This window comes from Thermobacillus sp. ZCTH02-B1 (genome assembly GCF_002159085.1).
Lineage (GTDB): Bacteria > Bacillota > Bacilli > Paenibacillales > Paenibacillaceae > Thermobacillus.
The window spans coordinates 1-56,458 of sequence record NZ_LZRU01000025.1 but is presented as its reverse complement, the minus strand read 5'-3'; the positions used below and the strand labels follow the sequence as shown (position 1 = coordinate 56,458).

51 protein-coding genes, 1 tRNA gene, 2 pseudogenes and 2 riboswitches are annotated in these 56,458 nt (G+C 63.6%); of the genes and pseudogenes, 24 read left to right on the top strand and 30 right to left on the bottom strand.

Annotated features, from left to right (window positions below):
* Positions 1-1,480: 1,480 nt before the first annotated feature.
* On the bottom strand, positions 1,481-1,741 hold the full coding sequence (locus A9Z00_RS11650; protein WP_296977447.1) for a hypothetical protein: 261 nt from the start codon (positions 1,739-1,741) through the stop codon (positions 1,481-1,483).
* Positions 1,742-1,819: 78 nt separating this feature from the next.
* Here A9Z00_RS11650 and A9Z00_RS11645 point away from each other — a divergent pair, with 78 nt between their 5' ends.
* From A9Z00_RS11645 to A9Z00_RS11630, 4 genes are all read left to right on the top strand, one after another.
* The gene (locus A9Z00_RS11645) at positions 1,820-2,047 is read left to right on the top strand and encodes a LexA family transcriptional regulator (RefSeq protein WP_296977444.1); all 228 of its coding nucleotides are present in this window, start codon (positions 1,820-1,822) and stop codon (positions 2,045-2,047) included.
* Positions 2,048-2,854: 807 nt separating this feature from the next.
* The gene (locus A9Z00_RS11640; RefSeq protein ID WP_296977440.1) at positions 2,855-3,196 is read left to right on the top strand and encodes a hypothetical protein; all 342 of its coding nucleotides are present in this window, start codon (positions 2,855-2,857) and stop codon (positions 3,194-3,196) included.
* 144 nt (positions 3,197-3,340) lie between these two features.
* Positions 3,341-3,742, top strand: a complete 402-nt coding sequence (locus A9Z00_RS11635) for a hypothetical protein (protein ID WP_296977438.1) — start codon at positions 3,341-3,343, stop codon at positions 3,740-3,742.
* 219 nt (positions 3,743-3,961) lie between these two features.
* Positions 3,962-4,225 carry a hypothetical protein gene (locus tag A9Z00_RS11630; protein WP_015256361.1) on the top strand — a complete coding sequence of 88 codons (264 nt, stop codon included), beginning with the start codon at positions 3,962-3,964 and terminating at the stop codon, positions 4,223-4,225.
* A 50-nt stretch (positions 4,226-4,275) separates the two neighbouring features.
* Here the strand turns inward: A9Z00_RS11630 and A9Z00_RS11625 are convergent, their stop codons facing one another.
* From A9Z00_RS11625 to A9Z00_RS11615, 3 genes are all read right to left on the bottom strand, one after another.
* Positions 4,276-5,337: a tyrosine-type recombinase/integrase gene (locus A9Z00_RS11625; RefSeq protein WP_296977431.1), complete on the bottom strand. Its 1,062-nt coding sequence runs from the start codon at positions 5,335-5,337 to the stop codon at positions 4,276-4,278.
* A gap of 187 nt (positions 5,338-5,524) precedes the next feature.
* Positions 5,525-5,602, bottom strand: a tRNA-Arg gene (locus A9Z00_RS11620).
* 79 nt (positions 5,603-5,681) lie between these two features.
* Complete coding sequence (locus A9Z00_RS11615; RefSeq protein ID WP_296977428.1) at positions 5,682-6,470, bottom strand: PilZ domain-containing protein; 789 nt, start codon at positions 6,468-6,470, stop codon at positions 5,682-5,684.
* A 138-nt stretch (positions 6,471-6,608) separates the two neighbouring features.
* A riboswitch (cyclic di-GMP riboswitch) is annotated at positions 6,609-6,696 on the bottom strand.
* 106 nt (positions 6,697-6,802) lie between these two features.
* Between A9Z00_RS11615 and A9Z00_RS15840 the strand changes: the two genes are divergently transcribed.
* Complete coding sequence (locus A9Z00_RS15840) at positions 6,803-7,279, top strand: Spo0E family sporulation regulatory protein-aspartic acid phosphatase (protein ID WP_367189471.1); 477 nt, start codon at positions 6,803-6,805, stop codon at positions 7,277-7,279.
* Here A9Z00_RS15840 and tadA read toward each other — a convergent pair.
* Positions 7,189-7,656, bottom strand: coding sequence for a tRNA adenosine(34) deaminase TadA (tadA, locus tag A9Z00_RS11605; RefSeq protein WP_296977423.1), 468 nt, complete (start codon positions 7,654-7,656; stop codon positions 7,189-7,191). The two genes, A9Z00_RS15840 and tadA, sit on opposite strands and share 91 nt — an antisense overlap.
* A gap of 181 nt (positions 7,657-7,837) precedes the next feature.
* Here tadA and A9Z00_RS11600 point away from each other — a divergent pair, with 181 nt between their 5' ends.
* The gene (locus A9Z00_RS11600; RefSeq protein WP_483316303.1) at positions 7,838-9,763 is read left to right on the top strand and encodes an ATP-binding protein; all 1,926 of its coding nucleotides are present in this window, start codon (positions 7,838-7,840) and stop codon (positions 9,761-9,763) included.
* A 33-nt stretch (positions 9,764-9,796) separates the two neighbouring features.
* Here A9Z00_RS11600 and A9Z00_RS11595 read toward each other — a convergent pair whose 3' ends face one another.
* Both A9Z00_RS11595 and motA read right to left on the bottom strand, forming a co-directional pair.
* Positions 9,797-10,651, bottom strand: a complete 855-nt coding sequence (locus A9Z00_RS11595; RefSeq protein WP_296977417.1) for a flagellar motor protein MotB — start codon at positions 10,649-10,651, stop codon at positions 9,797-9,799.
* Positions 10,635-11,450, bottom strand: a complete 816-nt coding sequence (motA, locus tag A9Z00_RS11590) for a flagellar motor stator protein MotA (RefSeq protein WP_296977416.1) — start codon at positions 11,448-11,450, stop codon at positions 10,635-10,637. Before motA ends, A9Z00_RS11595 begins: the two co-directional genes overlap by 17 nt.
* Before the next feature lie 223 nt (positions 11,451-11,673).
* Here motA and A9Z00_RS11585 point away from each other — a divergent pair, with 223 nt between their 5' ends.
* Both A9Z00_RS11585 and A9Z00_RS11580 read left to right on the top strand, forming a co-directional pair.
* Positions 11,674-11,967: a hypothetical protein gene (locus tag A9Z00_RS11585; protein WP_296977413.1), complete on the top strand. Its 294-nt coding sequence runs from the start codon at positions 11,674-11,676 to the stop codon at positions 11,965-11,967.
* Between the two features lie 89 nt (positions 11,968-12,056).
* Positions 12,057-13,304 carry an EAL domain-containing protein gene (locus A9Z00_RS11580; RefSeq protein ID WP_296977410.1) on the top strand — a complete coding sequence of 416 codons (1,248 nt, stop codon included), beginning with the start codon at positions 12,057-12,059 and terminating at the stop codon, positions 13,302-13,304.
* On the opposite strand, the gene A9Z00_RS11575 is transcribed toward A9Z00_RS11580, so the two are convergent.
* The gene (locus tag A9Z00_RS11575) at positions 13,258-13,767 is read right to left on the bottom strand and encodes a GNAT family N-acetyltransferase (RefSeq protein ID WP_296977473.1); all 510 of its coding nucleotides are present in this window, start codon (positions 13,765-13,767) and stop codon (positions 13,258-13,260) included. The two genes, A9Z00_RS11580 and A9Z00_RS11575, sit on opposite strands and share 47 nt — an antisense overlap.
* A 209-nt stretch (positions 13,768-13,976) precedes the next feature.
* Between A9Z00_RS11575 and A9Z00_RS11570 the strand changes: the two genes are divergently transcribed.
* Both A9Z00_RS11570 and A9Z00_RS11565 read left to right on the top strand, forming a co-directional pair.
* The gene (locus A9Z00_RS11570; protein ID WP_296977408.1) at positions 13,977-15,212 is read left to right on the top strand and encodes an MFS transporter; all 1,236 of its coding nucleotides are present in this window, start codon (positions 13,977-13,979) and stop codon (positions 15,210-15,212) included.
* A gap of 50 nt (positions 15,213-15,262) precedes the next feature.
* On the top strand, positions 15,263-16,102 hold the full coding sequence (locus A9Z00_RS11565; protein ID WP_296977470.1) for a sulfurtransferase: 840 nt from the start codon (positions 15,263-15,265) through the stop codon (positions 16,100-16,102).
* A gap of 218 nt (positions 16,103-16,320) precedes the next feature.
* Here A9Z00_RS11565 and A9Z00_RS11560 read toward each other — a convergent pair whose 3' ends face one another.
* The 6 genes from A9Z00_RS11560 to A9Z00_RS11535 form a co-directional block, all read right to left on the bottom strand.
* Positions 16,321-16,500 carry a hypothetical protein gene (locus A9Z00_RS11560; protein WP_296977405.1) on the bottom strand — a complete coding sequence of 60 codons (180 nt, stop codon included), beginning with the start codon at positions 16,498-16,500 and terminating at the stop codon, positions 16,321-16,323.
* The gene (locus A9Z00_RS11555; protein ID WP_296977403.1) at positions 16,484-17,401 is read right to left on the bottom strand and encodes a DUF4097 family beta strand repeat-containing protein; all 918 of its coding nucleotides are present in this window, start codon (positions 17,399-17,401) and stop codon (positions 16,484-16,486) included. Before A9Z00_RS11555 ends, A9Z00_RS11560 begins: the two co-directional genes overlap by 17 nt.
* Before the next feature lie 253 nt (positions 17,402-17,654).
* Positions 17,655-18,725 carry an ABC transporter substrate-binding protein gene (locus A9Z00_RS11550; protein ID WP_296977400.1) on the bottom strand — a complete coding sequence of 357 codons (1,071 nt, stop codon included), beginning with the start codon at positions 18,723-18,725 and terminating at the stop codon, positions 17,655-17,657.
* Positions 18,722-19,525, bottom strand: a complete 804-nt coding sequence (locus A9Z00_RS11545) for an ABC transporter permease (protein WP_296977397.1) — start codon at positions 19,523-19,525, stop codon at positions 18,722-18,724. Before A9Z00_RS11545 ends, A9Z00_RS11550 begins: the two co-directional genes overlap by 4 nt.
* Positions 19,518-20,333, bottom strand: a complete 816-nt coding sequence (locus A9Z00_RS11540; RefSeq protein WP_483316302.1) for an ABC transporter permease — start codon at positions 20,331-20,333, stop codon at positions 19,518-19,520. The genes A9Z00_RS11545 and A9Z00_RS11540 overlap by 8 nt, the downstream gene beginning before the upstream one ends.
* A complete protein-coding gene (locus A9Z00_RS11535) occupies positions 20,317-21,420 on the bottom strand; it encodes an ABC transporter ATP-binding protein (protein WP_296977391.1) in 1,104 nt (367 codons plus the stop codon). Before A9Z00_RS11535 ends, A9Z00_RS11540 begins: the two co-directional genes overlap by 17 nt.
* Positions 21,421-21,663: 243 nt before the next feature.
* Between A9Z00_RS11535 and A9Z00_RS11530 the strand changes: the two genes are divergently transcribed.
* Positions 21,664-22,956 (top strand): MFS transporter, encoded by a 1,293-nt coding sequence (locus tag A9Z00_RS11530; protein ID WP_296977388.1) that lies wholly within the window; start codon positions 21,664-21,666, stop codon positions 22,954-22,956.
* Entirely contained in the window at positions 22,946-23,863 is a 918-nt protein-coding gene (locus tag A9Z00_RS11525) for a polysaccharide deacetylase family protein (protein ID WP_296977385.1), read from the top strand. The genes A9Z00_RS11530 and A9Z00_RS11525 overlap by 11 nt, the downstream gene beginning before the upstream one ends.
* A gap of 132 nt (positions 23,864-23,995) precedes the next feature.
* Here the strand turns inward: A9Z00_RS11525 and A9Z00_RS11520 are convergent.
* Together A9Z00_RS11520 and A9Z00_RS11515 are read right to left on the bottom strand one after the other, a co-directional pair.
* Positions 23,996-24,771: pseudogene (locus A9Z00_RS11520) on the bottom strand (exodeoxyribonuclease III).
* A 3-nt stretch (positions 24,772-24,774) separates the two neighbouring features.
* Positions 24,775-25,653 carry an SMP-30/gluconolactonase/LRE family protein gene (locus tag A9Z00_RS11515; RefSeq protein ID WP_296977382.1) on the bottom strand — a complete coding sequence of 293 codons (879 nt, stop codon included), beginning with the start codon at positions 25,651-25,653 and terminating at the stop codon, positions 24,775-24,777.
* A gap of 205 nt (positions 25,654-25,858) precedes the next feature.
* Here A9Z00_RS11515 and murI point away from each other — a divergent pair, with 205 nt between their 5' ends.
* The 4 genes from murI to A9Z00_RS11495 all read left to right on the top strand — a co-directional run bounded on the left by murI (position 25,859) and on the right by A9Z00_RS11495 (position 30,044).
* Positions 25,859-26,629 (top strand): glutamate racemase, encoded by a 771-nt coding sequence (gene murI / locus A9Z00_RS11510; RefSeq protein ID WP_296977468.1) that lies wholly within the window; start codon positions 25,859-25,861, stop codon positions 26,627-26,629.
* A gap of 452 nt (positions 26,630-27,081) precedes the next feature.
* The gene (locus A9Z00_RS11505; protein WP_296977380.1) at positions 27,082-27,657 is read left to right on the top strand and encodes a helix-turn-helix domain-containing protein; all 576 of its coding nucleotides are present in this window, start codon (positions 27,082-27,084) and stop codon (positions 27,655-27,657) included.
* 631 nt (positions 27,658-28,288) lie between these two features.
* The gene (locus A9Z00_RS11500) at positions 28,289-28,849 is read left to right on the top strand and encodes a sigma-70 family RNA polymerase sigma factor (RefSeq protein WP_296977377.1); all 561 of its coding nucleotides are present in this window, start codon (positions 28,289-28,291) and stop codon (positions 28,847-28,849) included.
* Complete coding sequence (locus A9Z00_RS11495; protein WP_296977375.1) at positions 28,833-30,044, top strand: hypothetical protein; 1,212 nt, start codon at positions 28,833-28,835, stop codon at positions 30,042-30,044. Before A9Z00_RS11500 ends, A9Z00_RS11495 begins: the two co-directional genes overlap by 17 nt.
* 341 nt (positions 30,045-30,385) lie before the next feature.
* Here the strand turns inward: A9Z00_RS11495 and A9Z00_RS11490 are convergent, their stop codons facing one another.
* The 4 genes and pseudogenes from A9Z00_RS11490 to A9Z00_RS11475 all read right to left on the bottom strand — a co-directional run bounded on the left by A9Z00_RS11490 (position 30,386) and on the right by A9Z00_RS11475 (position 39,320).
* Positions 30,386-35,086, bottom strand: a complete 4,701-nt coding sequence (locus A9Z00_RS11490) for a DEAD/DEAH box helicase (protein WP_296977372.1) — start codon at positions 35,084-35,086, stop codon at positions 30,386-30,388.
* A 502-nt stretch (positions 35,087-35,588) separates the two neighbouring features.
* Positions 35,589-36,029 (bottom strand): annotated as a pseudogene (locus A9Z00_RS11485) (C40 family peptidase); the annotation flags it as partial.
* A gap of 29 nt (positions 36,030-36,058) precedes the next feature.
* Positions 36,059-36,220, bottom strand: a riboswitch (cyclic di-AMP (ydaO/yuaA leader).
* A gap of 244 nt (positions 36,221-36,464) precedes the next feature.
* Positions 36,465-37,289, bottom strand: a complete 825-nt coding sequence (locus tag A9Z00_RS11480; RefSeq protein WP_296977369.1) for a hypothetical protein — start codon at positions 37,287-37,289, stop codon at positions 36,465-36,467.
* 15 nt (positions 37,290-37,304) lie between these two features.
* Positions 37,305-39,320: a M1 family metallopeptidase gene (locus A9Z00_RS11475; protein WP_296977367.1), complete on the bottom strand. Its 2,016-nt coding sequence runs from the start codon at positions 39,318-39,320 to the stop codon at positions 37,305-37,307.
* Between the two features lie 111 nt (positions 39,321-39,431).
* Between A9Z00_RS11475 and A9Z00_RS11470 the strand changes: the two genes are divergently transcribed.
* Positions 39,432-39,941, top strand: a complete 510-nt coding sequence (locus A9Z00_RS11470) for a YwhD family protein (RefSeq protein ID WP_296977364.1) — start codon at positions 39,432-39,434, stop codon at positions 39,939-39,941.
* Between the two features lie 81 nt (positions 39,942-40,022).
* Here A9Z00_RS11470 and A9Z00_RS11465 read toward each other — a convergent pair whose 3' ends face one another.
* On the bottom strand, positions 40,023-40,598 hold the full coding sequence (locus A9Z00_RS11465; protein WP_296977361.1) for a TetR/AcrR family transcriptional regulator: 576 nt from the start codon (positions 40,596-40,598) through the stop codon (positions 40,023-40,025).
* Between the two features lie 58 nt (positions 40,599-40,656).
* Positions 40,657-42,684, bottom strand: coding sequence for a transglycosylase domain-containing protein (locus tag A9Z00_RS11460; RefSeq protein WP_296977466.1), 2,028 nt, complete (start codon positions 42,682-42,684; stop codon positions 40,657-40,659).
* A gap of 275 nt (positions 42,685-42,959) precedes the next feature.
* Between A9Z00_RS11460 and speE the strand changes: the two genes are divergently transcribed.
* The gene (gene speE, locus A9Z00_RS11455; protein ID WP_296977357.1) at positions 42,960-43,790 is read left to right on the top strand and encodes a polyamine aminopropyltransferase; all 831 of its coding nucleotides are present in this window, start codon (positions 42,960-42,962) and stop codon (positions 43,788-43,790) included.
* Positions 43,791-43,863: 73 nt separating this feature from the next.
* Positions 43,864-44,733 carry an agmatinase gene (gene speB / locus A9Z00_RS11450; RefSeq protein WP_296977463.1) on the top strand — a complete coding sequence of 290 codons (870 nt, stop codon included), beginning with the start codon at positions 43,864-43,866 and terminating at the stop codon, positions 44,731-44,733.
* A 31-nt stretch (positions 44,734-44,764) separates the two neighbouring features.
* Here the strand turns inward: speB and A9Z00_RS11445 are convergent, their stop codons facing one another.
* The 3 genes from A9Z00_RS11445 to A9Z00_RS11435 are packed head-to-tail and all read right to left on the bottom strand — an operon-like array spanning position 44,765 to position 47,809.
* Positions 44,765-45,451 (bottom strand): ABC transporter ATP-binding protein, encoded by a 687-nt coding sequence (locus A9Z00_RS11445; RefSeq protein WP_296977354.1) that lies wholly within the window; start codon positions 45,449-45,451, stop codon positions 44,765-44,767.
* Positions 45,448-46,680 carry an FtsX-like permease family protein gene (locus tag A9Z00_RS11440; protein ID WP_296977352.1) on the bottom strand — a complete coding sequence of 411 codons (1,233 nt, stop codon included), beginning with the start codon at positions 46,678-46,680 and terminating at the stop codon, positions 45,448-45,450. The genes A9Z00_RS11445 and A9Z00_RS11440 overlap by 4 nt, the downstream gene beginning before the upstream one ends.
* Before the next feature lies 1 nt (position 46,681).
* The gene (locus A9Z00_RS11435) at positions 46,682-47,809 is read right to left on the bottom strand and encodes an ABC transporter permease (RefSeq protein WP_296977349.1); all 1,128 of its coding nucleotides are present in this window, start codon (positions 47,807-47,809) and stop codon (positions 46,682-46,684) included.
* 252 nt (positions 47,810-48,061) lie between these two features.
* On the opposite strand from A9Z00_RS11435, the gene A9Z00_RS11430 reads away from it, so the two are divergent.
* The 5 genes from A9Z00_RS11430 (at position 48,062) to A9Z00_RS11410 (ending at position 52,284) form a co-directional block, all read left to right on the top strand.
* Complete coding sequence (locus A9Z00_RS11430; protein ID WP_296977346.1) at positions 48,062-48,487, top strand: PH domain-containing protein; 426 nt, start codon at positions 48,062-48,064, stop codon at positions 48,485-48,487.
* A 196-nt stretch (positions 48,488-48,683) separates the two neighbouring features.
* Positions 48,684-49,469 (top strand): amino acid ABC transporter substrate-binding protein, encoded by a 786-nt coding sequence (locus tag A9Z00_RS11425; protein ID WP_296977343.1) that lies wholly within the window; start codon positions 48,684-48,686, stop codon positions 49,467-49,469.
* Between the two features lie 58 nt (positions 49,470-49,527).
* Positions 49,528-50,199, top strand: coding sequence for an amino acid ABC transporter permease (locus tag A9Z00_RS11420; protein WP_296977340.1), 672 nt, complete (start codon positions 49,528-49,530; stop codon positions 50,197-50,199).
* Positions 50,200-50,212: 13 nt separating this feature from the next.
* Positions 50,213-50,959, top strand: a complete 747-nt coding sequence (locus A9Z00_RS11415) for an amino acid ABC transporter ATP-binding protein (protein WP_296977338.1) — start codon at positions 50,213-50,215, stop codon at positions 50,957-50,959.
* A 2-nt stretch (positions 50,960-50,961) separates the two neighbouring features.
* Positions 50,962-52,284 (top strand): MmgE/PrpD family protein, encoded by a 1,323-nt coding sequence (locus tag A9Z00_RS11410; RefSeq protein WP_296977335.1) that lies wholly within the window; start codon positions 50,962-50,964, stop codon positions 52,282-52,284.
* A gap of 96 nt (positions 52,285-52,380) precedes the next feature.
* Here A9Z00_RS11410 and A9Z00_RS11405 read toward each other — a convergent pair whose 3' ends face one another.
* From A9Z00_RS11405 to A9Z00_RS11385, 5 genes are all read right to left on the bottom strand, one after another.
* Positions 52,381-53,130: a YwaF family protein gene (locus tag A9Z00_RS11405; protein WP_296977331.1), complete on the bottom strand. Its 750-nt coding sequence runs from the start codon at positions 53,128-53,130 to the stop codon at positions 52,381-52,383.
* A gap of 278 nt (positions 53,131-53,408) precedes the next feature.
* A complete protein-coding gene (solA, locus tag A9Z00_RS11400) occupies positions 53,409-54,560 on the bottom strand; it encodes an N-methyl-L-tryptophan oxidase (RefSeq protein ID WP_296977328.1) in 1,152 nt (383 codons plus the stop codon).
* Positions 54,557-55,072, bottom strand: coding sequence for a GNAT family N-acetyltransferase (locus A9Z00_RS11395; RefSeq protein ID WP_296977322.1), 516 nt, complete (start codon positions 55,070-55,072; stop codon positions 54,557-54,559). Before A9Z00_RS11395 ends, solA begins: the two co-directional genes overlap by 4 nt.
* 41 nt (positions 55,073-55,113) lie before the next feature.
* Complete coding sequence (locus A9Z00_RS11390) at positions 55,114-56,280, bottom strand: amidohydrolase (RefSeq protein WP_296977319.1); 1,167 nt, start codon at positions 56,278-56,280, stop codon at positions 55,114-55,116.
* A 15-nt stretch (positions 56,281-56,295) separates the two neighbouring features.
* Positions 56,296-56,445 (bottom strand): hypothetical protein, encoded by a 150-nt coding sequence (locus A9Z00_RS11385; RefSeq protein ID WP_296977460.1) that lies wholly within the window; start codon positions 56,443-56,445, stop codon positions 56,296-56,298.
* Between the last annotated feature and the right edge of the window lie 13 nt (positions 56,446-56,458).

The following is a 56,458-nucleotide window of genomic DNA, read 5'->3' as shown; positions in this document are numbered from 1 at the left end:
CCGGGAACGTACGCGTGCCTTTTACTCCTTTGGAATAGGTTCTCGCGGCGGGAATATGTCCCAAAAAATAGGGGGAGAGGAAGGGCCCGCCCTCCCCCTCAGCCCTAATATGTCCAAAAGAACCGGAGTAACCCACGAAATGTCCAAAACAATCTAGTGAATCGCGCCTCAAATATGACCAAAAAAATAGGGCGAAGCGGTGATCCGGCGGCCATTCACCCGGTATCTTTGGACATTTCAGCCGGACAGGATATGTATTTACCCGAATTCTTTGGACATATGGCCCGGTATCTTTGGACAAATCACTGCCATGAAAGACGTTTCGCCAGAAATTTTTGGACATATCAAATTGAACCGTGAATCTTCATGGGCCGGTTACATTATGTCCAGAAAAAAGGTAAACGCCTTAGGATTGCTGATCATTTCAATGTCCAGTCAAAAGGGACGGCCTAATCTCCGTTCGAAAAATGCCCAGCAAAATGTCCAGAAAAAAGGGAAATGTATGTGTCTAATGTCCAGTAAAAAGGGAAGTGAATGCGCCTAATGTCCAGAAAAAAGGGAAGATGATCTGTCGCTCTAAATGTCCTTGAAAAGGGGAATAGGAATGCTAACAGAGTTTCGAATATGTGCATTGCAGTACTGAAAACGTATACATGAGTACAACCCCAATAAGGGTGAATGGTGCAACGTTTGGGCCCCAAATATTCGGGAACTGTGATATGTCCAGATGGATGACACGTTGTTCCTAAGTTAAATTTGAATGGTCATATAGATTCGAAATTGGCAGTCATATGTATATGTCCTGTCAAAAGGGACGGCCCCGCTTCAAGCGAAAGACCGGAAAAAAGCAGATCCTGATCGCTGTCATAATAAAGGCCAAACGTAAAAGTTGCACGGTGCAACGTTCAGGCCCCAATGAGGGGCTGTTTCCGCCATGTCCGCGCACAGACCAAAAACAGGAATCTTTCAGGCCAAAAATAAGGGGCGTTCCCATTCCGCGCATCGTTCAGGCCAAAAATAGGGGGTGTTTCAAGCCAAAAATAAGGGGTCGATTCACACGCCCGCAGCCAATGGCCAAAAAAATGGGGCATGGCAATGGCCAAAAATATGGGGCGTTCTGCCCCGCTCACCTCTCCAAGGACAAAAATATGGGGTGAAACGGCGTCAAAACCCCCGCTTCACCCCTTTTCTTTGGCCTTTCCGGTAAAAAGCGGCCCAATATTTTCCATTTCCGCCCCTTTTTTTTTTGGCCTTTCACCCTCTATTTTTGGCCTTTCAAACGGCTCGCCCCATTTTTTTGGCCTTCAAACCCCATATTTTTGGCCTTTGACCCCTTTTGTTTGGCTTGAAATTTGGCCGGCCCCAAATCTTTGGCTTGAGACCCCCCTATTTTTGCTTGTCGTCCCTTTTCTTTGGCCTATTTGATCTCCCATTTCGGGGTCTTTTTTTCAGGACATTTCGTCCCATATTTCTGGACATATCAGGAGCCCAAAGCGGCTGCGTTCAGGAACAGGTGGGGCGGGCCCCCGATGGCGCGTTTTTCCGCCAGGGCCTTCTCAAGCCATCTCTTGATGTGAGGCGGCAGGAAGGCAACGCTGCAAGCGGTGCAGGCATGAAAGGTTGTCCCCGAAACGGTCACCTCGATATTGTCCTCGCTGGTCCATCCCAGGTTGCCTCTCAGTTCTGCGCATTCTGCGCCGCAATGAATGCATTTCACATTGAACGCCTCCCGTGTGGTCATCATCTTGATTCCTGAGGGACACACTTGTTAAAGTTTAATTCAGGAACAAATGTTCGCGTTTTACGGAAGGGGATTTGGATGCTTTCAGACAGGGACCGCAAACTGCTCCGGATCATCGCCAACTACAGTGCCGGCCGCGGCCGTTTCCCGACGCTGAAGGAACTTCAGATCAAATCGGGCCGCTCCAGGCCCGACGTCATGGCCGGGCTGAAAGTCCTGGAGCAGGAACGATACATCGAGTTGGACGAGAACGGACAGATTCGAAACCTGCTGGAAGCGTGGGAGAGGCCGGCTTTCCGGCCTTGATTTTGTTGATGTTCGAGATCTCTTTACCAAATTCCTGTTGAGAGCCCGAGACCGTGTATCATGGAAGCCGGGAAGTTGACGCTGGAACGCAAACGGTGCAACGTTTGTTTATGAGGGGCCCGGCCGGGTTCCTGCCAAATCAGGCTGGCATGTCAAAGTCTTGATAAGTGAAGAAAAAAGAGATATACTTTGCATCAGAAAGTGACGCTATCCTTGGAGAGGAAAAAGTCTCTGTCTCAAAGTCGAAGATGAACTTCAGCAGCGTCAGCAGAGACGTGCTGAAGGCCGTCAATGCCATGACAAGTTGAAAGGCTTCCATGGCATCAGTGGCCAGGCCCGGGGGCAAATCTCCGGGCCTTGGCTTTTTGGCAAGCGGCCTAAAGCCGGTCGGAAGGGGCGTTGTATTTTTTTCGAAATCCGCAGGTTGTCTCGGATGCCGGCGATTTCAAACCGTTTCCGGCCGTTTTTCTCGCCCTGATCGCTTTTTTCTTGTGATGCGGGCGGATTCGAAGAAGCGGGGCGCGGGATTTCAGAAACGTTGATGCCCCGATCCGGGCCGCGTGAGAAAAATTGTTGCCGTAAAAATTTGAAAATGCGTTCCGGCGTCCATTAAAATAGAATCAGAAAATCCGAAAGCAAATTTCTCCAAACTTTCATTCCTCGCGTGTTTCAATTTCCCTTTGAATCCTCTATGCTTTGGCCCTCGCGGAACCTGCTTCGGTTTCCTTGAATGCCGCACATCTGCATCCCTTCTGCTTATGGCTCATCAAGTTGAGCCGATTTTGAACCAGTGGCAGGAGGGTATCTATGCATTTTTCTCCTTTTGACAGTCCCGCCGTTTTTCCCGGCAAGTCGATCCAGATTGAAATTTGGCAACGCAGCGATGCGCGCTATGTCGCTCTGATCAGGGAACGCGCCGAGATGTCCCGTCCCCAATCCTCGTACCTGCAGGCAAAGAGGATGGTGCTCTGTCAGTGCTCCAATGTTCACGTTGAAACGTTCTCGGAAAACGATTCGGGGTGCACGCTGGAGTATTCCGTGCTCCTTGCGGCGGCAAGCCTGGATGAAGCAAGGGAGGAACTTTGCTGTATCCTGCTTGTGCTTGAAGCGGAAGCGGACCGCCTGTTTCTCCGCAGCCTTTCCGCGTAAGTCCGGGATTTCCGGACGTTATGGGGCCCGTTCTGGCCCCGAGTTTCATAGTAGGAAAGGAGATTCAGAAACATGTCTGCAAAAGTGCAATTCATTCATCCAGATCATAATGAATGCTTTACTTGCACGGACTGCGGGGAAACCATGCCCCGGCGCGAGGTGGACGCAAGCGGGCGCATCCTCCGCATCAATTTCCGGGATGTGGCCGTTCCTTCGGTGTGCAACGCCTGCCTGGCGAAGCGCCGGGCGGAACGGAAGGCGCGCCGCACGCTTCAGCCTTTGGGCTTTGCGGTTTCGCGCAAGAAGATGAACGGTGAATCCCGAACCGTGAAGGTGGCGGTCTACCTGAACGAACAGGAAAGCGATCTGCTCGACTATCTGGCGCATTGCTATGACATGCCCAAATCCGTCATTCTGACGAACGCTTTCAACATGTTTTGCAAGGAGAATTTGACCCCCGAAGACCGGGAACGGGCACAGCGCTGGAAAGAGTTCAAGATGGAGATGCGGGGCGTATCCCCGGCGACGGGACAAAACGGCCCCTGAGCAGGCAACCGGCGGGGCCCGGCCCATGACTGTTTCTCGCCTTTCTCTGCCCATGCGCCGCGCCTCATTTCCCCTCGCCTGGTCCTGCGGCCCTCGGTTGATTCGCATGGAGATGCGATGAAACCGGGGGCCGCAAATTTGACTTGAAATCCCCGCCAAAGACGTTCTACGTTTGAGTTGGAGCCATGTCCATATTCGACGATAAAGGAGATGGGACGAATGAATGCGGTGCGCATCAACGAGGAGACGGGAACCGAGGAGTATGTGTACTGTCCGGTCTGCTTCGGGGAACTGCTCCTGGGCGCGATGACGAAGGAAGGCGAGGTGCTTGAGCCGGAAGTGGGCAAGGTTGCCGTCCACCCTTTGCCTGAAGGCTCCGTTCCGGTTGTCATGTGCCGGGACTGCGACTGGAAACAGGTCATGCGGCCGGAGGACGTGTTTGTCTTCGAAGGACCGCACGTTGCGGATCCCTACGAGGAATGATAAGGGAAGAGGTCCGTCACCTCTCCCTTTATGCAACGGGGTTCTCCCGGTTACAGTCTCCGTTTGTTGATGCGGCTCCATCCCATGCGGGAGATCGGAGAAAAATGCTCATGCTGCTGACGGATCATTTCATCGTTCATGGGAACATAACGCCTGGTCGTTTCAATGCTCGCGTGTGCCACGATCCGTTGCAGCGTAAACAAGTCTCCGCCATTCATCAGGAACTGCCGGCAGAAGAAACTGCGAAAGCGGTGAGGCGAAACGAGTTCACTCGGAATGCCCGCCGCTTTGGCGTAAAGTTTAAGGCGCTTTCGAAAATGATCGGCTTTCAGGGGCTCGCCGTAATTCGACAGGAAAATGTAGTCGGAGTTGAAATAACGCTGGTTCTCATCGATCAGCCGCAAGACCTCGCGCAGCACGTGGACTGAGAGCGGAACCATGCGGGGCTTGCGGTTTTTGTTCATCCAGCCGGGCAAATGCACGCATCTGGTTTTGGGATCGATATTCTCCGCCTTCAACCGCAATGCCTCGTGAATGCGGAAACCGCCGTCGGCAAGGAGCATCATCAGGGTTCGATCCCGAAATCCCGCATAGGTCGAGGTATCGGGAGCGGCAAGCAGTTTCTCCAACTGCTCTTCCGTCAGCGTGTCTTTCTCCTTGTGATCAAAACGGGGCTGTTTGATGTTGCTGATCGGATTCTCCCCGATGATGTTTTCCCGATGCAGGAAATTGAACATGGTGCGAAGGATGCGCAATCGGAATGCCACGGTATAGGGGGATAAAGTTTCTCCGGTTTGCTTCCGGCTGGGCACTTCCGAGTATTTCCGCTTGTTGGACATGTAATCGACGTAAGACCGCAAATGTTCTGCTCCGATTTGCTGAATGAACCGGATTTCCGGATCTTTCTGGTTAAGCCATTCCCGAAAATACCGCCAACCATTCACGTATTCCTCGAGCGTTCGTTCCCTCATTCCTTCGGCCTTTTTGGAGGAGTAAAAGATTTGGAAAGCGTGGTCCAATGTGACCATGTTTTCGCTCGGAACCTGCTGCAGATCCCTCGTTCTGCCCTTTACGATCCTTCGGCCTTTTCTTGGATCAGCGGACATAACCATAACAAAACCCTCCTGCCAGATTTTGATCTGCAGGAGGGCGCAATCGGTCTCATTGCTTGTTCAGGCCAACAATCCGAGTCAAGACCGACAGTTCACGGTTTTGAAAGGCCAAGACTGTGCGCCTTTCGGGTGCACAGTCCCGGATCCTCAAACCCGCAAAACCTTGCGGGATATGGGTTTATGTAACTGGCGCGCCACGGTGGGACTCGAACCCACGACGCACAGTTTAGGAAACTGCCGCTCTATCCAGCTGAGCTACGGGCGCGCGGCAAATGGTATTATAGCACATTGCGCCTTGCAAAGGAAGGGATGACGGACCGGCAATCGCCTCCTCGCCATCCGACCTATCGCGCACTGTCGTAAAGGTAGGTTCTCGTGCCGCGGTCTTCCGCGGCCTCATCCCGGGAGTCATTGACAACCGATTCCGGCGTTTCGTCGCTGAGCAGCGCCCGGCGGATCCGCTCGGCCTTCTCTTTGTAATATGTCTCGATCTGACGCCTCAATATGTAGGAGCGCAGCCATTTCGCGTAAACGTCCGAAATTTCGGTGATGCGCGTCCCGCAGCGGATGCCGCCTTCCACGGGCGTGAGGTGAACGATTTCCGTGCGGCATTCGAAGCGGACGCCGAGATCCAGCTGCAGCAGAAGCTGGTTGCGCGGCTGCAGCGGCATGTCGATGTCGATCAGGAGTCCGATGCCGGAAGTGCTGATGTTGTCCAGTTGGATATCCGGCGGATCGGGAAATCTGCGCTCCGCCTTGCGCGAAAATTCGTACAGACCGAGCAGCCGCGCCTTCTCCCTGACCGGCACGCGCGGGTCCTGGCGCTTGTCATGGAACTTGCGGCGGTTCTCGGGCGGATGCAGCACGACGATCGAGCCCGAATCTTTCGCGATCACCGTGGATTCAAACACATAGATGCCGCCTTTTGCGTAAATCATGATTTTGACTTTCTCACCGAGCACGAACTGGTCGTATTGGGGAAACTCGATCTCCATCAGCTCGCCCGCGACATAGGTGATCGTGCCGGTGGCGACAAAATTCTTCTTCTCTACGACGGCCTTCGCATCTATGAGTACCGAGATGTCGTAGCCCGAGGAGCTGTCTGACGGGGAGGAAGCGTTCGTCAGGGCCATGGATCACCTCTCCTCTCCAAAAGAACCATCTTTCTTTTCGGGATCTGCCAATTGGGTACGAAAAAAGCCACCCCTGATTGACAGGGATGGTTTACCCATTACATGCAAACAACCATGCACAAACAGGTACATCCGAATCCCGGTAACCAGGCGATCATAGCTCGTATAGAGCCTTAGACCCTTGGCTTTGCGTCCTTGTCTTTCGACAAGTTTGCCTTTGTCATGATTCGATGTCTCTGTGATGCGTCCTATTCAATTGGGCAAGCAACATTATACAGCAGGTATGGCAATCTGGCAACTTTCAATTTTCATAAAATTCATAAAATGAATGCATGCATGTTGGCCGAGGTTGCAAAAAAATTGTCGAAACCGCAGAACGCGGTTCCTGCATGGCACAAACCCCCGTGAATGTCGAAAAGCGGCAGAAAAAAGTGGCGTCCAATCGACAAAAACTTACAAATTCTTTGGTTCGGGCCGTGTATAATGAAAGCATAGTCCATAAGCCATCCCATCGGGGGAGACGAAGGCAGATGAAAAGAAAAAGCTTGCTGGGTCAATTGCAAACGCTGCGATTTCGTCTGCATGAGCTGGCGGAAGCAAGGGGAAGTCTAACCGATCCGGAAGTCCTCGCCCTGAGCGAAGAGGCGGACAGACTGATCGTCGCATTGCAGCAGATGCAGCGGGACGAGTTGACTATACCCGGAAAACAGCCGTCCGCTTATGACCGATTGCGCAGGGACCTGAAAAAGCCGGTGAGCAATCCGGAGCATTCGTCGCGCAGCACGTTCGCCACGACTTCGGCACGATGATTGAACCGTCCGTCCTGCAGCAGATTCATCAGCGTGCCCGCGCATCCCGCCTTCGGATCGTCCGTTCCGTAGACGACGCGGGGAATCCGGGACTGCAGAATCGCGCCGGCGCACATCGGGCACGGTTCCAGGGTGACATACAGCGTGCAGTCCAGCAGCCGCCAGGCGTTCAGATGCTCGCTGGCCTGCCGAATTGCCAGTATTTCGGCATGGGCGGTCGGATCACGCAAGGATTCGCGCAAATTGTGGCCTCTGCCGATGATCTCCCCGTTCTTCACAATGACGGCGCCGATCGGAACTTCCCTCATCGACTCGGCTTTCTTCGCTTCCTCAATGGCTTCGCGCATGAAGCGCACGTCATCTCCAGTCAGGCTCATTTCGTCTGTCCCCCTCCGACATTCGATCCGGCGCATCCGCCGAGATGTTCCGCGAACAGATATTCGTTGTTAACACGTTGTGAATAATTCGGTGGATAACACGGGGTTTATCCACAGATATCCACAGGCCGGTCCGTGTCATCCGGCAAGTTCCGGACTTGTCCTGTTCGTAGAGAAGGAGGTGTCCGGTTTGTCGTTCAAGATCAGGTTGACCTTGATGTTTTCGGCCGTCTTCATCCTGTTCCAGACGCTCACCGTCATTGTGAACGATTATGCGATGCGGGTCAACCTGAATCGGGAGGCGGAGAAGCTGCTTCGCAGCATCGCGGCAAGGGCGGCGGATGCCGCCGCGCGGCATTTGCAGCCGGAACGCGGGCCGGATGAGGCCTTCACCGTTCCGGATCCGGATGAGCTGATCCGAAGCGTTCAATCCCTGCACCTCAACATTCTGGAGATCGCGGTGTTCCGCCTGTCCGAAGCGGACCTTTCCGGTCCGGCGGCCGGCCTTGGCGCAGGGCTGCTGTACGGCCGTTACGACCGGTCAGTCGAGCCGACGGATCGCGAAGATCTGGAGAACGCCATGCGGAGCGGGGAGGTGTTCCGCTCGGTCGGACATGACGGGAAATCGATCCTGATCGGATCATTCGGATTTCCCGGATCGGGACCGCTCGCGGTGCGCATTGCGGCGGACATGTCGGATATGTACGGGATGATCCGGGACGCGCGGAATGATCAGATCGCCCTATCGGCCGTCCTGCTGCTTGCGGCCATCGTCGTCAGTTACGGGATCGCCCGGATGACGATCCGGCCGCTGCGCCACATTCTCGGCAAGGTGGATGAGGTGGCTTCCGGCCGGTTCGACACGCCGCTGGCCGTCAACCGCCGGGATGAGACGGGACAGCTGGCCGAACGGATCAACGCGATGGCGAAAAACCTGGACGTCTACATGACGAAGCTCAAGAAGGCGTTCGAAGAAAACCGCTCGATGAAGGAGCACCTGGAATCCATCATCAACCATACGACGGACGCGATTCACATCGAGGATGTGAACGGTGTCCTGCTCCGGGTCAATCCGGCGTTCGAGCAGTTGTTCGGCTGGAGCGCGGAGGAGGCGGTGGGCCGCAGGCTGCCGATCGTGCCCGAGAGCCGCCTGAATGAGGAGCGCGAGGCCCGGGAGGCGCTGCTGGCCGGACAGATGCTGCCGGCGCGCGAGACGGTCCGGCGCAGGAAGGACGGCACCTGCATCGAAGTGAGCGTCACCACGTCGGCGATCCGCGACCGGAACGGCGTCATCCAGGCGTTCGCGAGCATCACGCGCGACATGACGAACCGGAAGCGGATGGACGAACTCCTGCGGCGCTCGGAGAAGCTGAACACCGTCGGTCAGCTTGCGGCCGGGGTGGCCCACGAAATCCGCAACCCCCTGACGACGCTGCGCGGATTTCTGCAGCTCCAGCAGCAGACGAACAAGCTGAACCAGCGGCACATCGACATCATGCTGTCGGAGCTTGACCGGATCAACCTGATCGTCAGCGAATTTCTCATCCTCGCGAAGCCGCAGGCCACGAAATTCCGGGTGCAGGATGTCAGATTCATCCTGGGCGATGTCATATCGCTGTTGGACAGCCAGGCGCACCTGTGCAACATCGTGTTCAACACGGCCTTCGACAGTGAGCCCTGCCGGGTGTCCTGCGAGGAGAACCATCTGAAGCAGGTCTTCATCAACGTGCTGAAGAACGCGATCGAAGCGATGCCGAAGGGCGGCGATATCGACATCGAAGTGCGGAAACGTCCGGACTGGATCGTGATCACGATCCGGGATCACGGCGTCGGCATCTCGGAGGACATGATTCCGAAGCTCGGCGACCCGTTCGTGACCAGCAAGGAGACGGGGACCGGACTCGGCATCATGATCAGTCAACGCATCATTCAGAGCCATCAGGGTACAATGGAGATCAGCAGCAAAGTCGGCAAAGGGACGACCGTCACGATCAACCTGCCCGCGGCCCGGCCGGAAGAACAGGCGGCGGAGTCGGCATCGGAGACCGCATTGGCGGCAGGGCAGCGGGAGGACGGGCAAGCGACGGAAACGGCGGGCAGTCAATGAAGAACCCCCTGCGCATCGCGCAGGGGGTTCAAGTCATCCGTTGCCATCGGAGGCGCCGTCGGTATCGCTGGATACGGTCATCGATTCGGCTGCTTCCGTGTCCGTGAATTTGCGGAGAATCTTGACTTCGACGCGCCGGTTCTTCGCCCGGCCCTCGGGCGTGTCGTTGGTCGCCACGGGCCGGAACTCGCCGTATCCGGTCGAGCTGACCAGGCGAGGATCGAGATCGCCGGCTTCGATCAGCACCCGCATAAAGTTGATCGCGCGCTTCGCACTGAGCTCATAGTTGGATTCGAATTCGCGCGTGTGGATCGGCCGGTTGTCGGTGTGCCCCTCGACGGAAATTTCGTAGCCGGGGAAGTTTTTCAGCATTTGGCCGATGGCGACACCGAGCTCGCGCGCTTCCGGGGTCAGATCCGCCTTGCCGGAGGCGAACAGCGCGTTGTCGCTGATGACGATGAGCAGGGACGTATGATTGAGTTGCACGTCCAGCTCCGTCGTCAGATTGTTCTGCCGGATATATTCGCTGATCTGGTCGTGCAGTTTCCGGAATTCCTTCAGTTCCTGCTCCGCAAGCCTCGCCGCCTCGCTGACCGTGCCGTCCTTTCCGGTGTATCCCTGGGAACCGGAAATCCGGATCGTGTCGGTGGCGTTCTGCATCTGATCGACGGATATGTAGGCGGCGGACTGATCCAGGACCCCGATCCCGGAATGGAATGCGATGTTGAACGCCCGGCTCATCTCCTGGAATTTCTGTACGTCCACGGAACTGATGGCGTACATCACGATGAACAGCGCGAGCAACAGCGTGAGCAGGTCGGCATACGGCACCAGCCAAGTCTCGTTCGGATGTTCTTCCTGTTCTTCGCGCCTATACCGTTTGCTCAATGCTTCTCGCCTCCCTTTCGCGCTCCTGGCGTTCCTGCATCGCCTGGCGCTCCTGCGGCGTCAGGAAGACGGAAAGCTTCTGGTTGATGGCGATCGTGGAGACGCCGGACTGGATCGACAGCAGGCCTTCCACCATCATGAGACGGAGCTCGGTCTCCCGCTTGGAAAGCCGTCTCAGCTTGTTCGAAATCGGGTGCCACAGCACGTAACCGGTGAAAATACCGAGCATCGTGGCGATGAACGCGGCGGCGATGGAGTAGGCAAGCTGCGCCATGTCGGACATGTCCGACAGCGCGGCGATCAGGCCGATGACGGCGCCCAGGACGCCGAGGGCCGGAGCGTACATGCCCGCCTGGGAGAAGATTTGCGCTCCCGCCTTGTGCCGCTCCTCGGTCGCATTGATTTCTTCCAGGAGAACGTCGCGGACGAAATCCTGATCCTGGCCGTCGATGATCATCCGCATGCCGTTGCGGAGGAACGGATCCTCGATGTCGTCCACCCGCGATTCGAGCGCCAGCAGACCCTCGCGCCGGGTGATCGTCGCCCATTCCATGAACATCCGGATCAGTTCTTCACGGGGAATCAGTTCCTGCTTCTTGAATAGAATCCGGATCAGTGCGGGAAACTTCTTCAGTTCGGACATCGGAAACGCCATGAAAAGCGACGCGGCCGTACCGATGAGGATGATGACGTAGGCGGCCGGGTTGAGCAGCTGGACGAGGGGAGCATGCTTCAACACCATGCCTCCGATGACCGCCACAATGCCGAGAATGATGCCGATAAAGGTCGACTTCTCCATAGGACACCTCGCACTGACTGTAAGAAATGATGTTTGTACCGTGGCATGGATTGCGGCATGAATCGGAATCGATCGACACCTGCCAGTATAGTATTTATCGTCAGAAACGCGGAGAAAGATTAGATCGAACCGACAAAAATCGTCCGCGGGAACGAGAACGGTCGGTCGCGGAACGCGGCTTCAGTGCCGCGAAGCGCTCCGACGGCGAAGGGATGGAAGTACCATGGGAGTCCGGTACGGCCGGGCATACGGCGACATTTTGCGGGAGCTGGCCGACGCGGTCGGCGACATCGGAGACGGCTGGCGCCTGTGCGGCATGGATGCGGAAGAATGGGCCGGTCTTGAAGACCGGGAGCGGCGTGAAACGCTGGAGGCGATCGCGGACGACGTGCTCTATGGACTCGGCGCGCGGCCGGTCATCGCCGTGGGAGCTGGAAAGGTCGCGTACAGGCCGGAATTCCGGGTGATCGTCGTTTCCGTGAGCCCGCGCGAAAGCCGGATTGTCCGGCTCGATTAGTGAAAACCTTTACTTTCCATTTCAAAATTCGTACAATCGAGGTAATATGATGCGAAGCATGTTGACATTCGCCGCAAGGAGTCCGAAACATGTCGCTGACATCCATGGTGCATCCCGGAATACCGGGTGAACGCGATCTGTTTCCCTGGTTTCAGCCGATTCTCGCCCTTGACAGCAGGCTGGTGATCGGATACGAGGTGCTGGGCCGGTGCCGTACGGCGGAAGGCCCGGCCAGCCTCGGTCCCTTCTTTACGGATGGGGGCGCGGATATGCAGGAGCAGGTCAGGGTCGACCGCATCATCCGGGAGCGCGCCATCGCCCGTCTGGCGGAGATGGACGAATCGCAGCGCCCGCTGCTGTTCCTGAACGTCAAACCATCCTGGATCGATCGCACCTGGCAGCTCGAGGGCAGGCTGCACACGCTGCTCATGCTGGAGCGATACGGGGTCGCTCCGGACCGGGTGGTCATCGAGATTACGGAGGACGGTTTCTCCGGATCCATCGAGCGGCTCGGCGAGATCGTGGACGTCTACCGCAGCGCGGGCTGCCGGATTGCCGTCGACGACGCCGGCGCCGGATTCAATTCGGCGGATCGGATCGCCGCGCTCAATCCGGAGATCCTCAAGGTGGACATTCACCTCATGAAGCGGAGCGCCCGCCACAACGGCTATCTGGCCGTGTTGCGCAGCTACTCGGTGCTCGCCGAGCAAATCGGGGCTTCCCTGTTGATCGAGGGCGTCGAGACCGGGGACGATCTCCAGCGGGCCATTCAGCTTGGCGCCCGATATGTTCAAGGGAATCTGTTCTCGCCCGCCGAGCCGGAATTCCAGCCGGAGGATCGGCACGCGGCCATCGTGGAAGAGGGACTGGCCCGGCATCGCCGGGGCGTCATGCGGTCGGAGGCGCGCTGGCGGGACATCGGCGGGCGACTGGCCGATTGTCTCAAATCCGTCCGTCTTGAAGCGGGGGAAGGATCGGCCGACCGGTACGACCGCCTGATCGAAGCGTTGCTCGGGAAGCTGCCGGACACCTGCATCCGCGCCTACCTGTGCCGGGAGGATGGCGAACAGCTGTCGTCGAACTACCGGCGCGAGAACGGCGGCTGGATCCGGCAGCCCGAATTCCGCGGTTCGAACTGGAGCTGGCGCCCGTATTTCATGACGGATATCCTGCATCTCGCGGACGGCGTGAGCGCGAACGTGTCCCGGAGCTACGCGGACCTCGGGACGCGCAGATGGATCCGTACAATTTCCGCTTCGCTCGGAGGAGGGCTGATCGCGCTGTTCGACATCATCGACGACGAAGCGGCGTTCGGGCCGGACGGGTCCGCTCGCTAGACGGTTGGTACACCATACAGTGGACAAGACCGGGGCCGGAAGGCGTCTGGCGGCAATAAGTGTCGTCCAGGACGAAGCCGGCCTTTTCGTATGCGCGGATGGCGCGGGTGTTCCAGGCGAGCACCTCGAGATCGACCGGACGATCCGGCGCACGCCGCAGCGCTTCTTCGGCGGCAAGCCGGGCCAGGACGGCGCCGCCCCCCTTGCCGCACAGGTCCGGCCGCAGTCCGAGGCCGAGGCGGGTCGCGTTCACCAGCGGGAAGAACTGGACGTAACCGACCAGCTCGTCCCTGCCGTTCAGCACGGCGGCGTATTGCGTTTCCCGGATCCAGGGGTCGCCGATTTCCAGCCCGCGGGCGATGGTCTCCTCCCAGGAGGGCCAATTGAACACATCATACGGCGGTGGATAGCGCCAGGCGCAGATCGCTTCGGCGTGGGCGACCGTCATCGGTGCGAGGCGCATGCCGCGCAGTTCCTCCGGGAGCGCCGCTTCCGCACCGGGGTGCGCCGATCGGTTGTTCACCGCGGAATCCCTCCGAATGGGCCAATTTCAACGAAATCGTCATGAATGGATTGTAACATGGCCATTCGGTCGTGATATGATAAGGTGGAGCGTGCGGCGGACGCCGCCGGAACGTACGGATGCAATGGATAAACGGACGTGAACGGGCTATGCAACGGTTGATCTGGCTCGGCTGCCTTTCCTACATGGTCATCGGCATGGCGCACGTCGTGGCGGGCGCCGTGCTGGTGCAGCTGATCGGCGCTTACGGCGTCGAGTACGGAGACGGCGGCCAGTTCATCATGAACCAGTTTCTCGGCTTTCTGGCCGGCGTGCTTGCCGCGCCATACGTGACCCGGCGGTTGGGTCGGCGCGCATCGCTGATTCTGGCGCTCGGTTGTCTGACCGCCGCGGAGGCGGCCTACAGCCTGCTGCCGCCGTGGGGATGGCTGCTCGCGATTGCGCCGCTGGCGGGCGTCGGATTCGGCATGACCGAGGCGGTGCTCGGCGCGATCATCATCGAATTCGTGACGGACGGCAAGGCGTCCGCCATGGCGAAGCTTGAGACGTTCTTCGGCGTCGGGGCGCTCGTCATGCCGGCGCTGGCGGGGCTCCTGATCCGCCTGGAGGTCTGGCAGATGGCGTTCCCGGTCGTGACGGCATTGTCGGGCATCGCGATGCTGCTGTGGATGACGATGACCTTCGGGAAGATGGATGCGCTCATCGCCGGTCGCGCATCCGCCGCCCCCGGGCGGCCGGCCGCGGAGCGGGTCCGGTATGCGCCGGCCGCGTGGCCGCTGCTTGCGGCAGGCATGCTCTACTTCGCGCTCTACGTCGGCATGGAGATGAGCTACAGCAATTATCTGCCGGCCATCCTGCTGGAGCGGACCGGCATGGACGAGGCGGCCGCATCGGCTTCGCTCAGCGTGTTCTGGGGTCTGATGGTCGTCGGCCGGCTGTTTGCGGGCCGCATCGCGGACCGCAGCGGCTATTTCCGCTATCTGCTCGCGTCCACCGCGGGCGGAACGGGCATGCTCATCCTGCTGGCGCTTACGGGCAGCGCGGCCCTGTCGCTGATCTGGGTCGGGCTCGCGGGGCTGCTCTGGTCGGGCGTGTTCGCGGTCGCGCTGCTGTATGTGAACGAGCGCATTCCCGGCATGACCGAGCGGACGACGAGCCTGCTGATCGCGTCGGGCGGCATCGGCAGCGCGCTGCTGCCGCGGGCGACCGGCCGTCTCATGGACCGGCTCGGCGCCGACGTCACGCTGTGGCTGATCGCGTCGGCGGCGGCGATGCTCATCGTGCTGCTGGGGTTCATGGCGTTGTCGGACCGGATGAACAGCGGGCGGCTGCCGATCGGCCGCACGGCGGAGAGCGGCCGGCATTTGAGCGGTCCGGGCGCCTGACGGCGTCCGGGAGACGGCCGATGAACGATGGGGATGGGAGGCGAATGGCGATGGGATCGATCGTCAGCATGCGCTGGGTGCTTGCGCGGCTTTACGAGCCGGATCTGACCATCGTCGATTGCCGGTTCGTGCCGGGCGATCCGGAGGCGGGCCGGCGGAGTTACGAGGAATCGTACATTCCGGGCGCCATCTACATGGATCTGGAGCGGGACCTGTCCGGACCCGTCGGAAAGCACGGCGGCCGGCATCCGCTTCCGGATGTCGCGGAGCTGGCGGCGAAGCTCGGCCGGGCGGGCATCGACCGTTCCATGCGGGTCGTCGCCTACGACGACCAGGGAGGCGCGATGGCCGCGCGGTTCTGGTGGCTGTTGCGCTACATGGGTCATGAGCGGGTCTACGTCATGGACGAAGGCTTCTCGGCCTGGAAGCGGGCGGGCTTTCCGGTGACGAACGCGGCGCCGCCGATCCGCGTGCCGAAGACGTACGTGCCGGACGTGCGGCCGGAGCTGCTCGCGGACGTCGAGGCGGTCCGGCGCGCCGCAAGCACCGGGGACAGCGTGCTCGTCGATTCGCGCGAGCCCGCCCGCTACCGTGGCGATGCGGAGCCGATCGACCGCGCGGCCGGCCACATCCCCGGCGCCGTGAACCGGTTCTGGAAGGAAAATCTCGACGAGGCGGGCCGGTGGCGCAGCCCGGAGGAGCTCGCCGCGCGGTTTCGGGATTTGCCCAGGGACAAGCCGATCATCGTCTACTGCGGATCGGGCGTGACGGCCTGCCCGAACGTGCTGGCGCTGACGGATCTGGGCTTCCGCGATGTGAAGCTGTACGCGGGCAGCTGGAGCGACTGGATCAGCTATCCGGAGCATCCGGTTGCCAGAGGGGATCAATAGGCCGCATCCGACTGCTGCCGTTTGGCGGAACGCGCTCCCGTTAAAAGCGGGACGAATCGCACCGCGGGACGGGCTTTGGCGGAATGTTGTTCCGCCAGAACGAAGCATTGGAACGGAGGAGGTTCCCGACGGTTGTCCCTCATGCAAGCCGTCGACAGGGTGCGGACAGACGGGGCCGTCCCGGACAGGGACGGCCCTTTTCGGCTTGAAGAAGGCATTCACTGCACCGTCTTGTTGTAGGCCTGAATTTTCTCCGTAATCTCCTTTTCGGCGTCGGTCAGCGCCTGTTCGACCGGTTTCGCCCCGTGGATGATTTCCTCCATCGCCTGTTCCACGATCTGGCGGGCTTCCGGGAAGATGCGCAGCGGGGGTTTCCCTCCGTTATTGTAGCTGTTCAATCCGGATGCTGCCGCTCGCCGTGCGCACCCGGATCACTTCGCCCGACGTGCCGGCATGATCCGGATGGCTGACCGTGCCGGCGTCGGATTGCACGTCGTAGATGCCGCTGAAGGCAGCGGGCACCGCAATCCGCACATTTCCGGAATCGGAGATGACGTCGAGGCTGCTCCCGTCATCCTTCACGATGTGGATCGAGCCCGAGTCGGTCCGGAGCGAACCGTAGCCGCTCAAGTGTTCGACCCGGATGTTGCCGGAATCGGAGTCGGCGTACAGGTCGGCGGTTACCGATACGGCGCGGATGCTGCCGGAATCGGAGCGGAGCGACAGGCGGCCGCCTTCGAACCGATCCAGCCGGATCGAGCCGGAATCGGTTTGCACCGTCGCGGCGTCGCCCCGGAGCCCGTCGATCCGGATGCTGCCCGAATCGGATGCAATGACGCTCTCGCGGGCGGCGGCGCCGCGGATTTCGAGCGAACCGGAACCGACGCTTGCACGGAACGACTCGATCGCGGCCAACGCATCCTCCGTCATTTCGACCGTGACGATCTGCCTTCCGTTCATCGCCCCGAACGCGAAGAAGTCCCACCCCCGTCGCCCGGATTCCCCGAAACGCAGATTCAGGACGCCGTTCTCGACCTTCGCCGACCGGATCCGCTTCGCGATGCCCGACGAGGCCCTTCCTTCGATCCGGACGGCGCCGTTCCCGGAGGCAGCCGCCTCGAAGCGGATGTCCAGATCCAGGCTCCCGCCGTCGATCCGGATTTCCCGCAGCGAATCGCCGAGCGGCACCGTATGTTCATAGGACACGCTTTTCCCTTTCCCGACGGTAACGTACAGCAGGGCGGCCATCCCGACCGCGACGAGGATCACGCCCGGCGTGATGTTGGCACTGCGATGCATGGCTGTCGATACACCCTTTCCGCACGGGATGTGACTGACCCCAGTGTACACCCGCGGCGGCCGCCCGGGTACAGGCCGCAGGCGGAGAAGCCGCCCGACTTTGGTCGGGGCCTGCCATCCGTCCGGTTCCAAGCTTCCTCACCCGGACGGGAGCACCGTCTTCGGCTTCGACGGGGCGGTCCTGCGGCGATCACCCCGAAAGCCGCAGCAAACGGAAGAAGCCGGGAACCCCGCGCGGGCACCCGGCTTCTCGTCATTTCGCATGCATTTTGAATTCGAGGAACAGGTCGTTGTAGTAGGCGAGCATCCGCCGGCCGAGATTCTCGTACACTTCCAGCCGGGCGGTCAGTTCCTCGCTCGGATAGAACCGCTCGTCCTCCCGGATCTCCTCGGGCAGCAGTTCCAGCGCGGCGGCGTTCGGCGTCGCGTAGCCGACGTATTCGGCGTTCCGCGCCGCGACCTCCGGATCGAGCATGAAGTTGATGAACTGGTGCGCGCCCTCGATGTTGCGCGCCGTCTTCGGTATGACCATCGTGTCGAACCAGAGGTTCGACCCTTCCTCCGGCACGATGTAGTCCAGATCCTCGTTCTCCCACATGATCTCCGCCGCGTCCCCGGACCAGACGACCGCCGCCGACGCTTCGCCCCCGATCATCAGCATCTTGATCTCGTCGCCGACGATGGCCTTCACGTTCGGGGTCAGTTTCTTCAGCTTGGCCAGCGCCTCCTGAAGATGCTCCTCGTTCGTGTCGTTCAGCGAATAGCCGAGGCTGTTCAGCCCCATGCCGATGATCTCGCGGGCGCCGTCGACGAGCAGGATGTCGTTCTTCAGCGACGGATCCCAGAGCGCGTTCCAGCTGGTCGGCGGCTCCTCGAACGCCTCGGGGTTGTAGAGGATGCCGACGGTTCCCCAGAAATAGGGAACGGAATAGCGGTTGCCCGGATCGAAGGACATGTCCATGAACCGCGGGTCGATGTATTGCATGTTGGGCAGCTTCGAATGGTCCAGCGGCACCAGCATGTCGTCCTCCATCAGGCGTTCGACCGCGTATTCCGACGGCATCGCGACGTCGTACGATGTGCCGCCCTGGGCGATCTTCGTCATCATCGCCTCGTTCGAGTCGAATGTCTCGTAGATGACGGTGATGCCCGTCAGCTCCTCGAACTCCTCCAGCAGCTCCGGATCGATGTAGTCGCCCCAGTTGAAGACGGTGATCGTGTCCGATCCCGCATAACCGGCGCTCCGGTTGAGCGCGTTCACCCAGGCCATGAGGCCCAGCGAAGCGACCAGGACCGCGACGAACAGATGCACGATCTGTCTCACCGGCGTTCACCGCCTTCCGCCGCCCGCGCGTTGCGCCGGTTGATGAAGTAGTAGCCGATGACGAGCGCGACGGTGAACAGGAACAGCAGCGTCGAGAGCGCGTTGATCGAGAGCGAGATGCCCTGCCGCGCGCGCGAATAGATCTCGACCGACAGCGTCGAGAAGCCGTTCCCGGTTACGAAGAAGGTCACGGCGAAGTCGTCCAGCGAATAGGTGAGCGCCATGAAGAAGCCGGCGAAAATGCCGGGCTTCATGTACGGCACGACGACCCGCGTCAGCACCTGCCACGTGTTGGCCCCGAGGTCGCGGGCCGCGTCAATCATGCTCGTCCGCATTTCCTGCAGCTTCGGCAGCACCATCAGCACGACGATCGGCACGCTGAACGCGATGTGGGACAGCAGCACCGACAGGAAACCGAGCTGGATGCCGAGGATCGTGAACAGGATCAGGAACGACGCGCCGATGATGACGTCCGGGCTGACGATCAGGACGTTGTTGAGTGACAGCAGCACGTTCTGGCGGCTGCGGCGCTTTACTTCGTAAATCGCGAGCGCGCCGATCGTCCCGATGATCGTCGAGACGAGGGCCGAGAGCAGCGCGATGATGACCGTGTTCAGCACGATGATGAGCAGCCGCGTGTCCTGCAGCACTTCCCCGTACCATTCGAGCGTGAATCCGTCGAAGCCCGTCATCGTCCCGCCGCTGTTGAACGAGTAGACGATCAGATACGCGATGGGCGCGTACAGGATCACGAAGACGACGGCGAGATACAGGTTCGACCAGCGCCAGCTCCTAGCCACGGAGCGCACCCCGCTTTCCGATGCCCGTCGCGAACATGATGATGACCATCGCGAGGATCAGGAACACCGCGATCGTCGATCCCATCCCCCAGTCCTGCGTCACCAGGAAATGCTGCTCGATCGCCGTGCCGAGCGTGATGACCCGGTTGCCTGCGATGAGCCGGGTGATCATGAACAGCGACAGCGACGGGATGAACACCGCCTGGCAGCCGGCCTTGACCCCGTCCAGCGTGAGCGGAACGATCACCCGCCGGAACGTCGTCCACGCCGAGGCGCCCAGATCGCGCGACGCGTCGATCAGCGCGGGATTCAGCTCCTCCAGCGAGTTGTAGATCGGCAGGATCATGAACGGGATGAAAATGTACACCGATACGAACACGAAGCTGAAATCGTTGAACAGGAGCTGCCGGTTCCCGATGCCGATCGTCTCGAACACCGCATTCACGAGGCCGTGCTTGCCGAACAGCCCGATGAACGCGTACGTCTTCAGCAGCAGGTTGATCCAGCTCGGCAGGATGATGAGCAGGAGCCACAGCTGCTTGTGCTTCATCTTCGTCAGGACGAGCGCCGTCGGGTAAGCCACGAGCAGCGAGAACGCCGTGATCAGGAAGGCGTACCAGAACGAGTACAGCGTCATCCGCAGGTAGATCGGCGTGAAAAATTTCTCGTAATTTTTCAGCGTGAAGTTGCCTTCGACGTCGAAGAACGAGTAGTACGCGATCAGGATGATCGGCGCCGCGACGAACAGGATGATCCATGCGACGTACGGGATGAGATAGAAGTTCCGCGTTCTAGCCATGGCGGCCATCACCATAGGTTTCGAGACGCTTGTCGAAATCCTCTTCCGATTCGTTGAGCCGCATGACGTGGATCGCTTCGGGTCCGAAGGTCAGGCCGATGTGCTCGCCCACCTCCGCCTTCCGCGTCGAGTGGACCAGCCACGAATTGCCGGATTCGTCGCGTCCCTTGATCTCGTAGTGGACGCCGCGGAAAAGCTGCGACTCGACGCGGATGCGCAGCTTGCCGTTCTCCGGCTCGGTAATCTCGAGGTCTTCCGGACGGATGACGATTTCGACCGGTTCTCCTTCGCGGAAGCCGCCGTCGACGCATTCGAACGGCTTGCCGGCAAATTCGACCAGATAGTCGCGGACCATCCGGCCGGGGATGATATTCGATTCGCCGATGAAATCCGCCACGAAGCGGTTGATCGGTTCGTCGTAGATGTCCTTGGGCGTGCCGGATTGCTGGATTCTGCCCTGGTTGAGGACGAAAATCTCGTCCGACATCGCGAGCGCCTCTTCCTGGTCGTGCGTGACGAAGATGAAGGTGATGCCGAGCCGACGCTGCAGCTCCCGCAGCTCGTACTGCATCTCCGTGCGCAGCTTCAGGTCGAGGGCCGACAGGGGCTCGTCCAGCAGCAGCACCTCCGGCTCGTTCACGATCGCCCGGGCGATCGCGACGCGCTGCTTCTGGCCGCCGGACATGCCGGCGACGTCGCGGTTCTCGTAGCCTTCCAGGTTGACGAAGCGCAGCGCTTCCTTCACCTTGGCGTCGATGGTCGCGCGGTCCAGCTTCTTGACCCGGAGGCCGAACGCGACGTTCTCGTACACATTCAGATGGGGGAACAGGGCGTAATCCTGGAAGACGGTGTTGACCTGGCGCTTGTTCGCCGGCACCCGGTTCACCAGCTTCCCGTTGATGTAGATGTTCCCCTCCGTCGGCTCCATGAATCCGGCGATGAGCCGAAGGATGGTCGTCTTGCCGCAGCCCGATGGGCCGAGCAGCGTGTAGAACTTGCCCCGCTTGATGTCGAAGCTGACCTGGTCGAGGACGGTGACGCCGTCCTCATAGCGCTTGGTGACGCGGTCGAATCGAATGATCACGTCATCCGCCAACTTGATCGATGCCCTCCCTTTCGTCCTGCCGATTTCCGGCCGTGTTCCGTCTGTCCGACGCTGCCGACAGGTGAATTACGATGTTATATTAACATGGATTTCGTCGAGTGGGGATATGTAAAAATCAAGCTTCCGGACGGTCTTCGGAGGGCGGAAAACAACTGACGGGAAGGGGCCGGCGTGTTATGATGAAAGCGGTAACATCCGGCTGTTGGAAAACATTTTCTTCCGGGAGGGGACAGCGTGAAGAGCCGTTGGATCAACTCGCCCGCCGCGTACGCGCTCGGGATGTTCGCGATGATGGTGCCGACGCAGGCGTTCAGCTCGTTTTATTTTTATTACTATGTGGACCAACTGGGGCTCGCCCTCGGCCTGGCCACGATCGCGCGCACGATATACCTGATTTGGGACGCGGTCAACCAGCCGATGGCCGGCTGGTTGTCCGACCGGACGAACACGCGGCTGGGCAGGCGGCGGCCCTGGCTGCTCGGCGCCGTTCCCGCGTACATGCTGACGTTCGTGATGGTGTTCGCTGTACCGCAGGGGCTCGGCAAAACCGGGCTGTTCGTCTGGTTCCTCGCCGCGCTCATCCTGATCGAAGCGGTCGCGACGATCATCTGGGTGAACTACGGGGCGCTCTTCCCGGAACTGTTCCGGGGCGTCCGGCTCCGCGCCCGGGCGTCGGCCGTGCAGCAGGGCTTCCAGATCGCCGCCCTCCTGATCGCCACGGCCGGATCGCCGCTGCTCTACACGTCCCTCGGTTACGGCTGGATGTCGGTGATCTATGCCGTGCTATTCGGCATCCTGATGCTGACGTGCATCTTCAGCATCCGCGAACGTGAAGAAGCCCGGCTGGCCCCGAAGCTGAGCCTCAGGGAATCGTTCCGCACAACGCTGCGCAACGTTCCGTTTTGGCTTCACAATATCGCGAATTCATTCGCCCAGACCGTGAACGGCCTGATCGGTTCGATCATTCCGTTCTACGCCAAATACGTGCTGCGCATCCCGGATGCGCAGGTCTCGCTCCTGCTCGCCTCGATCTTCGTCTCGGTCATTCCGCTCGTCTTCGTATGGTACCGGATTGCCCGAAACATGGATCCGGTCCGGAGCTGGCGGCTGGCGCTCGCCGCCTACGCGGCGAGCGTGCTGCCGCTCGGCCTCGCCGATGGTCTCGCGTCCGGCATCGCGGCCGGCGTGCTCGTCGGCTTCGGGCTGTCCGGATTCCTCGTCACGCCGCCGATCGTCGGCAGCCGGATCATCGACCTCGACTTCGCGGTGACCGGGCAGCGGCGCGAGGGCGTCTACACGGCGGTCTCGGGATTCATCACGCGGGCGAGCGGCCTCATTTCCGCGGTGGCGTTCTGGATCGTGGGGCTCATTTTCGACTATGAGAGCGGGGACAATCCGGGACCGAATCCGGAAGCGGCGTTCGTATGGCTGAGCAGTTACGTGCCGTTCGGCCTGCTCGCCATCGCCTTCGCGATTTCGCTGTTCGTGCGGCTGGGCGGGGGAAGGGAGGAGCAGCATGAAGGGTAAACGGCTGGTGATCAATTGCGACGATTTCGGCCAGAGTCCGGCCATGAACGCGGCCATCATGCATCTGCTCGAAGAGGGGCTTGTCTCGTCGGCGACGATCATGGCGCCGGCGCCGGCTTTCCGCGAAGCGGCCGAATGGTGCCGGAAGCGGGAGCAGCCGAACATCGGACTGCATCTGACGCTCACCAGCGAGTTCGAGGCGCTCCGTTTTCCGAGTCTGACGGGCAGCCCGTCGCTGCATGACGAAAGCGGCAACCTGTACCGGACGGTGGAGGAATTCGAGCGGGGCGCGGACACCCGGGACGTGATGCGCGAGCTGACCGCGCAGTACGAATTGGTCCGGGAGAGCGGCATTGCGATCACCCATGCCGACAACCACATGGGCAGCCTGTACGGAATGGCGACCGGGCGCAGCCACATCCCGCACGTGCTCCGCTGGTGCGCGAAGCGCGGCCTGCCGTTCCGCCTGTTCCGCAAGGTGGATCCGTCCGATCCGCTGCTCGGTCCGATGCCGGGCGTGGAGCGCGCGGCCGCGCGGGCGTCGGCGCTGGCGGGCGTGCTCGGCGTTGCGCTGCCCGATTACCTGCTCTCGCACCCGTTCGAGGTGCTGGAAGGCGAGACGTACGATTCGTTCAAGCGGATGCTGATCGGCAAACTTTACCGTCTGCCCGACGGCATCTGCGAGACGTACATCCATCCCGGCATCGACGATCCGTGGATGCGGGAGCGCATTCCCCACTGGGAGAAAAGGGTGTGGGAGTTCAAGCTGATGATGGACGAAGATTTCCGGTACGCGCTGCGCGACGCGGGCGTCACGCTGGTCGATTACCGGTTCATCCGCCGGCACGGCCGCGAGTCCAGGCTGCGGGCCGGCGCGCGGCTCGCGGCGTCGGTGCTCGGCCGGTAAACAAAGCGCGGCCGCATGCCCGGTCGCCGTTCGGAGGCGCGGACATGCGGCTTTCTTCGTCGGAGCCGGATGGCGGATCGCCGGGATGCGTCCGTACCGGCCGGCGCCGGATGTCAACGGCGTCGCATGCGGCTAGCTTTCCGGCTGCTCGCCGGGATCGCGCATCAGAAGGACGACCGGGCAATGGTGGCTGCCCATGACATGGCTCTCGATTGCGCATCCTCCAGATACGGCGCGAGTCTGCGCGAGACGAGGAAATAGTCGATCCGCCAGCCGATGTTCCGCTCGCGCACCCTCGGCATGAACGACCACCAGGTGTACGCGTCCGTCCGGTCCGGATAGAAGTGGCGAAACGTATCGATGAACCCCGCCGCGAGCAGCCGGGTCATCGCCTCGCGCTCTTCGTCGGTGAAGCCGGCGTTTCCGCGGTTGGATTTGGCGTTCTTGAGATCGATTTCCCGGTGGGCGACGTTCAGGTCGCCGCAGACGACGACCGGCTTGCGCGCGTCCAGCTCCTTCAGGTACGCGCGGAATTCCGCTTCCCACGCGATCCGGTAATCGAGCCGGGACAGGTCGCGCCGCGCGTTCGGCGTATAGACGTTGACGAGGTAGAACGAGGGGAACTCGAGCGTCTGCACGCGCCCTTCCGGATCGTTCCCGTCGGACAGCCCCTTCCGCACCGCGAGCGGCTCGAGCCGCGTGAACACGGCGGTGCCGGAGTAGCCCTTCCGCTCCGCGCAGTTCCAGTACGCCCGGTAGCCCGCCGGCAGGTCCAATTCCAGCTGGCCTTCCTGCAGCTTCGTCTCCTGCACGCAGAAGGCGTCGGCGCCGGCGCTCCGGAAATAGTCGAGAAAGCCCTTGGCCACGCAGGAGCGCAGGCCGTTGACGTTCCAGGATATGAGTTTCATGCGCTACACCCTCGCGCGGTGCGCCGGCAGCCCGGGCACGTCCACCTTCACGCGGAACAGGCCGCCCGCCAGCGGCTGCCGCTCCGCGTTCGCTTCGCTGCCGCCCCCCGCCGTCGTGATGTACAGCTCGTCGAAATGCTCCCCGCCGAACGCGCACGACGTCACGTTTTCGACCGGGATCGGCACCGATGCCAGCTTCCGGCCCGTCACGGGATCCCACCTTCCGGCCTGCCAGCCGCCCCAATGGCCGATCCACAGCTTACCTTCCGCGTCGATGCACATGCCGTCCGGGCCGCCCGGCTCGTCGGCCGGAAATGCGATGGCCGCCCGCCGGTTCGCGATCGTGCCGGTCTCCGGATCGAAGTCGAATGCCCAGACGACCCGCTCGCCCGAATCGATGTAGTACATCGTCCTGCCGTCCGCCGTCCAGGCCAGACCGTTCGAGCAGACGACCTCCGACAGCTTCCGCATCAGTCGGCCGCCCGATTCCAGCACATAGAGCGAGGCGTTCCGCGTCCATGAAGCGCTCATCGTGCCGGCCCAGAACCGGCCGGCCGGATCGCATTTGCCGTCGTTCACGCGGTTCAGGGGATCCGGCTCGTCCGTGCGCGCGATGAGCCGCGTCTCTTCCGTCTCCGGGTCGAACCGGTAGAAGCCGTCGGCGAGACCCAGTATCCACGTTCCGTCCTCCGCGGGAACCGCACAGCCGATTTTCCGTTCGAAGCCATGGTCCGCGACGCGCCCGTCCCGCGGCCGGTAGCGCAGCAGCCTGCGCTCCTCGATGTCGACCCAGAAGAGCTCGCCGAGCCGCTCGTCCCACACCGGGCCTTCGCCGAGCCGGTTTCCGGCCCGGACGACGCATTCCGCCTGATACGTCCGCATGTTGGAATCAACCCCGTTTCCCGCAAAATGCCTTCCGTTCCACACATCACAATAGCAGAACGGGACGGAAAGCGCCATCATCCTTTGCCAAGAAGCGGTCGGGACATTTGACGGTATCCAAACCGCGGCCGGATGGGGTAAAATGAAAGGGTCGACGGATGGGCAAATTGCGGTCATCAACACGACAGACGGGAATCGGGTGCAGATGAGGATCGGATTCTTCGACTCGGGGCTGGGCGGACTGACCGTGCTCGCCGAAGCACTGCGCCGGCTTCCGGCCAAGGACTATCTGTACATGGCGGATACGCTGCATGTGTCGTACGGCACGAGGACGAAGGATGAAGTCAGGCAATTCGTGCTGGAAGCCGTGGAGACGATGGTCGGCCAGGGCATCGACGCGCTGGTCGTCGCCTGCAACACGGCCACGAGCATCGCGATCAACGAGTTGCGCGAGATTTACAGCATGCCGATCGTCGGCATGGAGCCGGCCGTCAAGCCGGCCGTGGAGATGAACCGGGCGACGGGCAAGCGCGTGCTCGTGTGCGCGACGCCGCTTACGCTTTCCATGCCGAAATATTACGCGCTGGTCTCCCGCGTTGACGGGGACGGCATCGTCGATTCGCTGCCGATGCCCGAGCTGGTGGAATTCTGCGAGCGGCTCGAGTTCGACGGGGAGAGAATCGAGGACTATTTCCGGCGGAAGCTGGAGCCGTTCGATTTGGACCGTTACGGCATCATCGTGCTCGGATGCACGCATTTCATCTATTACCGGGACGTGCTTCGGCGCCTGCTGCCGGAGTCGATCCGGATCGTCGACGGCAACGCCGGCACGGTGCGGCGCCTCGCGGCGCTGCTGACCTACTACGGCATCCCGGAGCAAGACGGCAGCGGCGACGTGCGGTTCATGTGCACCGGAGGCGATCCGGCGTATATCCGGAAAATGCGGATCGCGCTCGACCGGGCCGTGACGCTGTGAGCCGATCGGGCTCGGCGGATTCACACGCCGAACAAAACGCCGTACGAGCGTGCGATTTTCATCGAACTCGAGGAAGCGGAAGGCGAACTGCGGGTGAAGCAAGGTTAAGCCTGTTTTTCAGCATCGCCGGCTTAACGGAACGCAGGGACCTTATTTGCGACAAAAACAAAAATGATACGCGGATACGTCAATCAAGAGCTGGCCGATCAGCTTTGTCTTGCCAGACCGCAAACCGAGATTTACCCGGGAAGACCGCGGGATCAACCTGCCGGTCGGGTCGATTTGCCGGTCAGAGTGCAGAACAAGGCTTGTCGGGCGGCATTTTTTATTTGCGGCGTAACAGAAAAGTTATAGTCCCTTTTAAAAACGATGGGGAACACTTGACAAAATGAAAGCCATCGTGTGAGACCTCCTGCTGTGGTGATTGGCGTCTCTATAGCAGAATCCACACGATGGCTTTCTGGGAAAGGTTTGAACGAGAAGTATTGCCGAACAGCCATCTGCCGTTCTATATCATGCAGAACATCTGCCTCAGCCTGATCGGTATCTTGATGACGTTGTACGACGACAACCAGAATATGCAGACGCATATGCAGAAACTGTCCGAAAGGATGAAAGATATTTATGCCCAAACTTCATCCCAGGAATTGTGCGGCTGGATGAAGCAATGGCTTGTGGATTGGGTGCAACAGATTGAAGAACAATCGGGCAAGAAAAGCAATCGGCTTGTTGAGGAAGTCAAGGAATATGTGAAGCAGCATTATCATGAGGATATCTCCCTGATGGAAATCGCCGAGAAGCTTTACGTGAACCGAAATTATCTGTCCCAGTTGTTCAAACGGGTGACCGGGGAGTCGTTTGCCACCTATTTGAACAAATTTCGCATAGAGAAAGCAAAGGAAAAGATGCGTGAAAATCATTATCTGATCAGTGAGATCAGCGAGATGGTCGGCTATCAAAATCCGACTTATTTCAGCCAGGTGTTCAAGTCCATCACCGGCAAAAGCCCGTCGGAATTCTACAAGTGAGAAGGAGTTGCATGAAAACGCAACTCCTATTTTTTGAGCAAAACCATCGGCGCCCACAGGTCACCGTTCCAGACGAACAGCTGGCAGGGCCTGGACCGGCAGGTTGAGGAGCAGGACCGCCAGCAGCAGGCATCCGATCCGTCCCAGCAGCTTCATCTTCCGATTCCTCCCCTGACATGCCTGATTTCATCCCGGACGCATGATATCCGAGGGATGTCATCTCCGTAACAGGCTTTAATCAAAATTCGGTAAAGCGCGCCGCGGGAATCGCGAAGGGTTCGCGTCCGTGAACCCGCGGCCGGTTCGGGTCGTCTATAAATTGAAACGGGGAACGCACACGAGATGACCGGAGCGGAAAGCGGGCCTGCGGGGCGGACCCGCGCGGCCCGGCATTCCGGAACGGTCGAAGCGTTGCCGGTCACCGAAGGATGGCCGGCGCGGGGACGTGACTTGTGACCGTGTCCGGACTGGAGCGTGGGAGAACATGAGCGGACCGATTTTTTTGGCAACCCTCTGGCAATCGGGCACCAATTCCCGGATAATTGAAGCGGGTGTTCCGGGAGCCGCCGCGGTCCCGCGAGAAGCTGCCGCGGTGCCGGGCGCCGATTGCATCGGTACCAGAGGTGGCGAAGTGCGATTCGATTCGGGTTTCGAATATTTGCGATACATCGGCGAGCAGGCCGACCGCAAGGCGCTGCTCACCGAACTGATGAACGCATACGGCAAGGACGTCTGGAACTTCGCCTTCAGCATGACGAAGAAGTGGGACCAGGCGGACGACATCGCGCAGGAAGTGTTCCTGAAGGCTTACCGGAATCTGCACACGTTCCGTAGCCAATCGTCCGTGAAGACCTGGTTGCTCGCAATCACCCGGAACATGGTGCTCGATTACCGGAAGCAGGCTTTCTTCCGCCGCGTCGTGCTGGTGGACGCGTTCCGTGACAACGGCACGGCTTCATCCGCCGAGCGGGAAGTGATCGAGGCGCTGGCGGTCAACGAGATGTGGAAGAAGGTGCTCGAACTTCCATACAAGTATCGCGAAGTCATTATTCTCTATGCGCATTATCAACTGTCAATGAAAGAAATTGCGGAGGTGCTCGGCGTCAGCGAAGGGACGGTCAAGTCGAGGCTGTTCCACGCCAGGAGGAAGTTGGCGGCGAAAGGAGGCGGCGGCGGTGAGACCGACGGATGACGAACTGAAGCGCGAACTGTCCCGGGGACCGCTCAGGAAGCACGGCTTCGACGAACGGCTGCGCCGGCGGATCGAAGAACGTCTGGACGAGGTCCCGTCCCCCCGTCCCTTCCGGTTGCGCCGGCTGGCCGGCGGAGGGCTGGCGCTGTGCGCCATGATCGCCGCGGCCGTGCTGCTGGTCCGGCTCCATCCGATGCAGACGGAGGAGGCGCGGCCGGCCGCCGACGCGATCGTCGGGCAGATGTCGGCCGATACGGGTGCCCCCGGAGAACCGGAAGAGAAGTCGCGCCGCGCGGTGCTGCTGCTCGGTCTCCGGCAGGATGCGGCGGACGGCGGGGAGAGCTCCTACCGGACGCTGCTCCTGGCCGGCGGCCCGAAGCCGTCCGACTGGCTGGCCGCGGAGGGCGGGGGCATCATCATGCCGCACGGTACCGACTTCTGGGGATTGGATGTGCGGGAATACGAACCTGTCGGAGTCCGGCTGGCCGGCGCCTGGAACGCGTCGCGCGGCGGCAGCGTGCTGCCGCCTTCGCCGATTCCGGACGGCGGAAGCATGCCCGCCGTTGCCGAGCGCGTCCTGTTCGCGGGCAACCGCTACATCGCGATCGACCGGCGGCTGGACGGCGAATGGAAGCATTACATGATGGACATCGCCGTCCTCGCCGATCACCGGAATCTCGTCGCGATTCTGGAGGACGTCGAGCCGTCGGTGCCGCTGGCGGTCAAGGACGGCAGGGTCGGCGTCGCGGAGGCCGGCGGGACGGGAACTTCGGGCGTCGGCGAATGGACGTTTGCGCGCAGGGCGGGCTATTGGATGGCGTACATTCGGGAACCCGACGCCGGCGGCGCTTCGGCCCATGCGATCCGGAGGCAGACCGGCTTTCCGTTCGACGATTCGCTCGTCGCCCACAACGAGCTGGCGCTGAACTGGAATGACATCCGGGACGCGCAGCCCGCAGCCGTCGACGCCGTGACGTCGCCGATCCGCAACATGGCGGCGATCCTGACGGACCGGAACATCGTCGTCTACAGCATGCGCGGCGGCAAGCTGGACCGGGAAATGCTGGAGCTGGAGCTCAAATCCGGCGAGACGGTCGTGATGGCCGAGTGGGCGACGCATCCGGACTATGTCGACGCCTGGATCGACAGGGTCAGCGAACTGTTCGACAGGGGCGGAGCACGGTACGCGGGCTGAAGCATGCCGTGCGGCCGGCCGGATTCCGGCTCGCGGAAGAGGCGGCCGCCGGGACGGAATGTCCGGCCGCGGGCCGGGCGTTTCGGCTGCGGCACGGGGGTGCCGGCTTCGGGCCGGCAGCCCGGGCGCGGGAAGGGATTCGCCGGCGGCGGAACTTTATCCGATGCGGCAGAGAAGGCAGAGAAAGAGGGGATTGTCCGGTCGGGCAATCCCCTTGGTTCATGTTCCCGTTGCTGTCGCCGGGCGAGCGCGCTCCGCGGTGCGTGGGAGGCGTCACCTTCGAACATGCGGCCGGACCGGCGCGTTCGGCCTGCCCGGGGGTCGGCTTCCGCGGGCACAGGCTACCGGCCCAGCGCGCTCAGCCAGATCGTCATGGCGCGGCCGTCCCGTTCCGCTCCGGCGGCCCGCAGCAGGCTGTCCGCCTCCGGCGATTCCGCGGCCGGCACGCCGTTCAGGGAGGCGACGCGGATGCTGCTGCGCCCCGTCATCCGCATGACGGCGCGGAACGCGCGGCGCAAGGCGTCCGCCAGCGCATCCCGGGGAATGTCTTCCGGCGGCCGCATCGTGAACACGTTCCTGCCGTAACCTTCGATCCACAGCAGCCAGTCGCCGCCGCGCAGCACGAGGAAGCAGCCGCTCCTTCTCGCGAAGGCGGCGCCGGGTCGGTCGGGCCACGGGGCCAGCAGCCCGAACGGATTGGCCGGATCGGAAGCGGCCAGCACCGTGACGTCTTCCCCGCCGTCGGCTGCGGCGGGCGGCCGGCGAAGCTGCCCGATCCGCTCGCGCAGCACGTATTGCATCGTTTCCACGCCCCGGACAAACGGGCCGCGCGTGACGACGCCGAGGGTTTCGAGCTGCCGGAGCACGGGCAGCATCGTCTCCCAGCGGAAGGGCGACCAATGCTCCGCCGCATCGCGCGCGAGCGCGCCGAATCCTTCGAGCAGGTGGCGCGCCCAGGCCGTGACGGAGGCTTCCGGCGCCTCGCCGTCCCCCCGTCCGTCCGCATCCCGCAGCCAATCGTCGAGCGCGTACCAGCGTCCCTGTCCGGAACCGACGCTCGGCAGCCCGCGGGACGCGCCCGCGCTCCCGGACCCGGGGGACGATCGTCCGGACGTCCTTGCCGGCTTCGCCGCGAGCATCACGCGCAGGGGAGCGAACCGGTCGTTCGACACATGCCCGTCCCGGACCAGGTCCATGAGGTCGGCCAGCACCTCGGACGGGAGCCGTTCCTCGTCCCGCGCCAGCTTCGTCAGGAAGGCGGCGCCGCCCCGCCGGAGCCGGTCCAGCAGCTCCGGATGGCTGACCGGCCGGTCCGCGAGCCGGCGCAACACCGGAAGCCAGAGATCGCGGGACTCGGCGAGGAAGAACGCGACCAGCATCTGCCCGGCGCCGGGCTCCCCGCGCGCCGTCCAGAAAACCTCGCCGCCCGCGCAGAGCGCGTCCAGCATGTCGCCGCGGTATCCGTCGATCCGGGAAGGGAAGACGGCCGATTCCCACAGCTCGAGCGGCAGGAACAGGCCCTGAAGCCTTCCGATGACCCGGAGCAGCCCGCTTTCGCCGGCGAGGCGTGCGCCCGGCGCCGCGTACTGCAGCGCGGCGGCCTCCAGCAGCCAGCGCTCCGGCTCGACCGGCTCGGCCTCCCGGCGCGCTTCCCGCAGCGAACGGCGGAGGATGCGGGAGGCGATCCGGCTGTTCATCCACGCTTCGGCGCCGTCATCCGCGATCGGCGACGGCTCGATCCGCTCCTGCAGCAGCAGTTCGTCGATGACGGCCCGCGCCTGCATGGGATCGAGGGACGGATAGCGGGCGATCAGATCCGCGATCGTGAAGGAGAGCACCCGCTCGGTCCATCGTCCGGCCACGAAGGAGACGGAGGCGGGGCTTGCGGGAAACTCGCGGTACATGTCGCGCTCGTCCGCGCAGATCCAACGCACTTCGCCGCCGAAGTCCATCCGGATGGCGCGCCCGTCCCGCTCCAGCGCTGCGAGCCACTCCGCCGCGCGGCTGCCCGCCCATGCGGCCAGTTCGTCGGCCGAGCTGTCGCCGCGCCGCTTGAGCAGCGCGTACAGCCCGTCCGGATCCGCGGGCGGACCGGCCGGTCCCGGTTCCGCCAGCCGCCGGCGCTCGGCCTCGACCGCCTCCGGCCGCACGGCGCGGCGCAGCGCATCCTCGCCGAACAGCTCGCCTGCCAGCCGCCTGTTGATCCCGATGAGCTGCATCTTAAGGTCGCCGCTGAACTGATCTCCCTCGTACAGCTGTTTCATCGCGTAATCGGACGCGAACGCCGACGCCAGCGGCGACGGGTGCGCCGTCTCGCGCATGACGATGCGGGTCGTGCCGTCCTCGAGGGAACGCAGCGCGTCGAGCAGATTCACAAGGTCCAGCTCGTCATGCAGCGCGCGGCGCATCGCTTCTCCCAGGTACGGGAAACGCTCGGCATAGGGAAGCGCCTCCCGCAGCAGCTCTTCGCTGCGGATCCGCTTCTGCCACATCGGCGTGCGCCGGAAGCTGCGCTGCAGGAGCAGCGACGTCTCCGCGACGCGCCGGAACGCGATCGCGAAAAGGGGCGACCCGGGAAGGGCTTCCGTCAGCAGCCGTTCCACGTTGTCGGACGTCACCTGCCGCACGGCCTCCAGCCAGGCCGGTCCCCATTCCGGCAGGACGAGTTCGATGCCGTCGTCCCGGGCGTGGGCGTAAATCTGCTGCCCCGTCGAGCGTTCCAGCACGTGCCGGATCGCGAGCAGCCAGGTCCGGTTGACGCGCTTGCCCCAGTGGTTGAGGATCACGACGTGCCAGCGCCCCGTCACGTCGCGGTAATATTCGACGACGATCCGCCGGTCGGTCGGAACGGCGCCCTGCGCGCGCTGGGCGCGGACGAGGGCCGCGAGGCCGGCCGCCGCTTCGCCGTCCAGATGGAAGGTGCGCATCAGCCAGTCCAGGGTATCCGCGTCCGATTCCGCCCTGCTTGCGGCGGTATCCGCAGGTCTCGTGTCCGGACGGCCGGACCCGTCCGCCGGCCCGGACGGCCGGAAGGCCGCGGCAGGAGACCCGGAACCCGCCGCATCCGGCCGAACGCCAGCCACGTCCGTGCCCCGGGGTCCGCCGCCGGTTCCTTCCGGCGCGTCCGGCGTTTCCTCCGGTTCGCCGCCCGCCGTGAGCCGACGCTCGAGTTCGGCCCACAGACGGCCGATGGCCATGCCCAGTTCAAAGGACCGGCCGGGGCCTTCGTTCCGCCAGAACGGGATCTCGCTGTACCGGTTGCCCGTCTCCACCGCGTAGACCCGGTCCTGCCGGATGCTCTGGATGCGCCACGAGGTCGCGCCGAGCTGGAAGACGTCGCCGACCCGGCTCTCCTCGACGTACTCCTCGTCCAGCTCGCCGAGGCGGACGCGGGTTTCCGCGTGGTGCACCGGATAGGCGGAGCTCTGCGGGATCGTGCCCGCGCCGGTCAGCGCGGCCATCGCGCTGCCGCTCCGCCGGGAGATGCGGCCGGTCAGGCTGTCGTATTCGATCAGCGGCCGCGCGAACGGGTAATGCCCGCCGAGCACGAGCAGCGCGGCGTGCAGCCGCTCCCGCGGCATCGACCGGAAGCTGTCGCTGCGGAGGACCAGGCGGTGCAGATCGTCCGCGGAGATCCCGCCGTCCGAAGCCGCCGCCATCGCGACGACATGCTGGGACAGCACGTCGAGCGGATCGCGGGGCGGCTCGATCGGCTCGATGTCGCGCCCGGCGATGCGCCTGGCGAGCACGGCGATCTCGGGCAGCTGATCGCGGCTGCGCGCGACGATCGCTCCGCGGCTCAAGCCGCCGACGGAATGGCCCGCGCGGCCGAACCGCTGGATGCCTCCGGAGGCGGAGAGCGGCGAATCGAGCTGGATGACGAGGTCGACATGGCCGACGTCGATGCCGAGCTCGAGCGACGAGGTGGCGACGATGACGCGCAGCTCGCCCGATTTCAGCTTGCGCTCGATCTCCAGCCGGCGCTCGCGGCTGACGCTGCCGTGATGCGACATCGCCATCACGTACCCCGCGTGGTCGTTCAGATGAAGCGTGAGCCGTTCGGCCAGCCGCCGGCTGTTCACGAAAATGATGACGGACCGGGCGCCTTCCATCAGCCGCATCAGCCGCTCGACGATCGGCTGCCAGACGAGCTCGGGCTTCCCGCCGCCCCTCGGTTGCCCGGCCAACGTCACGGTCAGCTCGAGCTTGCGGTCCATCCGGCTTTCCACGATCCGGACCGGCCGCGGCCGGTATCCGCAAGGATGGAGGGCCTCTTCGGCTTCATCCGCGCCGTCCGGATCGGCGGATCCGGCGCCTTTCGGTCCGTCTCCCGGCCGGGGCAGCGCCTCCCGCGGCTCCTCCCATCCGGCGAGGAAACGGGCGACCCGCCGGAGCGGCTTCTGCGTCGCCGATACGCCGATCCGCTGGATCCGGGCCGGGCAGAGCTCCGCAAGCCGCTCGAGCGTCAGCGACAGATGCGCGCCGCGCAGGTCCGCGGCCAGATCGTGGATCTCGTCGACGATCACCTTCTCCGTCGTCCGGAGCATCCGGCGGCCCTTCTCCGACAGGAGCAGGATGAAGAGCGACTCCGGCGTCGTCACGAGCACGTCCGGCGGCCGCCGCAGCATGGCGGCGCGCTGCGCGCCGGTCGTGTCGCCGGTGCGGACGGCCGCGCGCAGGCCGGGCCAGGGTTCCGCGATCGCTTCGGCCAGCCGGTCGATCGCCTCCGCGAATTCGACAATATGGTGATGGATGTCGTTGTTGAGGGCCTTGAGCGGCGTCACGTAGACAATCTTCACGCCCGGCGCCGCGTCCGGCCGGCTCTTCGCCTTGACGCAGTGATCGAGGCAGGGCAACAGGGCCGCCAGCGTCTTGCCGGAACCGGTCGGCGCGGCGATCAGCACGTGGCGGCCCGTGCGGATGGCTTCCCAGGCCTCGCGCTGCACGGGGGTCGGCTCGCCGAAGGTGCGGACGAACCATCGCGCGAGCACCGGGTGGAACCCCTCCAGTTCCGGCGGCAGCCGTTCGCCGGAAGCCGTCATGTCCGTCACCTCCTCCCGGGTTTCATCGCATCGAAGAAAATCCGTACCCCCAGCATACTCCATCCGGTAACCGCGGACAATCCCGGCGCCTCGGCGCATGCGTGAGGACATGCGCATGTCCCATCGGGAAGGGAAGGCATGCGGGAGACGGGGGCATCCGCCGGGTGCGGAGCGGACCGCGGGCGCGCGCGGAAGCCCGGAAGATCGGCGGCCCGGACCAAATGAAAAGGAAGGAGCCCGCCGGATCTCCCAAGGGAGACCCGACGGGCTCTGGTTGGATGCCGGACGACATCCGGCCGATTCGCTATCATGCCGCCGCTTCGGCGCCGTCCTCCTGCTCCGGTCCGGCCGGCTGCCCGCCGTCGGCGGCCTGTTCCCCGCCGGCTTGAGCCTGTTCACCGGACTGCAACTGTTCCACCGGCTCTTCCTGTTCCGCCGGCTGCGCTTGTTCCGCCGGCCGTTCCTTCTCAACCGGCTGTTTCTTCTCCGCCGGCTGCGCGACCGCAATCTTCTCGTAGGCGCTGTCGCTCAGGATGCGGCGCGCGGTGACGTACCGCTTCGCGTAGTACGTATCCGACAGCGACGTGACGACGACGCCCTTCGACGTGGACGCGTGCGCGAACTTGCCGTTGCCGATGTAAATGCCGACGTGGGAAATGCCCTTGCCGTTCGTGTTGAAGAAGACGAGATCGCCCTTCCGGAGATCCTCCTTCGCGACCTTGACGCCTTCCTTCGCCATCGAGGCGGAATGGTGCGGCAGTTCGATGCCGAACTTCGCGAACACGTAGGCCGTAAATCCGGAACAGTCGAAACCTTTGGGCGTGGTGCCGCCGTAACGGTACGGAGTGCCGAGCAGTTCCGCGATCACCGCGTCAAGCTTCGACCCGGCGGAGGCGCCGGCGCTGGCCGTCGTGAACGCCGTCACGGCCGCCAGCAGCGCCATAACGGATATGGCGAATCTCTTCACCGATGTTGAACTCCTTCCGATGCCTGCGAGGTTAGCTGTGGGGTTCGGTCGAAGGATGCCCTGGGACTCTTCCGGCGCAGCCCGGCGCGCGGCCTGCCGCGCAGAGTCCGTTCACCCGAAATGGGTCCCCCGCTTCCCGTTCGAAGGGAATTCGGCATTTTTTGCAAACACGCTCTTACGAATTCGCTCTCAGATCGGCATTTCCTCCTTTCCCAAAATGAGAATCCTCTCATAAAAAAGCGAAATTTCTCTCATAAAAATCTGAAATCGACGTAGAAACGGCGGCAAATTTCTCATCAAAAACGTGATCGAAATTACAAAAAAACCGACATGCCCGGACGTGTGTCCGGACATGTCGGCTTCGGGCGGAGGCCGGCGCGCGGAACCGCCGATTCCTGTCAGGCGGCCCTGTCAGGCGGCCGGTCGCCGTTTCGAGTTCCACGCTTCATATTGCGCGGCGTAGGTCCACACCTTGAACCAGGTGCGGAAGAACGGCTGGACCTGGTGCAGGATGAGTGCGAACAGCCCGGCCCAGACCATCGACACGGCGGCGGAGACGAGGCCGGCCGCCGCGCCGATCGCCCAGACCGCGAGCGCCGACGCGGCGGCGGCCGGCAGGCTGCGGAACGTGACGGAGAGCGACGGCAGCACGCCGTCCCCCGCCGCCGCTCCGAACTGCATGCCGACGGAGACGAGCCGGACGAGCAGGAACCAGAGGAGCCAGGCGGCCAGCGCGGGAAGCAGCGTCCGGAACAGCTCGCTCCATCCGTCGCTCGCGAAGAACGCGCGGCGCGCGAGCGGCAGCAGCCAGGCGAGCGGTGCAAAAATCAGCGCGAGCTCGGCCGCGTAGATGAGGGCGACGCGCTTCCAGGCGGCGCGGATGCCGGCGAGGAACGTCGTGCCGCTCTCCTTCGTCGCGTGCTGCAGCGAGTGGAACAGTCCGGCGTTGATGAACGGCGTCAGCAGCACGCGGGCGGCGAGCAGGCCGAGCAGCGCCAGCCCGTAGGGCATGAGCAGGTCGGTCTTCATGATCCGGAACTGCGCCTCGGCGAGGAACAGCTCCACGGCCCCCCAGGCGGCGAGCGGATCGGGATACCGCTTCAGGAACGGCACCAGCACGCCGTCGATCGCGCGGTACAGGAAGAATCCCCACAGGAACTGGTAGACGAACAGGAGGACGATGACGCCTGCATGCCGCACGGTGCGGTTCCAGCCGTTGATCACGTGCGATTTCATCGCGCATCTCTCCCTTTACCATCCGAACCGGGCGATGATCGTCTCCAGCAGCTTCGCGGCGCCGAGGTTCCAGCGGTTCCGCGTCGTGCGGGGCAGCTCGGCCTTCAGGAAATTGTTGTACCGCCGGTTGTCGAGCAGGTTCGTCCGGTTCGGGTCCGCCGCCGCCCATGCGACCGGATGCGGCCGGGTGACGCGGATTTCGGCCCGGGCGCCGTCATCGTCCCAGATGTGCGTCTCGGTCGAGCCGTCGGCGAATGTCAGCAGGACCGGCACGGGACCGGTATAGGCACCGGTGCGGGTGAGGCGGACGACCGATTCGTACCGCCGCTCACCGCCCGCGTCCATCGGCGTGATCCGGATCGATTCGACCGCCACGTCGGCCGTCTCCGCGCCGTACACGAACGCGTTGAAGTAGTCGTCCCAGTCTTCGCCGGTCACCTTTTCGACGATCCGCTGGAAGTCGCGGGCGGACGGATGCCGGAACTTGTACGTCTGAAAATAAGTCCGCAGAATGTTCCGCATTTTCCGCTCTCCCGCCCGCCGTTCGATGCCGAGCAGCACCAGTTTCGCCCGGAGGTAGACGTTTTCCGCGTAGTGCTCGTGGTTCCGGAACTTCCAGGATGGCTGGTCGAGCGGTGCCGGATCGGTCAGCCAGACCGATTCGACCGGCAGGTTCGGCGCGATGCCGTAGATCGCGTCCATCACCTTGTCCTCGGCGTAGGAGGTGAACCCTTCGTCGAGCCACGCTTCTTCGTACTCGTTCGTGGCGACCATGCCGTACCAGTACTGGTGCCCGATCTCGTGCACGACGGTCCGCTCCAGCGTGAAGTCCGGGTTTTCCTCCTCGGCGGATGCCGCCGTGATCAGCGTCGGGTATTCCATGCCGCCCGCGCCGCCCGCACCCTTCGGCGGCACGACGATGGACAGGGTGGAGTAGGGATACGCGCCGTACCACTCGGCGTATTTCGCGAGCGCCGATTTGGCGGCGTGCATGTAGCGCTCGCGCAGGTGGGCGTGGAGCGGATCGAGATACAGCTTGATCCGGACGCCGGGAATGCCCTTCGCGGCGTAGGATTCTTCATAATAGATGAAGTCCGGCGAGGCGGCCCACGCGAAATCGTGCACGTCGTCGGCATAGTAGTGGTAGGTTTTCATGCCGTTCTCGATCTTCGGCGTGTCCGCGAGGAAACCGGTCGCCGCCGTCTTGTAGCGTTCCGGCACGCGGATTTTGACGCTGAAGATGCCGAAATCGCCGTAGAACTCGGAGTTGCCGTGGTACTGGTGCGCGTTCCAGCCCTCCTGCTTCCGGCCGCGCGTGCCCCGCGTTTCGTAGACCGCGATTTTCGGGTACCATTGGCCGGCCATCACGAAGTCGCCGGCGTAACCCATGCGGGTGAACACGCGCGGCAGCTTCACGTCGAATGTCATGCGCAGCGTCACGCTGCCGCCGGGCGGGACCGGCTGCGACAGCCGGAGACGCGCGAGCGTCCGGTCGTTCGGATTGCCGTCGTCCGGGCTCACGTACTGCAGGCGCGGCAGCAGATTCTCGCCGTCCTCGTCGATGATGGAGCGGAGCGTGATGCCGCCGACGCTCTCCGGCGTTGCCCGGTCATTCCGGAGCCGGCCGCCGGACTCGCGCATGAACGTGGTCAGCGGGCTCTCGAAGGCGTTCGGATACAGATGGAAATAAATCTCGGATACCGTCTTCGCGCCGGGGTTGGTCCATGTGACGGTCTGCTCGCCGTGCAGCGTCTTCTTCTCCGCGTCCAGCCGGACGTCGATGTGGTACTCGACGACGCGCCGCGACAGCGCGACCGGCTTCGGCTTCTGCTTCTGCACCGTCTCCGGGGCGGAACCGGCCGGCGACTGCGCGGCGGGTGGTCCGCCAGGCCCGGGATCGGCGGACGAGGAGGCCGACGCGTATATGTATCGGGACAGCCAGGCGCTGCGGAAGTCTTGTCCGAGAAGGGCAAACGCGAGCACGGCGGCCGCCGCGGCCAGGGCGAATCGGGTGCGGGCGCTGAACAGCATGGACCGATTACCTCCCGTTGACAAGCATCTACGGCATGTATATGTTGGCTTCGGACAGATTATTAGCTAAAATGATTGACAAACCCTGAACGGAAAGCGGGGGTATCGTTCGTGCAAGAGCAGGAAGGCGGCACGCAGAAGAAGAAGACGCTGTCGCTCAACGTCGTCAGCTCGCAGACGCACAAGGGGTTCGGAGCGGGGAGCATCAACCTGAACGACGTGTCGTCCGTCATCATCGACGGCGGCGAAGCCTATATCGACATCGGCGCCATGCACGCGAAAAGCCGGGTGGAGCGCGGCATCAAGTTCAGCACGAACAAGGAGGACGTGCCGAACGGACGGAGGGTGTGGGTCGTCTGGGTCGCGGTCGACCGGAGCGGCGACGGGCCGTACTACGCGGGCGCGACCGCCAGCGAGATGCTGATCGACTCGGAGGCGAAGCGGGGATGGAAGATCCTCGCCGACCACGTGAACCGGCTGGATTACGCGATCAAGCGCCGGTTCATGCTGGACGAACTGTCGCCGGAGGAGAAGCGGGCGCTGAAGGACCTGTTGATCCGTCACAACCCGGAATGGTGGGAGCGTTCGCCGGAACAGCTCAAGGCCGCGCTGGACGCATGAACGGAACGGGCTGCCCCGGCAAGCCGGAAGGCTTGCGGGCAGCCCGTTTGACTTCGGATAGGGTGCACGCGCCGGGGCGGTTCACCGGTTCATGATCCCGTGGCGGAGGATGTCCTCGATGGCCGCCACCCAATCCCCGTAAGGAAGGTTCGCATGGTTGGGGATCATGATGGACTGGAAGATGAATCCGAGCACCAGCCCGTCGGGCAGCCGGGAACGCAACTTCCCTTCCCGCCGTCCCTGCGCGATGAACGAATCGAGACAGGCGTACATGTCGAGGTGCATCCGGTCGAGCCGTTCGAGATTCGCCTTCACCTTGGGGGTGGAAGAGCGAATCTGCTGGACGCTGCCAATCAGCTCATGGATCATTTTCCGCTTGAACATGAGATCGAGCAGATACCGGAACTGGGATTCGAAATCCGGCAGCCGCCCGATCTCCCGGAGTTCGGCGAGGAACCGGTTCATCTCGTGGATCATGAAATCGGAGATGAGCTCGTCCTTGTTGTCATAATATTTGTACAGCGCACTCCTCGAGACCTGCAGCCGTTCGGCGAGCGCGCTGATCGTGAAGCCTTCGTAGCCTGCCGCGAGCAGCACGTTGCCCGTTTCCCGGAACAGGTCGTCGGTCGTAAACTTCCGTTCCCGTGCGATGGCCATCACCCCGTCGAAGAGGTTACTTCGACAAGTTCCGGCGTATTCCTCCTCCGCGTCCGTGCTAGCCGGTCCACCAACGCATCAGGTCTTCCCACCACGAGCGGCGGATCTCGTGGTCCGCGCGGACGGGGGCCGGCTCCTCTTCGGGGGCTTCGTCATGCGCGTCGCAGACCTCGGCCGGTTCGGTGCCGAGGACGAACGTCTCCGCCCGGCGGAGCGGGCAGGCCCCGCTTGCCAGCTTGCCGGTCCCGGGATCGATGTAGACGGTCACGACGCCCTCCGGCTCCGGGAACATCTTCGGCGGCACGCCGGCGAGCGCCCGCTCGATGAAGTCGGCGAAGATCGGCGCCGCGCGATGCGCCTCGGCCCGCGTGATCGCGCGGGCCCGGTCGTAGCCGACCCAGACGGCGGCCGCGAGCTCCGGCGTGTAGCCGACGAGCCAGGCGTCGTAGGCGGTCGTGCCGGTCTTGCCGGCGACCGGACGCCGGATCGCGGACGACACGCGGTACGCCGTGCCGCCCGGCTCGAACACGCTCTCAAGCAGCCGCGTCAGGACGTAGGCATGCGCGGGCGACGCCACCCGCTCCGATGGCGGCTGCGCCTCGTACAGCACGCGGCCCGCATGGTCCTCGATGCGCAGGACGGCGACCGGCTCGTGCCGCACGCCGCCCGCGGCCAGCGCGCCGAATGCGGACGCCATCTCGAGCGGGCTGACCGGGAACGCGCCGAGCGCCAGCGAGGGCACCGGCTGCATCGGGCTGTCGATGCCGAAGCGTCGCGCCGTCGCGATGACATTTTCCGGCCCGACCGCCATGATCGTGTGGACGGCGTAGATGTTGTCCGAGCTCGCGATCGCCGTCCGCATGTCGATCTCGTCCATGAAATAATGATCGTTGTGGTTGCGCGGCTCGTACGTCCTGCGCCCGTCGTCGTACGTGAAGACGGTCGGCTCGCTCCGGAAGCGGGTGACCGGCGTCATCCCCTGCTCCAGCGCCGTCAGATAGAGGAACGGCTTGAACGAGGAGCCCGGCTGGCGCGTCTTCGCCAGGACGCGGTTGTACTGGTTCTCCGCGTAGTCGCGCCCGCCGACCATCGCCTTGATGTGGCCGTTCCTCGGATCGATCGCGACCAGCGCCGCCTGCTGTTCCGAACCCGCGGGAATGCCGCGCTTCACCGCCTCCTCGGCGGCCTTCTGGATGTCGGGATCGAGCGTCGTGTAGACGCGGAGGCCGCCTTCGGCGAGCAGCCGCTCGTCGAAGCCGAGCCGGTCGACGACGACCGACCGCACGTAGTCGCGGAAATACGGCGCATACCCTTCGCCCGCGTCCGATTTCGGCGGGCGGAATGGCAGCACCTCGCGGAACGCGGCGTCGGCCTCCTCCCGCGTGATGACGCCCTGTTCGACCATCGCGTTCAGCACGAGCCGCTGCCGGTCCTTCGCGTTCTTCATGTCCCGATAGGGCGAATAGTAGCGCGGTCCCTTCGGAATGCCGGCGAGCATCGCGCTCTCCGCGAGCGTGAGATCCTTCGCGCGCTTGCCGAAGTATCGCTCCGCCGCGGCCTCGATGCCGTAGGCGCCGTGGCCGTAGTAGATCTGGTTCAGGTACATCGTCAGGATTTCCGTCTTGTCGTATTTCATTTCGAGCATCGCCGCATAGACGGCTTCCTGCAGCTTCCGCTTCCAGGTCCGCTCGTGGGAGAGCCACAGGTTGCGCGCGAGCTGCTGCGTCAGCGTGCTCGCGCCCTGCTTCGCCGACAGGCTGCGCAGGTTGACGAGCGCGGCGCGCGCGAGCCCGCGCAGATCGATGCCGTGATGTTCGAAAAAGCGGCGGTCCTCGATCGCGAGCGTCGCCTGCACGAGGTACGGCGAGATCTCCTGAAGCTCCACGGGGCGCCGGTGGCCGCCGGCATGCAGCGCGGCGATGACGCCGCCCCGGCTGTCGTAGATGTAGGAAGTCTGGCTGATGCGGGCGGCCGGCAGCGTCTGTGCGCCGAGCCAGATCCGCCCGGCCATCAGTCCGAAGACGACCAGCAGCAGGAGGAAGGCGAGCGCCGCGGCCGTCATGCGGAGGCGGCCAAGGCGGACCATCCGCCGCTCGGCGCGGAGCCATTTTCGCTTCCGTTTTTCACGTTCTTCCGGTGTCCCGGCGTTCGACCGATCCGTCACGCGCGCCACCGTCCTTTCCGCCCGGATTCTCTCATGTTCCTTAGTATGGAAATCGAAAGAGGCCGTTATTCGCGGCGCCGGAAGGGGCGGAGGAGGCGTGCCGGGAAACGGGAAAACGCCATGAAAACGCCTGTTGCTTTTTCCATTTGAAGGTCTATAATACAGGTTGAAATCTAACGGGAAGAGGGATCGTCCACGTGACGGAGATATGGTTCACCGAGAAACAGACGGACCATTACGGCATCACGATGAAGCTGAAGGAAATGTACGTCCGCGAACAGACGGACTTCCAGGACCTCGCCCTGGTCGAGACCGAGGAATGGGGCACGATGCTGCTCCTCGACGGCATGGTCATGACGACGGACCGGGACGAGTTCGTGTATCACGAGATGGTGGCCCATCCGGCGCTGTTCACCCATCCGAATCCGGAGCACGTGCTGGTCGTCGGCGGCGGCGACGGCGGCGTCATCCGCGAAGTGCTGAAGCATCCCGAGGTGAAGCGGGCCGTCCTGGTCGACATCGACGGCAAGGTGATCGAATATTCGAAGAAGTACCTGCCCCAGATCGCTTCCGGTCTGGACGATCCCCGCGTCGAGGTGATCGTGAACGACGGGTTCAAGCATATCCATGATCACAAGAACACGTACGACGTGATCATGGTCGACTCGACCGAGCCGGTCGGACCGGCGGTGCAGCTCTTCACGCGCGGCTTCTACCAGGGCATCTACGACGCGCTGAAGGAAGACGGCATGTTCGTCGCGCAGACCGACAATCCGTGGTTCAAGGCGGACCTGATCCGCAACGTGAACCGCGACGTCCGGGCGGTGTTCCCGATCGTGCGCACCTACTGGGCGAACGTGCCGACCTACCCGAGCGGCATGTGGACGTTCACGCTGGGCAGCAAGAAATACGACCCGCTCGACCTGGACGAGACGCAGATTCCCGAGATCGACACGAAGTATTACTCGCCCCGGCTGCACAAGGCGGCGTTCGCGCTGCCGAAGTTCGTCGAGGAACTGGTGAAATAGCGGAACTTGAGCGAGGTCGGACGGCCGTCCCGATTCCGGGACGGCATATTTGATGGAAAGGGGACGCGAGGCGTTGAAGCTGGACCAGAAATATTCCGGCAACGTGTTTATCTTGAGCTCCGAAGACTACGAGGCGGCGAAGGCGGTCATCTACGGCATGCCGATGGACTTCACCGTCTCGTTCCGACCGGGCGCGCGCTTCGGCCCGCCGCGCATCCGCGAGGCGTCGGTCGGTCTCGAGGAGTACAGCCCGTATCTCGACCGCAGCCTTGAGGACATTGTCTATTTCGACGCGGGGGATCTGCTGCTGCCGTTCGGCAACGCGGCGCGCAGCCTGGAGCTCATCGGCGAATTCGTGCGGCGCGTGCTGGCGGACGGGAAGCTGCCGGTCGGCCTCGGCGGCGAGCATCTCGTCTCATGGCCGGTCATCCGCGAGGTGTACGCGAAATATCCGGACCTTGCGGTCATCCACATCGACGCGCACGCGGACCTGCGCGAGCAATACGAGGGCGAGCCGCTGTCGCACGCGACGCCGATCCGCAAAACGGCGGAGCTCATCGGAGGGAAGAACGTGTACCAGTTCGGCATCCGCTCCGGCTCGCGCGAGGAATGGCAGTACGCGCGGGAGAACGTGAACTTCCACCCGTTCGAGGTGCTGGAGCCTTTGAAACGTGCGCTGCCGGGACTCGCGGGGCGGCCCGTGTACGTGACGATCGACATCGACGTGCTCGATCCGTCCTGCGCGCCGGGCACCGGCACGGCCGAAGCGGGCGGCATCACGTCGAAGGAACTGCTGGAAGCCGTGCACGCAATCGCCCGCTCCGACGTGCGGGTCGTCGGCTGCGACCTCGTGGAGGTGGCGCCGGCCTACGACCCGACCGAGCAGACGCAGATCGCGGCCGCGAAGATCGTGCGCGAGATGCTGCTCGGCTTCGTGAAGTAATCCATGCATGCGAACAATCGGCCCCGGGAGGTCACCCCCCGGGGCTTCCATGTTCCAGCAGCCGGCCGTCCTCCAGGACGAACCTGCGATGCGCCCGCGAGGCCAGCCGCTCGTCGTGGGTGACGAGGACGAGCGCCGTTCCCTGCCGGTTCAGTTCCACGAGCAGCTCCTCGATCCTTTCGCCGTTCCGACGGTCCAGGCTGCCCGTCGGCTCATCGGCGAAGATGACGTCCGGACCGTTCGCGAGGGCGCGGGCGATCGCGACGCGCTGCTGCTGCCCGCCCGAAAGTTGGGACGGATAATGCCCGGCCTTGTCCGCAAGGCCGACGCGGCGGAGCAGCTCGAGCGCGCGCCCGCGCCGTTCCCGCCGCGGCACCCCGGCGTAACCCATCGGCGCCTCGACGTTCTGCAGCGCCGTCAGTTCGTCGATCAGGTGGAACGACTGGAAGACGAAGCCGAAATGTTTTCCGCGGATGCGGGCGAGCTCCGCGTCGCCGAGGCCGTCCACCGGCACGCCCCTGAACCGGTACGTCCCCGACGTCAGCCGGTCCATGCATCCCAGAATGTGCAGCAGCGTGCTCTTGCCGCTCCCGGACCTTCCCGTGATCGCGACGAAGTCTCCCGCGTCAATCCGGAGCCCGACGCGGTCGAAGACGATCATCTCCCGATCACCGTCCCGGAACGCCTTCTTCCCGTCCGTCAGTTCGATCAAGGTCATGCCTGATCACCCCTCAAGATTTCGAGCGGCCGCAGGCGCCGGAACCGGGACGCCAGCGCACCCGCGGCGAGCATGGCGGGCGCGAGCGCCAGGACGGCGGCCCCCGCCGCGGCGGCGGGAGACGTCCGAACCCCGACCGCATCCGCCCAGGCGGACAGACACCAGGAACCGAGACCCGCTCCCGCGACGCCGCCCGCGCACGAAGGCAGCGCCGCCTCCAGCAGCATTTCCGCGAACAGGACGCCCTTGCGGGCCCCGCATGCGGAGCAGACGGCGAACGCCCTCCGTCGCCGGAGGAACAGGAGCTGCACGACGGCGGAAAGGCCGATCAGGACGATGGCCAGGCCGAGCGCCGCGACTCCGCCGGCCGCCGCCGCGCCGTCCCGGAGCGCTTCATAGCCGCCGAGGAGGCGCTGTCCGGCCGCGTCCGCGGCGAACCTCCAATCCTCGTTCCATGCCGCCAGCAGACCCAGAATCTGCGCGAAGGTCCCGATCGCTTCATCCGCGTCCATGCCGCGGTCGAACCGGACGGAGAGCCAAAACACGGCGGCGTTTTCCGGCGTTTGCGGCGGCGCATGCGACGGATCGTAGAATGCGAGCGGCAGCAGCACCGTCCGGTCCAGCGGCCAATCCGCCAGATCGTGATGGGTGAAGCGGTCCCCGGCGGCTCCCAGCTCGTCCATCGGAAGCACGGACAGACGCCCGCCGCTTTCTCCCTCCCGTTCGCCGCCGGCGCCGAGCTCCGGCGGCACATGACCGAAGATCAGCCGGTACCGTCCTTCCAGGAGTCCCCGGATGTCGTCTCCCGCGTACGCCGCGTTCCCCCGCTCGAACCCCGGCCTGTCCTTCTGGAGGACGGACGCGAGAAAATCGTCCGAGGCGTACAGGAGGCGGCCCGTGCGAACGTCGGCGCCGTCCGTCGTGTAGTGGACGGTGCGGACGATGCAGAACGGGAACGACGCTTCGGGGAACCGCGCCTTCAACATCGCATATTGTTCATAATCGAGCGGCGGCCGGCTCGACGGCTGCTCCGGGGTGATGACGATGTTCCAGATCGTCCCGCCGATTTCTTCCCGGATCACGCGGTACTCCTCCGCTGCGGACACCCACAGGGCGGCGCAGACATGGATCACCGCGACGCCGGCGGCCATCTGCAGCGCGAGCGGAAGATGGACCTTCCAGCGTCGCCGGATCATGAGCAGCGATTTTGACAGGATGTAGCCGGTCATGTCAATCCGCCTCCCGCATCAGGCGGATGATGACGTCCGGTTTCCGGTAGCGCCGGGTAAGCGCGAAGCCCGCCGCGGCGCAGACGAGCAGATGGAGGGCGAAGACGGTCAGCATGACGGCCGGATCGGGGCGAACGGGAAAAAGATACCGCGTCACGACCGGCTGCGCCGCCTTCAGCACGGTGAACACCGCCATCAGCGACAACGTCGAGACGGCGAACAGCTCGAGGAACGCCTCCGCCCGGAGGGTTCGCGGCCGGGCGCCGATCGCCAGTGCGATCCCGTGCCGCTTCCTTCGCTCGCGCATGAGCAGCGCCATGATGCTGCCGATGTTCAGCAGCGACCAGAGCAGCGCGATCAGCGCGACCGCGATCACGAAGGCATAGACCTCCAGGAGCTGCGCCCGCTCGCGGCGCAGGGCCTCATCCATGCGTTCGACTCTCCAGTCTTCGCCCGCCGCAAGCCGGATTTTCGCAAGGATCCCGTCCACGTCGCCGGATTCCTTCACCTTCACGAACAATTGCGTCCATCCCCGGAACGTTCCGTCTTCCTCCACGACGGTCAAGTGCCGGTCGTCGACTTCCGTCTCTCCCGCCGCGATGCAGCTCCCGGCGCCGACCCGGATTTCCCTGCCGACGGCGGAGCCGCCCCACCAGTCCAGGGCCGGCTGGATGCCGGCAATGCATGTCCGGCCGCCGGCGAGAGCGCCGCCGTGCCGGATGTACGCCCGGAACAGCCCGATGTACGAGGGATCGACGGACTGGATCAGCGCATGGCGCCAGCCGTCGCCGTCGTGGAGCACGCCGGTATACACCGACCTGCGGCTTACGGATTCGACGGACGGATCCAGGCCCGGCAGCAGATCGTACAGCTCTGCCGCGGACGGCCGGTCCCCGGTCCGCGCGTCGACGGGTTCCGGAGAGGGATGTTCCTCGAGCCGAATGATGCGGCGGGCGTCCGTCATCATCCCGGCCTCCAGGACATGCTGTTGGTAACGCGCGGCGGACAGCAGAGCGGCCGGAATCAGCCATCCGGCGACGAAGCCGAGCATCATCAGGGCCGCCGTCCGTCGGCCGGCGCGCAGATTCCGCAGGACCGTCATCAGCAGGAACGAAGGGGAAACGGTCATCGTACGAGCCCCATTTCATCCGGTGGAATGTCAATCGGCCGATTGCAAGCCCGATTATAGGAGGAAATTTTTGCGAAACATCCGGCAAAAACATGAAGATTTTCTTAAATCGGACGCACAATCGGCCCATCGGCGCAGTCCGAGTATGCCGCCCGCCATTGCCCGATTTCGGGGCGGATGATAAAATACGGAGTAACTCCGGGCCGTTTGCATGCCGTCTGCGTTTCGGACAGAAGATAAGGAGGGGGCGTCATGTCGCTTCTCAGCGGTTTGTTCGGGAATTATTCGGAGGTATCGCCCGCGGAGCTTGAGCGGCAGTACGGCGCGTACCTGATGCCGGGCGAGACCATCCAGTCGGGCTTCCGGCTGATCCGCGACACGTTCATTCTGACGGACCGTCGGATCATCCTGTTCGACCACCAGGGTGTCACCGGCAAGAAGACGCGCGTCGCTTCGATCGATCTGGACTCGATTTACGATGTATCGATGGAGACCGCCGGCACCGGGTTTGATGACAGCGAGCTGACGATCCGCTACATCACGTCGCCCTACTACAAGGCGAGCAATCTGCAGACGGCAAACTACAAGTTCGAGTTCAGCAAGAAGTTCAACATCCAGCCGTTTTACACGGCGCTCGTAACGCTGGCGTACGAGAACAAGAAACGGATCAACAGCTGAATGCCGGGAATCCGCAACGGGTACGCAGCACACAGGTGGTCGCACGGGCTCTGCCGCGTCGGCGCGGCAGGGTCTTTTTCGTAGGGAACGATTTCCGGAAATCATATGTTGACCAAACAAATCGGAAATACTATGATTCGGATGTGGCCATTATTCGACAAAATTCAACAAATACGCAACAAAGGGGTTGGACAGCATGAGAAAATGGCATTTCGCTCTGGCGGTCGTGCTGCTGTTCGGCATGCTCGCGGCAGCCTGCTCTTCCGGCGGCGCCGGCGGCGGCGACAGGAAGGTCATCCGCGCGGGGTCGACGGGCCAGTCGTTCCCGAACAGTTACAAGGAAGGGGACAAGCTGGTCGGCTTCGACGTCGAGGTGCTCGAAACGATTGCCGCCAATCTCGGCTATACGGTAGAATGGGTTAACAGCGATTTCGCCGGCCTCATGGGTCAGCTCGAGACCGGCAAGATCGACACGATCGCGAACGTCGTCGCGGTGACGGAGGAGCGGAAGGAGAAATTCGACTTCACCGTTCCGTATTCGTACGCGGCCGTCACGATCGTGACGCATGTCGACAACACGGACATCAACACGCTGGAAGACCTGAAGGGCAAGACGGTCGCCGGCGTGCTCGGTTCGCAGAACGTGAAGAACCTGCAAAACTATGATCCCGAGATCAACGTCCGGACGTACGAGAACCGCGACGGCGCGCAGAATGACGTCCTGAACAAGCGCGTCGACGGCTACGTCCAATCGAAGGCGAATCTGATCGCCGAGATCAACCGGCAGAATCTGCCGCTCAAGTTCGTCGGCGAGCCGTTCCACTATGAGGATGTCGCGTTCCCGTTCCGGAAGACCGAGGAGAACCGGAAGCTGATCGAGCAAATCAACGCCGAGATCGAGAAGCTCCGGGCGGACGGCACGCTGAAGAAGCTCTCCGAGAAATATTTCTACGGCGAGGACATTACGACGAAGGGCGAGTAATCCACAGCCTTGCGGGCGGATCCGAAACCGCGAAGGCGCGTGAGGGCGGGCGATGGGCGTGAATTTTGATCCTCTCTACATTTTCGAATTGCTGCCTCGAATCATCCGGTACATCCCGATCACGCTGCTCATGGCGGTGCTCGCCATGATATTGGCGATCGCGGTCGGGCTGATGATCGCGCTCGCCCGCAACAGCAAGAACCGGCTGCTCAGTGCGGGAGCAGCCGTCTACATATCCTTCTTCCGCGCCATCCCGATGCTGGTGCAGCTGTTCCTGATCTACTACGGTCTGCCGCAGCTGTTCCCGGTTTTCACGAAGATGGACGCCGTGACGGCGGCGATCATCGGGTTCGGGTTCAAGCAGGCGGCGTTCCTCGCGGAAATATTCCGGGCGGCCTTCCATTCGGTCGACAAGGGGCAGATGGAGGCGAGCCTGACCGTCGGCATGACGAAGGTGCAGGCGTACCGGCGCATCATTCTGCCCCAGGCGGCGCGCAACGCGCTGCCCGGCACGGGCAACATTTTCATCAGCCTGATCAAGGAGACGTCCCTCGCGTTCACGCTCGGGGTGGTCGAGATTTTCGCCGAGGCGAAGATGCAGGCCGCGGAATCGTTCCGTTTCTTCGAGGCCTATCTGGCGGTCGCCCTGATCTACTGGCTGCTCATCATCGTCTATTCGTACCTGCAGCAGAAGCTCGAAAACGTGCTGGATCGCCCATACCGTTCATGAAGGTTGGTTGGCCATGATCAAAGTGACGAATCTCAGGAAACGGTTCGGCGACCTGGTCGTGCTGAACGGCATCGACTTCGAGGTGAAGGACGGCGAGGTGCTGACGATCATCGGTCCGTCCGGGTCGGGGAAATCGACGCTCATCCGCTGTCTGAACTTCCTCGAGCGGCCGGACGCCGGCGTCATCGAGATCGGCGGCGTCCGGGTCGACGCGGAGAAGTGCACGAACCGGGATATCCGCCGGCTCCGCCTGCAGACCGCGATGGTGTTCCAGAACTACAACCTGTTCCGGAACAAGACCGCGCTGCAGAATGTGACGGAAGCGCTCGTCGTCGTGAAGAAGATGCCGAAGAAGGAGGCGGAGGAGCTCGGCATGGAGCTGCTTCGCCAGGTCGGGCTCGAGGACAAGCGGGACAACTATCCCGCCACGCTCTCCGGCGGCCAGCAGCAGCGCGTCAGCATCGCGCGGGCGCTCGCGCTCAGACCCCATGCGATCCTGCTGGACGAGCCGACGTCGTCCCTCGATCCGGAGCTGGTCTCGGAAGTGCTGCAGACGATCAAGAAGCTGGCCGAGATGGACACGACGATGATCATCGTGACGCACGAGATGGACTTCGCCCGGGATGTGTCCGACCACGTCATCTTCATGGCGGACGGCAACATCGTCGAGCAGGGGCCGCCGTCCGAAGTGCTGGACCATCCGCGGCATGAGCGGACGAAGCAGTTCCTGCGCTCATTCCACGCGAACAGGAAGCGGTGACGATGGAGGACGGTCTGACGGCGGCTTTTCTCGAAAAAATGTGGAGCATGTCCGTCTCCGGGGAGAGCCTGGGGAAGGCAAAATACGGCGTGTTGGATTTTGCGGCATCCGCCTTCGCCGGGAAGGCGGATGCCGGCGTCTTGAAGCTGCTCCGCGCGGCGGAGGAGGAGGGCGGGCGGCCGCTCGCGCCGGTGCTGTTCCACCGGCGGCGCGTGTCCCGGGAGCAGTCGGCGCTCGTCAACGGCTTCATGGCGCACGCGCTGGACTACGACGACGTGCACGCGGAGGTGCGCGGCCATCCGAGCGCCGTCATCCTGCCGGCGCTGATCGCGCTCGCGGACCTCGGCGGGGACGGGAGGCGCTTCCTCGAGGCGTACGTCGTCGGCGTCGAGGCGATGGCCCGCATCGCGCTGGCGCTCACGAACGAGCACTACGAGCGGGGATTCCACAACACCGCCACGGCCGGCGCGCTCGCGGCGGCGATCGCCGGCGCCCGGTATCTGGGCTGGTCTCCGGACCGGGCCGCCCCGGCGCTCGGGCTGGCCGCCACGCAGGCGGCGGGCCTGCGCGTCCACTTCGGCACGGAGACGAAGCCGCTGCATGCCGGGCTGGCGGCCGCCGCGGCGGTCCGCGCGCTGCGCCTCGCGGAGGCGGGCGTGCAGGCCAGCCGTGCCAGCCTGGACGGGAGGCTCGGCTTCTTCGCCGTATTCGGGCAGGGAGAGGAGCGGGCGCGCACCGAACTGCTGCGGGAGGACGACGTTCCGCGGATCGTGCGCCCCGGCCTCTGGCACAAGCTGTATCCGTTCTGCTCGGCGGCGTACTTCGTGTGGCACGCGGCGGAGCAAATCGGGCCTGTTCCGCTGGAGCGGATCGGGGAGATCGAGATCGCGTTCACCGTCCGGAGCGATGCGGCGCTCATCCATCGGCGCCCCGCGAACGGGGAGGAGGGCCGCTTCAGCGCCGAGTACGTCGCCGCGCTGATCCTGGGCGGCCGGGGCCTCCATGCGCGATATTTCCAACGGGTGCCGGTCGACGATGAAATCCGGGCCTACATGGACCGGATGCGGCGCGTGAACGTGTTCGACGAGCCGCCGGGCGTCCGGTACACGCGCATCACGGTGAAGCTGAAGGACGGCGGGACGGTCGGCGCCGTCGGCGACCGGCCGAAGGGCTCCGCCGGCAACCCGGTCACGGAGGCGGAACTGGTGCGCAAGTACGACGAGGTGGTGGACGGTCCGCAGGCGGCGGCGATCCGGGAGCATATTTTGCGGCTGGACGAGATCGGGGATGTGCGGCCGTTCATCGCGCTGCTGGAGGAAGGATGAACGCGCGGAGAGCCGGTGCGGCAAGGAAGGGGCGCGCGACGGGAACGGACCCCCGCCCGCGAAGCCGGTTGGCTTCGAGGCGGGAGTCCGCCGTTCTCAGGATGGCCTCCGGTTCGTTTCGAGGTTCCGGGAACGCTTTGCGCGAATCAGGAAGGGCAGGTACATTAGCACGAACAGGACGAACGCAACCCCTTCCAGCGACAGGATGTACCACGGCCAGGGGCCGAGCAGGTCGAGCAGCGACGGGTTGTCCGGCTTGCGGGCGATGAACATGTAGTTGCCGCCGGTCAGGTAGTTGACGAGGCCGACCGGAATGAGCAGCAGGTTGAGCCAGAGCAGGGTGCGCCAGATCGACGACCCGCGCGGCCGGTAGCCGTACGCGGCGATCATGAACAGGGCCGCGACGATGATGCCGCCGTGGGCGACGAAGAAGTAGAAGAACGTAAAGTGCGGATAACCCGACAGGATGGCGGCGGGCGTCAGCAGCGCCTGCAGCGCGCCGCCGATGCCGGCGAAATAGTTGAACTCGAACAGACGGTAGCTCTTCGTCCAGAGCATGATGAAGGACAGGATCAGCGTCAGGCTGCACAGGTGAAGAGGCAGGGTCCAGGACGGATCCCATTGGTCCGCCGTGAAATACCAGACATGTAGCGCGATGTCGAGCATGAGCAGCAGCGAGGCCAGCGCGTGGCGGATCGCGTTCGCAAGGCGCGGGCGTTCCCGCAGTCCCCGCCAGCCGAGCGTGAACGCGCACGCCGCCGCGATGACGGCCAGGGCCACCAGATGCTGCGTCGAATAGAACGTGAACGGAACCGTGTCGGGTCCGAAAAAGGACACCCGATTCATGGCGCACCCCCTGATTTTTTCCGTCTATAAGTTTGGATCCCCGTTTTTCACGGATCGGCCGATTCGGGCAAGAAGCCGGCGCTTGTCCGGCCGATCCGATTCGGGCCCGTGATCGTCCCGCTCCCGTCGATGGTCCCGCCGTCCGGAGGAAAAGTTAAACGCTTTCAAAAAACGTCTTCCGAACAAGCCCCGCTGCCGGGCAGCGCAGGCAGGGTCGGGAGCGCGGCGGCCGCCCCTGAACGCCGCGCGTTCCGGAGGGCTTGGTGCTCCGGGGACCGTCAAAGGCCGGACGGGCCGGCGGAAAACCGGTCCAGCGCGAACGCGCCGAGATCGAACCGCGTCCGGCCGTCCAGCAGCAGATCCGCGGCGATCTCGCCGAGCACGCTCGCGAATTTGAAGCCGTGGCCGGAGAGGCCGCCGATCACGAGCACGTTCGGATGCTGCGGGTGGCGGTCGATCACGAAGTCCTCGTCGGGCGTAAATTCATACCTGCAGACCGAGCTTCGCAGCAGCCGGCCCGCCGCCTTCGGCATGTATTGCCGTACGGCTCCGCGCAGCGACGCCTCATCCGATTCTTCATGCCCGAACGGATGGAACGGTTCTCCCGGCCGCCATTCCCTGCCGCCGTCATGCTTGCCGATCTTGAGGCCGCCGCCGTCGATGTCGGGAAAGCCGTAGAAGCCGCCCTCCGCGGTGTGCAGCGTGAAGCCCGGGAACCGGCCGGCGCGGTAGTCTCCGGACTCCGTCGCGAACCAGGCGACCGGAATGCGCAGCGGCTTGAGCGGGAACTTCACGAACGGCTCCAGCCGGCCGAACCAGGCGCCGGCGCTGAGCAGCGCCTTCTCCGCCCGGAACACGCCTTCGGCGGTCTCCGCGGCGATGCCGGTCCCGTCCGCCGCCACGCGCAGCACCGGCGCGTTCGCGACGAGCTTCGCGCCCGCCGCCTCCGCCAGCCGGCGGCAGACGGCGATCGCGCGCTCGCAGTACAGATAGCCGGCCTCGGGCTCGTACATCCCGATGAAATGGTCGGGCAGCGCGAGGCCCGGCCATCTTCTGCGCATTTCCGCGGCGTCGAGCATCTCGACGGGAATGCCGAACGCCCGCGCGTCCTCCGGGCGGCTGCCGAAGCTGTAATGCTCCGGGTCCGCGATGTTGAGCACGCCGGAGCGGACGAGCAGCGTCGTCTCCGCTTCCCGTTCCAGTTCCCGCCACAGCTCGTCCGCGCGGAGCGCGAGCGGGATGTAGACGCGGCCCTTCTTGTACGCGTGGCGGATGAGCCGGGTCTCCCCGTGGTGGCTGCCTTCCCGGTGGGGCGGGTCAAAGGCGTCGATCAGCAGTACGCGGGCGCCGCGCCGCGCGAGATGGTATCCCGCGCTCATGCCGACGGAGCCCGCGCCGATCACGAGGACATCGTACGGGCGCGCATTCATCCGACCGGCCCTCCTTCCGCGGGGATGAGCTGCTTCTTGTAGAACACCGTCGTATGGCCTCTGCCCAGATCCTTCTCCATGACCGGCACGTACCCTCTGCGCACGTACATGTCGCCGAGCCACGGATGCTCCTTCGCGGTGCCGAGCGACACGGCCGGGCTCTTCAGCGTGTCGCGCACCATCTGCTCCTCGCACCAGGCAAGCAGCGTCGAGCCGATCCCGCGGCCTCCGACGTCGGGATCGACGGCGAACCACCAGATGTGCGGGACCCCGAACGGACCGGGTTGCGGTCCCCACGGCATCCGCAGGCTCAGCGTCGCGACCGGCTTCCCGTCCTCTTCCATGATGAAGCACATGTTGTGCCGGATGTTGTATTCCACGAGCGCAAGATCGGCGTTCGCGGCCGCGAAGTTGATGCCGAGCTCCCGGATCGGCCGGTAGGCCCGCAGCGTCAGATCGAGCAGCGCCGGCGCGTCGTCCTTGACGGCGAGGCGATAGGTGTATCGGCTCATGCGTGGTCTCCTCCGTCCCGTCGGTTTGCAATGCACCGCCGTCAGTCCCGCGCCAGCGAACGGAGCGCGAGTTCCGCCGCGTGGGCGAACAGGGCCGCGCTGAGCGGCAGCGCATCTTCGTGCAGCGTGAATTTCGGATGGTGCCATTCTTCGGTGCCGCTCGTGCCCATCCAGATGAAGCATCCGGGCACGTGCTCCTGGTACACGGAGAAATCTTCGCCGGCGGTCGTCGGGCTTGCCTCGACCACCCGCAGGCCCAGCTCTTCGGCGGCCCGCGCCATCAGATCGGCCAGCGCGGGATCGTTGTTCACGAAATGCTGGCCTTCCATCCAGACCAGCTCGGCCGAAGCGCCGAACCCGGCGGCGACGCCCTCCGCCACCCGGCGGATCTGCTCCGGAAGGCGGCGGCGCACGCCGGCGTCGAACGCGCGCACGGTGCCCTCCAGTTCGGCGAGGTCCGGGATGACGTTCCACGTCGCGCCCGCGTGGAACCGGCAGACGCTCACCACCGCGCTGTCCAGCGGGCTCGTGTTCCGGCTTACGACGGTCTGCAGCGCGCCCACGATCGCGCTGGCCGCGACGATCGGGTCGACGACGGCGTCCGGGATCGCGCCGTGACCGCCCTTGCCCGTCACGCGGATCAGGAACCGGTCGACGCTCGCCATCAGCGCGCCCGTGCGGATGCCGACGGTGCCGACCGGAAGATCCGGCTTGTTGTGCATGCCGAGGATCGCGTCAACGCCCTCCAGCACGCCGGCCCGGATCATCATCCGCGCGCCGGCGGCGACCTCTTCGGCCGGCTGGAACAGCATCCGCACGCGTCCCCTGAGCCGCTCGCGGCGGCGGTGAAGCAGCAGCGCCGCGCCGATCATCGAGGCGGTGTGGAAATCATGGCCGCACGCATGCATCTTGCCCGGAACGCGCGAGGCGAAGGGCAGGCCGGTCTCCTCCGCGACGGGCAGCGCGTCGATGTCGGCGCGCAGCGCGACCGTCGGCCCCGGAGCGCCGCCCGTGATATCGGCGACGAGGCCGGTGGCGAGGCCGAAGGTTTGCACTTCGAGGCCCGCCTCCTCCAGCCAGCCGCGGATGCGCCGGGTCGTCTCGAACTCCTCCAGCGACAGCTCCGGATGCATGTGAAGCTCGCGGCGGATGGCGATGAGATGCGGCTTCAGCTCTTCGGCATCGCGTCTCAATGTCTCGGTCGTCATCGGCAGGACCTCCCGTCAATCGTCTTTCAGCCACGGCGACCGCTCCGCCCGCGCGAGCACGCGGTCGACGATCCGCGGCGCCGAACCGAGATAGGCGGCGGGATCGAGCAGTTCGTCCAGCTTGTCCGCGTCGAGCGCTTCGGCCACCCGCCGGTCCGCCAGCAGGACGTCCCTGAAC

Excerpts from the sequence above, each read along its gene's own strand:
- A9Z00_RS11480 (WP_296977369.1), bottom strand. The coding sequence starts at position 37,289 with ATGAAATCGCACGTGATCAACGGCTGGAACCGCACCGTGCGGCATGCA.
- A9Z00_RS11570 (WP_296977408.1), top strand. The coding sequence starts at position 13,977 with ATGCAACGGTTGATCTGGCTCGGCTGCCTTTCCTACATGGTCATCGGC.
- A9Z00_RS11395 (WP_296977322.1), bottom strand. The coding sequence starts at position 55,072 with ATGAGCCGATACACCTATCGCCTCGCCGTCAAGGACGACGCGCCGGCG.
- A9Z00_RS11615 (WP_296977428.1), bottom strand. The coding sequence starts at position 6,470 with ATGGCCCTGACGAACGCTTCCTCCCCGTCAGACAGCTCCTCGGGCTAC.
- A9Z00_RS11505 (WP_296977380.1), top strand. The coding sequence starts at position 27,082 with ATGGCTTTCTGGGAAAGGTTTGAACGAGAAGTATTGCCGAACAGCCAT.
- A9Z00_RS11465 (WP_296977361.1), bottom strand. The coding sequence starts at position 40,598 with ATGGCCATCGCACGGGAACGGAAGTTTACGACCGACGACCTGTTCCGG.
- A9Z00_RS11630 (WP_015256361.1), top strand. The coding sequence starts at position 3,962 with ATGAATGCGGTGCGCATCAACGAGGAGACGGGAACCGAGGAGTATGTG.
- A9Z00_RS11435 (WP_296977349.1), bottom strand. The coding sequence starts at position 47,809 with ATGACCGTTTCCCCTTCGTTCCTGCTGATGACGGTCCTGCGGAATCTG.
- A9Z00_RS11475 (WP_296977367.1), bottom strand. The coding sequence starts at position 39,320 with ATGCTGTTCAGCGCCCGCACCCGATTCGCCCTGGCCGCGGCGGCCGCC.
- A9Z00_RS11515 (WP_296977382.1), bottom strand. The coding sequence starts at position 25,653 with ATGCGGACGTATCAGGCGGAATGCGTCGTCCGGGCCGGAAACCGGCTC.
- A9Z00_RS11440 (WP_296977352.1), bottom strand. The coding sequence starts at position 46,680 with ATGACCGGCTACATCCTGTCAAAATCGCTGCTCATGATCCGGCGACGC.
- motA (WP_296977416.1), bottom strand. The coding sequence starts at position 11,450 with ATGGAGAAGTCGACCTTTATCGGCATCATTCTCGGCATTGTGGCGGTC.
- A9Z00_RS11540 (WP_483316302.1), bottom strand. The coding sequence starts at position 20,333 with ATGGCCGCCATGGCTAGAACGCGGAACTTCTATCTCATCCCGTACGTC.
- A9Z00_RS11575 (WP_296977473.1), bottom strand. The coding sequence starts at position 13,767 with ATGCGCCTCGCACCGATGACGGTCGCCCACGCCGAAGCGATCTGCGCC.
- A9Z00_RS11405 (WP_296977331.1), bottom strand. The coding sequence starts at position 53,130 with ATGAATCGGGTGTCCTTTTTCGGACCCGACACGGTTCCGTTCACGTTC.
- tadA (WP_296977423.1), bottom strand. The coding sequence starts at position 7,656 with ATGAGCCTGACTGGAGATGACGTGCGCTTCATGCGCGAAGCCATTGAG.
- A9Z00_RS11635 (WP_296977438.1), top strand. The coding sequence starts at position 3,341 with ATGCCCCGGCGCGAGGTGGACGCAAGCGGGCGCATCCTCCGCATCAAT.
- solA (WP_296977328.1), bottom strand. The coding sequence starts at position 54,560 with ATGAATGCGCGCCCGTACGATGTCCTCGTGATCGGCGCGGGCTCCGTC.
- A9Z00_RS11645 (WP_296977444.1), top strand. The coding sequence starts at position 1,820 with ATGCTTTCAGACAGGGACCGCAAACTGCTCCGGATCATCGCCAACTAC.
- A9Z00_RS11460 (WP_296977466.1), bottom strand. The coding sequence starts at position 42,684 with ATGGTCCGCCTTGGCCGCCTCCGCATGACGGCCGCGGCGCTCGCCTTC.
- A9Z00_RS11410 (WP_296977335.1), top strand. The coding sequence starts at position 50,962 with ATGGAGGACGGTCTGACGGCGGCTTTTCTCGAAAAAATGTGGAGCATG.
- A9Z00_RS11525 (WP_296977385.1), top strand. The coding sequence starts at position 22,946 with ATGAAGGGTAAACGGCTGGTGATCAATTGCGACGATTTCGGCCAGAGT.
- A9Z00_RS11585 (WP_296977413.1), top strand. The coding sequence starts at position 11,674 with ATGGGAGTCCGGTACGGCCGGGCATACGGCGACATTTTGCGGGAGCTG.
- A9Z00_RS11625 (WP_296977431.1), bottom strand. The coding sequence starts at position 5,337 with ATGGTTATGTCCGCTGATCCAAGAAAAGGCCGAAGGATCGTAAAGGGC.
- A9Z00_RS11565 (WP_296977470.1), top strand. The coding sequence starts at position 15,263 with ATGGGATCGATCGTCAGCATGCGCTGGGTGCTTGCGCGGCTTTACGAG.
- murI (WP_296977468.1), top strand. The coding sequence starts at position 25,859 with ATGAGGATCGGATTCTTCGACTCGGGGCTGGGCGGACTGACCGTGCTC.
- A9Z00_RS11425 (WP_296977343.1), top strand. The coding sequence starts at position 48,684 with ATGAGAAAATGGCATTTCGCTCTGGCGGTCGTGCTGCTGTTCGGCATG.
- A9Z00_RS11430 (WP_296977346.1), top strand. The coding sequence starts at position 48,062 with ATGTCGCTTCTCAGCGGTTTGTTCGGGAATTATTCGGAGGTATCGCCC.
- A9Z00_RS11580 (WP_296977410.1), top strand. The coding sequence starts at position 12,057 with ATGTCGCTGACATCCATGGTGCATCCCGGAATACCGGGTGAACGCGAT.
- A9Z00_RS11640 (WP_296977440.1), top strand. The coding sequence starts at position 2,855 with ATGCATTTTTCTCCTTTTGACAGTCCCGCCGTTTTTCCCGGCAAGTCG.
- A9Z00_RS11555 (WP_296977403.1), bottom strand. The coding sequence starts at position 17,401 with ATGCATCGCAGTGCCAACATCACGCCGGGCGTGATCCTCGTCGCGGTC.
- A9Z00_RS11415 (WP_296977338.1), top strand. The coding sequence starts at position 50,213 with ATGATCAAAGTGACGAATCTCAGGAAACGGTTCGGCGACCTGGTCGTG.
- A9Z00_RS11490 (WP_296977372.1), bottom strand. The coding sequence starts at position 35,086 with ATGACGGCTTCCGGCGAACGGCTGCCGCCGGAACTGGAGGGGTTCCAC.
- A9Z00_RS15840 (WP_367189471.1), top strand. The coding sequence starts at position 6,803 with ATGCATGTTGGCCGAGGTTGCAAAAAAATTGTCGAAACCGCAGAACGC.
- A9Z00_RS11445 (WP_296977354.1), bottom strand. The coding sequence starts at position 45,451 with ATGACCTTGATCGAACTGACGGACGGGAAGAAGGCGTTCCGGGACGGT.
- A9Z00_RS11650 (WP_296977447.1), bottom strand. The coding sequence starts at position 1,741 with ATGACCACACGGGAGGCGTTCAATGTGAAATGCATTCATTGCGGCGCA.
- A9Z00_RS11390 (WP_296977319.1), bottom strand. The coding sequence starts at position 56,280 with ATGACGACCGAGACATTGAGACGCGATGCCGAAGAGCTGAAGCCGCAT.